The sequence below is a fragment of the Vibrio sp. Isolate33 genome (assembly GCF_022397895.1).
In the GTDB taxonomy this organism is placed as follows: domain Bacteria; phylum Pseudomonadota; class Gammaproteobacteria; order Enterobacterales; family Vibrionaceae; genus Vibrio; species Vibrio pomeroyi.
The window spans coordinates 1-57,671 of the sequence record NZ_JAKEUP010000017.1; the positions used below are offsets into that span (position 1 = coordinate 1).

Consider the following 57,671-nt stretch of genomic DNA (forward strand, 5'->3'; position numbering starts at 1 on the left):
ATTTAGATGAAGCAAAGAAAATGGTCGCTGAATCAGTAAAAATCTATAATGAATATAGGCCTCACACAGCTCTAAAATACAAAACGCCCGATGAAATACATCGAGCGTTTTAGTCAATCAAGTGTCAACCCATATCAGGACGGGTCAGTGATTTAGTTATCTATCAGTCGGTGATAAATGGACTTTCTACTCAAATAACTCTTGGTGAAGTTTCTGAATCGCTAACTTAGAAACAGACTCATTTAGCAGGAAGCATAGGTTATGAGGGCTTGCTCCGTAACAAATCATTCGCAGGTTGAAATCTTCTAGAGTGCCGAATACTTGCTTCGCATAGCCTTTGCTTTCACTCATGTTGTTACCGATAAGAGCAACAAGGCATAAGTCATGCTCAATATCGACAGAACACAGTTCTTCAAGCTCAATACGCGCTGCTTCTGGTAATTCAGGAGCACCACCTGATGTGTCTGTTTGATCCAGCGTAAGTGAAACGCTGATCTCTGATGTGGTGATAAGATCGACGGAGATCTTATGTTTAGCAAGGATCTCGAACACTTTAGCAAGGAAACCGTAAGCATGGAACATATTAGCGCTACGGAGCGTAACCATGGTTTGGTTGCAGCGTAGGGCAAGGGCTCTGAACAGAGGAGAGCTTTCTACTTGCTGGCGAATCCAAGTTCCACCTAACTCTGGTGCTTTAGAGGAGCCGACAAATACCGGGATTTGGTGGCGTAGTGCTGGTACTAGTGTCGATGGGTGCAAGATCTTCGCGCCGAAGTTTGCCATCTCCGATGCTTCACTGAAGCTGATTTCTGGGATAGGAGAGGCCTTAGGAGCAATACGTGGATCGGTAGTATAGATACCCGGAACATCCGTCCAGATCTCTAAGCCAATCGCTTGTACCGACTCGGCAATCAGCGCTGCTGAATAATCACTGCCACCGCGGCCTAACGTAGTGGTGTTGCCTTCGCTGTCAGCACCGATAAAACCTTGGGTCACGACAACTTGTTGTTGGCACAGTGGAATCAGTTTCTCTTTTGCTAAAGCGGCAATTTCTTCTAGCTGTGGTTCTGCTTTTCCGAAATCATCATTGGTGCGCATCACTTCTCGAATATCAAAGCGAACTGCAGGTGTTCCGCGCTCGCGAAGGATTTGAGCAAGGATGTGTGTCGACATCAGCTCACCACAGGCGACAAGGTGATCAGTCAGCTTAGTGCTTGCTTGAAATGATGCGGCTTCAGCTGCGCTAGCAATGTCATCAAGAATGCTGTGAACTTCTTTTTCGATGCTGATTGGATCAGAAAGTTGGTCAAGAATGGTATTGTGGATGTCAGCTAATTGCGTCATCAATTCTTGGCGGCGAGCTTTGTCTTGAACACCATTCGCCAATTCAACAAGCAAGTTAGTCACGCCAGAACATGCACTACTTACGACCAGTTTCGTATTTGAGTTGTTTTCAATAATGGCAGCACAACGGCTCATTGCTTCAAAGTTGGCGACACTTGTTCCACCAAACTTAGCGACATTAAAAGAACCAGCTACATTAGATGCACTCACGATATATCTCCCACGACTTCCTAAAATAAAATTACGGTTGGGTAATCCAACGTCCGATGTTTTTCGAAGAGAGTTTTAGAGCAACAAGAGAGGAATTATTAGAATAGTAACCTCAGAAGCTCTTCACCATATAGAAATGGCGACAGTTGAAGGGATTCAGCCCGCTCAACCGATAATAAAGGTCCTGCATCCTTTTATTATCTCGGCACTGCTCCCCATAAATGTTTTGTATTGGAAATGCGGTTCCACAAAACATCTGCCTGGGCAGTGCTCCTCTTCTGCTAGATAGCCGTTTCATTGAACGTGTTTGCGGTAATAATGTCAATCTGTAACTTGAGATAATTGAAAAATAATTTTAACAATTCTGTGACAGTGGTTTGACCTCAATACTTATGGCTAATTGCTGAGGTAATCAATTTGCTTTAGGGTGGATTGTTCACAACATTAACGTAAGGGATGTACATGTCTAATTTAACACTCACTACTGCTATCGATAGCTTTTATCCACCACACCGAACGTTAATGGGACCCGGTCCTTCTGATATTTCACCTCAAGTACTGCAGGCTTTGAGCCGTCCGACGATAGGTCACCTAGATCCGCTGTTTATTGCGATGATGGATGAGCTTAAACAGCTTCTTAAGTACGCTTTCCAAACAGAGAATGAATTTACGATTGCAGTTTCTGCACCGGGCAGTGCAGGTATGGAAACCTGTTTTGTTAACTTGATTGAGCCTGGAGAAAAGGTGATCGTTTGTCGTAACGGTGTTTTCGGTGAGCGTATGCGCGAGAATGTTGTTCGTTGCGGTGGTGAAGCCATCCTTGTTGATGACGAGTGGGGCAAGCCTGTTTCTGTCGACAAAGTAGAAAAAGCATTGGCAGAAAACCCCGATGCTGTTGCTGTCGCGTTTGTGCATGCTGAGACATCAACTGGAGCGCTATCGGATGCTCAAGCTATCTCGGCTATTGCTCGTCAGTTTGATGCCTTAACGATTGTCGATGCGGTGACATCATTAGGTGGTGTGCCATTGCTGGTTGATGAATGGCAGCTTGATGCGGTTTATTCGGGAAGCCAGAAATGTCTATCTTGTGTGCCGGGTTTGTCTCCAGTGACTTTCTCTCAGCATGCGGTTGAGAAAATGAAGGCACGTCAATCACCAGTGCAAAGTTGGTTCCTAGACCAGAGCTTGGTATTAGGTTATTGGAGTGGCGAAGGTAAGCGTAGTTATCATCATACTGCACCAGTAAACAGTCTTTATGCGCTGCATGAGTCTCTTGTGCTACTAAAAAATGAAGGCCTAGATAATGCCTGGTCTCGCCATCACGCAATGCATCAAGAGTTGAAAGAGGGCGTCGAAGCTTTAGGGCTGAAGTTTGTGGTTGATGAAGATAGCCGCTTACCACAACTTAACGCACTTTATTTCCCTGAAGGGATTGATGAAGCAAAAATCAGAACTCAGCTTTTAGAAGAGTATAACCTTGAGATTGGTGCAGGACTTGGTTCTCTAGCGGGCAAAGCGTGGCGTATCGGCCTAATGGGCTATGGTGCACGAAAAGAGAATGTCGCGTTGTGCCTAAAAGCGCTAAAAGATGTTTTGAAATAGCTGCAATGAACTGAAATTAAAAAGAAAAGCGCACGAGAGAACGTGCGCTTTTTTGTGTTTGTTCTAAAGATAAGACGCGGAATTCATACCTCGTTAGTTGCTAACTACTCTGCCGACGAGACGTTGTTTTCAGCTTGAGATATTTTCTTGTACTGAACCTGTGAAAAGTCTCTATTTGGAAATAAAAACTTTGCTTCGCTGCGGATTTGTTCCGCTTTGCTTTCTTCTCCGAGTCCTTGATACGCCAAAATCAAGTTACTGTAGAAAGCAGGTCTTGGCTTACTTTTTATGATTTCTAGCGACCAATCTATATAAGGTTGGATCAGGCTAGGATCGGCTTTGTACAGACCAATGTTGAGGTAAGTGCTGTATATGTCCCAATCGTAGCGATCTTTCCAAACTACTGGGTTAGTCACTTGTTTGAGAATATCTGGGTTTTTAGGTTTAGATAGCTCGAACTTAGTCAGTACATAGTTAGTGTGCAGTGCGCTTAGCATATAGAAGCTCACTAGGATCGGTAATACCAAGCTGCTCACTCTAAACAAGGTTTTACTGATTATGCTGAACGGCTGCTGATAGTGACGTGAGGCACGCTGATCCACCCAGTAAATCAAAATGATGAAGGTTATCCAGTGAATCGCCGAATGATAAAACGGGTACTCTAGCTGAGAGTGCAAGAGTATCGGTATAAACAGAGCAAGTAATGCTAGACGCGTGCCCTTTGCTGAACTTGCTATACGAGACATCACTAACACCGCGGCAATCAAGATACCTATGATTGGTACTATGCCACCTTCAACCCCCCAAAAAAGAAATTCATTGTGCGGGTGATCCATAGAAGGAAGCCCCGGATGATAATTTGAGTTCAGTTGATGCTGACGAGCGGTATATAGTGTGTATTCAGATTCGAACTTTCCGTAGCCATAACCGGTAAATGGCTTTTCGATCATCATGTCTAACGCTTGTGGAAAGGTGTAAGCGCGCGGACTTTCTAAGTTCGCTTTCTTGCTAGCGATACTATCTGTAGCGCTAAGGTTTATTACGGTAAATGCAACCACGATACCGACAACAACGGATGTGCACCATCCGTAGAAGCGCTTCTTGGTCGAAAATTTATATAGGTAAGGAAGTATACACACAAAACCGATGACCGCCGCTAACCACCCTGTGCGTGATGCGATGATGATCAGTAGTGGCACGGTTAACGTTGGGGTTAGGTAGAGTAAAAACGATTCGCTGATCTTGTGATTATACTTAGCGGGCTGTCTTGCTAATAGGTAAGCAGAAAGGACAAAACCCGTTGCTAGGAAGCTGGCCATCACATTGGGTTGCTGGAATATTCCGTAAGGGCGATTAGCCGCGGTGTTGTAACCAAATAGATTACCTGGTTCTAATAAGAAATATTGTACATAACCAAATAGCGCTTGTATGACGACAGCTAATACGATGAACCACAGCATACGTTGTTTGTGTTTGTTGCTGAATTTGAACTGTTGAAGAACTACGAATAAAGCAAAACCTGCCCATAATCCAAGTAATCGGCCTGATGCTCCTTCTGGAGATGCATTGCTGTATAGAATCGGCAATGTGAGTATCACGCAGCTTATCAGCAAACCTATGGTTAACTTGGAATACTTGAGTACTCGATTGGTTGCTAGTTGATAAAAGCCAATGGCTAAGGTGAAGCTCAGTGCTAACCAAGTGGTAGGGTTAAAGGATAGAGCAAGGCCAGAGCCTCCTGGATTGGGCATGAAGAAATGCATGGCGAGTAAGAACACAATAGCTAATGAAGCGAGGAATGCTTTGTTGAGTGGTAACTGAGTGATCTGATTTTCTAGCTGGGTACCGCTAGTATGTATTGTTGCCATAAATCCCTAACCTTATAAAAACAGAGCTTGTTCCTTTTGAAACAAGCTCTGTTACTTTAACATTTTTCTGTCTGTTAGCAGGGCGCTATTTTACACCTAGTTCAAATTTAACATAGGCTTAAGGAAGCGAGCAGTATGCGAACCTTCGACCAATGCCACATCTTCAGGTGTACCCTCTGCAACAATCTCACCGCCACCTTGGCCACCTTCTGGGCCTAAATCTAAGATCCAGTCAGCTGTTTTTACGACATCCAAGTTGTGTTCAATGACTACAACGGTATTACCGTGATCACGCAGTCGATGCAGCACGGTTAATAGCTGCTGGATATCGTGGAAATGAAGACCTGTTGTGGGCTCATCGAGAATGTATAAGGTTTTGCCTGTATCTCGTTTAGACAGCTCGCGAGCTAATTTAACACGCTGTGCCTCACCGCCAGATAAGGTGGTTGCCGCTTGGCCTAAACGAATGTAAGAAAGACCCACATCCATTAGCGTTTGCAGTTTACGTGCAATCACGGGAACTGGATTAAAGAACTCACGAGCATCTTCAACAGTCATCTCAAGAACTTCGTCGATGGTTTTACCCTTGTAGCGAACTTCTAGTGTTTCACGGTTGTAGCGCTTTCCTTTACACACATCACACGGAACATACACATCCGGTAAGAAGTGCATTTCTACCTTGATAACGCCATCGCCCTGACACGCTTCACAGCGCCCGCCACGCACGTTAAAGCTGAACCTTCCCGCTTTGTAACCGCGTGAACGCGACTCTTGTGTGCCAGCAAAAAGTTCACGAATAGGAGTGAAGATACCAGTATAGGTCGCAGGGTTTGATCTTGGTGTGCGTCCTATTGGGCTTTGATCAATATCGATTACCTTATCGAAATGCTCTAACCCTTTAATCTTTTTATGTGTTGCCGGTACTGCTGTGGTTGCGCCATTAAGTTGAGTGTGAGCAACTTTGAAGAAGGTGTCGTTAATTAATGTCGATTTACCTGAACCCGACACACCCGTAATACAACTAAATAGTCCCACAGGAATAGTTGCAGTGACATTTTTAAGGTTGTTACCTGTCGCACCAACGATCTCTACGACTTTCTTCTTGTCGATTGGTGTTCGTTGTTCTGGTACTTCAATCTCTTTTACGCCACTTAGATATTGGCCGGTTAAAGAGTTCGGATTATCGATGATATCTTGCATAGTGCCTTCTGCAACGACATGCCCACCGTGAACACCAGCGCCAGGGCCAATATCGATGACATGGTCTGCACAGCGAATAGCATCTTCATCATGTTCTACAACAAGTACCGTATTGCCTAAGTCTCTCAAGTGTACCAAGGTTTGCAGTAGACGCTCATTATCACGCTGGTGGAGGCCAATTGATGGCTCATCTAGTACGTACATGACACCCACTAAGCCAGCACCGATCTGACTTGCTAGACGAATTCGTTGTGCCTCACCACCAGACAGAGTTTCAGCACTGCGTGATAGGTTAAGGTAGTTCAAACCAACGTTAACCAAGAAATGTAGGCGGTCATTGATCTCTTTCATCACTTTATCAGCGATCTGCCCACGTTGGCCGTCTAACTTCAACTCTTGGAAAAATTGCAGTGCATCAGCAATACTAAGCTCAACAATTTCAGGCAGTGTTGTATCGCCGATAAATACATTTCGAGCTTCTAGTCTCAGACGAGTACCATCACAGCTAGAGCATGACTTCGTAGAGATGTATTTAGCAAGATCCTCTCGAACTGAGCTTGATTCCGTATCACGGTAGCGACGCTCTAGTGTATTTAAAATACCTTCAAACGGATGACGTTTAACGCGGATATCACCACGGTCATTGATGTATTTGAATTCAACTTCAGTGCGGCCAGAACCTTTGAGAATGATCTCTTGAGTCTTCTTCGGTAGAGAATTAAACGGCGCAAAAAGATCGAAACCATAATGCTCTGACAGTGATGTTAGCATCTGGAAATAGTAGTAGTTCTTTTGATCCCAACCTTTAATTGCACCTTCAGCGATGCTTAGGTTTTCATCCAAAATCACTCGGCTCGGGTCAAAATATTGTTGAACACCAAGTCCATCACACGTACCACATGCGCCTGCTGGGTTGTTGAATGAGAACAAGCGAGGCTCAAGCTCTTGCATGCTGTAACCACACTTGGGACAAGCAAAGTTAGCAGAAAATACGATCTCTTCTTGATCTGTTTCGTCCATCCAGCCAACAACTGCAATGCCGCCAGATAGCTCCAGTGTTGTTTCAAACGATTCAGCGAGTCGTTGCTGTAGATCAGGGCGTACCTTAAATCGATCAACCACTACTTCTATCGAGTGTTTCTTATGAAGTTCTAGTGCTGGTGGATCGGATAGGTCACAGGTCTCACCATCAATACGTGCACGAATAAAGCCTTGAGCCGCTAAGTTCTCAAGTGTTTTTACATGTTCGCCTTTGCGCTCTTTAACGATCGGCGCAAGCAGCATCATTTTTGAGCCCGCAGGTAACTCAAGTACCTTGTCTACCATTTGGCTGATGGTTTGCGCAGCTAGGGGGATGTTGTGATCCGGACAGCGAGGTTCGCCCACTCGAGCATAAAGTAGTCTCAGGTAATCATAGACTTCTGTAATGGTACCTACGGTCGAGCGAGGGTTATGAGACGTCGATTTTTGCTCTATCGAGATAGCCGGAGATAAACCTTCGATGTGGTCTACATCGGGTTTTTCCATAAGAGATAGAAATTGGCGAGCGTAGGCAGACAAAGACTCAACATAGCGGCGTTGCCCTTCTGCGTAGAGAGTATCAAACGCAAGTGACGACTTTCCTGAACCGGATAACCCGGTGATAACCGTGAGTTTATCGCGGGGAATCGTTAGGTTAACGTCTTTGAGGTTATGCGTACGAGCGCCTCTAATTTCTATTTTATCCATCTCAACAGACCATGTAATTTTAAGTGGCTAAAGTATTACATAGAGTGAGATTTGTGCAAAGTTTTACTGGATAAAAAAACAGTAAACAAAAAAGGGTGACTCAAAGAGCCACCCTTATAAAAATTGAAACGTTACTATCTTAGATAGCCGTTATGCTTCTTTCTTTGTTGAATGTTTGCCTAGCTCAACTTGCTTTTGGTCTTTCTTGTATAGGTTTTCAAAGCAGTAGTTTGTTGCTTCGATGTAGCCTTCAACACTACCACAGTCAAAACGTTGGCCTTTAAATTTGTAAGCCAATACACAGCCCGCTTTTGCTTGTTTAAGCAATGCATCAGTAATTTGGATCTCGCCGCCTTTACCTGGTTCAGTCTGTTCGATCAGCTCAAAGATATCTGGAGTCAGAATATAGCGGCCAATGATCGCTAGGTTGCTTGGTGCTGTGCCTTGTTCTGGTTTCTCTACCATGTCATCGACACGGAAAAGATCGTCTTTGATCATCTCGCCAGAGATAACACCGTACTTGTGTGTTTCTTCTTCAGGTACTTCTTGTACTGCAACGATAGAACAGCGGAACTGCTTGTATAGTGCAACCATTTGAGCTAGCACGCCTTGTTGCTCGTTCACACAAAGGTCATCGGCAAGCACAACTGCGAACGGTTCATCACCAACTAGTTCACGACCCGTTAGGATAGCGTGACCTAGACCTTTCATCTCGCGTTGGCGGATGTAAGTGAAGTTTGCTGCTTCAATCGTTTCACGGATATTAACTAGAAGGTCTTCTTTATTGGTACCACTGATCTGGTGCTCAAGCTCGTAGTTCTTATCGAAGTGATCCATGATTGAGTGCTTACCACGGCCAGTAACAATGCACATGCCGTCCATACCAGCTTCGATTGCTTCTTCTACGCCGTATTCAATTAGCGGCTTGTTCACAACAGGCATCATTTCTTTCGGCATTGACTTAGTTGCTGGTAAAAAACGTGTACCGTAGCCAGCTGCCGGGAAAAGGCACTTTTTGATCATGATAAGACCCTTTATCTATAATAATTATTGATTCAACCTGAGTGGTTGATATTTCTGAGGGCAACTCTAGCATAAGTTATGTCGAAAATTCAGCAACAATACCTATAGTTTATTAGAGCTTCCCTCAAAATTATCGTCAGTTTAAGAGGCGGATCAATTATGCAAGTAGGTTCTGGTTAGCCCAAGCGATGGCTTGGACTCTATTTTTAACCGCTAACTTACGGAATATTTGATAGAGGTGAGACTTGACCGTGAACTCACTAATAAACAAGTCATCGGCGATTTGTGTGTTGGACGAGCCGGATTGAAGGCAACGAATAACCTGAATCTCTCGAATGGTTAAGTCGACATTGGTTGGTGTTGTGTTGGTATTGACAATATTACGGTAGTAAAACAGCAGTTGATTGGTCACTTTTCTTGGTAGCCAGTTATCACCATCAATCACTTCTTGAAGACCATGCGCAATCTTGTCCTTTTTATCGGTGTTATAAAAGAGACCTTTCAGCACACCATAAGTAAGAAGCTCCGAAGTCGGCAGTTGCTGTGGAACATTGAATAAGATGATCTCATGGTTTTTCCACATCACGGTCAGGTTGGGACAGATAATAAGTAGTTGTGGTACCTCCTTATAGTCGACAAGCAGGATGCGGTTACTCTGCTTTCTGTCGACTAACATTAAGTCGTCCGGAGTCATTTTGTAGAGAATGATGGATAAGTGTTTTTCTATCTCTTTTACATGTAGGTAAGTGTCACTCGGGTCGATGCACAGAAAATGCAAAGTGCGAGCGTATCGAGATTTTCTCATTGAAACTCCGTGTTTAAGTTGGGTGAGATTTCACGTTGTCATGCACGCTTTGGCTTCTCTAGTGCAATAGTAGTGACTTGCGTTGAATATCAATTCCCAAAGTAAATGAGTGGTTTGTAAGTGGAGAAAAAAGCAACATCGCTCTGAATATCATGATTTGTTACGTTTTTATTCTTTGTAGCGAGGAGAGAATAGGAATGCGATTTATCACTGTAGAAAAGCATGCTATTCTTGTGCGCTAAAATTTTCTGAGACTATGAATTTAGACGGAGCAAATCATGGCTAGCCGTGGAGTTAACAAAGTTATATTAGTGGGTAACCTAGGTAATGACCCAGAAATTCGTTACATGCCTAATGGCGGCGCGGTAGCGAACATTACCATTGCAACGTCAGAGTCATGGCGTGATAAAGCAACTGGCGAACAGCGTGAAAAAACAGAATGGCACCGTGTTGCTCTGTTTGGCAAGCTAGCTGAAGTTGCTGGTGAGTACCTACGTAAAGGTTCTCAAGTTTACATTGAAGGTCAACTTCAAACTCGTAAATGGCAAGATCAAAGCGGTCAAGATCGCTACACAACTGAAGTGGTTGTTCAAGGCTTCAACGGTGTAATGCAAATGCTTGGCGGCCGTGCTCAAGGCGGTGCTCCTGCTCAAGGTGGTATGGGTAACAACCAACAGCAAGGTGGTTGGGGTCAACCACAACAGCCACAACAACAGCAGCAACAATACAGTGCTCCTGCTCAACAGCAGAAAGCACCTCAACAACAAGCTCCTCAGCAGGCTCAACCTCAATATAATGAGCCACCGATGGATTTTGATGATGACATCCCATTTTAAGCCCTGTTTTTAATATATTATAAAGACAGTATTAAATTGGAAAAAGCCGCGTTCATCGCGGCTTTTTGTTACCTAGAATTCTTAACGCTTTATTTACAACGTCAATTTATAGTATAAGTAGCAATACGGTATAATGTGAGTTGAAAAGGATTTCGTTATTCATGAGATATACCCCCACGCTAAAATTGAGCACCCGACTGGTCGCATTTGTCACAGTGATAGTTATCAGTGCGATGTTCATTCTTTTTATAGGTGGCACCCTTTCGTTCAAGCGCATCGGGCAGGAATATTTAGACCATTATTTGGTGGGAATAGTCGACGTTGTAGATAAAGAGATGGAAGATCCAGACGCTGCGTATTCCATGCAGCGTTGGATGCCTAAGATGTTGCAGGCCAGCAATATCGTTGAGATGAAACTCTCAAATAAGACGGGTATTGTTTACCGTTTCAAAGATACTTCTCCACAAATCGATCCTAATCGTCTCTATGAAAAAAGCTTCACGTTAGAGCGTAATGAAGGTTACCAAATCGAATTCAAAGCATTGCCTCCTTATATTGGTTACAACTACTCAATAGAAGCGATGTGGTCGATTACTTTAGCGGTTGCTTTGATCATTTTTTGCTTGGCTCGTGGTGTTCGATGGTTGAAAGAGCAGTTAATGGGTTCTGAAATGCTGGAAGAGCGAGGAAGGATGATCCTTGCAGGGCAAGTTGAAGCGCATGCCAAAGGCGATGAGCGGGAATGGCCCTTTACGGCGAGTGAAGCTCTTGATGTGTTAATTGAAGAGCTGAAAGATGCACGCCAAGAGCGTAGTCGTTTTGATACCTTCATTCGTACTCATACTTTCTTAGATAAACTTACTGGTACAGCCAACCGAGTGCTATTCGATAACAAGCTTGAATCGGCACTGCATGAAAGTGGTGCGCGTGGTGGTGTGTTGTTAATTCGTATCGATGAGTGGGAACAAGTTCGTGATGCCAATGATAAGCAAGTGACCGACGGCTTTATTATTGAAGTTGGTGAAGTCTTATCGAATATCGTTCAGCGCTACCCTGATGTTATTTTCTCTCGTTATTACGAAGCCGATTTTGCGGTATTTATCCCGCATCAGGGAGCAAAAGATATTGCGACCTTGGCAGCCCAGTGTTTAAGGCAGTTAGATAAGCTAACCCCACCGGAGCCATTAGAGTCTGATAACTGGTGTCATATCGGCGTGACCATGTATACCGAGGGTGAGCGTCATAGCCAGATTATGGATGAAACGGAAACCGCACTAAAGAGTGCTCAGTTGGAACGCATTAACAACTGGAGCCGTTACCCTAAACAGAATAAAAATGAGCTTGATAGAGGCAGCGTTCGTTGGAGAACATTACTCGATAAAGCTCTGCTTCCTGAAAATTTGGTAATCTTTGCTCAGCGGTGTTACCTTATGCCGGAATCTGGTCAAGCTAATGAATTACATAGAGAAATATTCACTAGAATTCAGGATCCAGACAAAGGTTTATTGAAATCGTCTCGATTTATGCCTGCGGTAGAGCAAGTGGGTTATCAAGCTCAAATGGACCAATCCGTGTTGAAGGTTTTGTTGAAATCATTGAAAGAGTCAACTCAATCGATTAACTACTCAGTGAACCTGAATGTCACTCCGTTTGCGAGTAAACAGCATTTTAAGTGGTTTAGGAGTGAGTTATTACAACTCTCAGCTCAGCATCGCTCTCAGCTTGCTTTTGAATTTCCAGAAGGTCACCTTATTGCTCATCTTGATTATATGAGACCGGTGGCAAAGATGCTGCGAGGATTAGGGTGTAAAGTCATTGTTGGCCAAGCTGGGCGAACCATAGTTAGCACACACTATATAAAGGATTTGAAGGTTAATTATATTAAGCTTCATCGGAGCTTAATTAAGAAAATCGATCAAAGACATGAGAACCAGCTGTTTGTCCGAAGTTTAATCGGGGCATGCGGTGACTCTCCAACCCAAGTTATTGCGGTTGGGGTCGAGACAAAACAAGAAAAGAATACCTTGATAGAGTTAGGCATTAACGGCTATCAAGGGAGATATTTCGACGAAGAGCAACAAATTATTCCTTTGCCTCATCAAGGTGAAAAGACAGTGAAAGCTGAATCTGTTGTTAAAGTTGGTCGAAGAAATCGATGGCGCAAGAGTAGTAGTTAAGCATGAATTTTAAAGCGATTTTAGACAAGATAAAGCCAACGAATAATAAAGGCAGCACGCAAGTTGTTATGTTGGGCAATGATGCTGTTTATATTTCATCGACAGAGCAAGAATCTCAAGTCACTCACATCCCTGTAGTAAACGGGGACTGGGAAAGTGCACTAAAAAAATCGCTTAACAGTGAGGCTTTTACCAGCAGTAGCCTTCAATTGATAGTCTGCGCTAACTATTACCAAACTTACCAAATTGATAAACCGGACATTCCAGAGAGTGAATGGTTGGTTGCCCTGCCTTTTTTATTGAAAGATCTTGTCGCTGAAAGAGTGACTGAGATTACGGCAAGCGCGGTAGCACTGCCGACATCAAACAAACTGCAAGTGTATGTTTTACCTAAAAAGCTGTTAGATAAGCTTTTAAACATTACTAACTCAGCGCAAGTAGAGCTTAAAGGTGTTGCTCCTGAAGATGAAATCTGGGGCTATAGTGCCGGCGAACTCTCTAATTTCATACTTCTACAACGCAGCTCAAATTCACACTTTAAGTTGGGTGCGTTTGTTGAGAATACAGTCTGCTTCCAAAGAACGATTCGCAGTGTGGTTCCACCTTTAACGGGTGTTGCATCCAGCGCGCTGCAGTTAGATGGCCTTGCTTTAGAACTCCAGCGTTCGATTGACTACCTTTCTTCTCAAATCAAAGGCACTCAACTTCATCAGCTAAAAATCTGTTGTGATGAAGAAGATGAAGCAGAATTACAAAGTGCGTTAAACAATACACTGAGCTCAACGGTTTCTTTACTGGTTGAAGGTGAGCGCGAAAACTCTGAAAGTTTGTTGGTTAAGCTCGCTGCTGAAAAAGATGCGTTTAACGTCAATCTTTACCCTGAACACCTCAAGCCGAAAAAAGAATATTTCACATTAACGAACGTGGTCGCGAGTTGGGGACTTGTCTGTGCCCTGCTTCTTGGCGGTTACTTTGTGATGCAATACCAAATATCGAATTTGGACGAAGAACTAACAGCTTTGCAACATGACTCCAATCAAGTTAACAAGCAAGTTAACCAGTTGAAGAGTAAGTTAACTGAACATAAACCGTCTCCGGAGAAAGTCGCCGCTGTTGCCCGTCTCAAACGTGAGACTCAAGCAAAAAAAGAGGCGTTGAAGGCCGTTGGGCAATACGACGAATCCCAGCAAGTCGGGTATTCTGGCGTCATGAATTCCCTAGCTACATTAGGCCGAAATGACATCTCTCTTTCGCACATCTATATGACTCACGATACTTTAGATCTTAGTGGTTTAGCTCGTAATGCTAATGTCGTTCCAAACTGGATTGGTCAGTTTAAAAATGAACTTAATTTGGTTGGCCGCACTTTTGAAAAACTCAAAATAGGTCGCAATGATCAAGATGTGGTGACGTTCGAGTTAAGTACTCGCAGGGAGAGTAAATAATGCAGCAGTGGAACCAGCTGAGCGATAAGTTTCTTGCATTAAGCCAAAGAGAAAAATGGTTACTTTTCGTGTGTGGCTTTGTCGGTTTATCAATGCTTGTATTCACCTTATTGGTTGAACCTGCATACCTCGACTTACAAGCGAAAAACGCTAAATCGATGAGCCTGACGCAGTCAAACCAAAGGCAACAAGGTGAGCTACTTGTTCTTCAAGCAAAGTTGAACAAAGACCCAGACAAAGAAATTAATATCGAGTACAAAAAGCTATTAGTAGAAAGCCAAGATCTTTCGCTTCAACTATCAGAGATTGTCGATGGACTGATTACGCCTTCTCAAATGTCACAGTTATTGGAAAGTGTTCTCAATGCTGGCCATGGACTTAAGTTGGAATCCTTGGAATCACTAAAACCAGAAGCGATTTCAAATAACAAAGAGACTAGCGAGTACTCAGGCTACTTTCTTCACCCTGTGAGAATGGAACTAACAGGCAGCTATTTTGATATTTCAGCTTACCTTCAAGCCCTTGAGTCTCTTCCTGTGAGTTATTACTGGCGTACGTTTGAGTATTCAGTAGAAGAATATCCTAAAGCTCGACTTGTGTTCGAGGTTTACACACTTGGTACCAGACAGGAGTTTATCGGTGGCTAGAACTCTATTGTTGTCCTTGCTGTTTAGTAGTTCCTTAGTGTGGGCTGAGCAAGATCCAACGGCGCCATTAGGTTGGCTTTCACCTCAACAAAAAACAGCGCCAGCTAAAAAGGCGCCAGTTCAATATCGTTTACCATCCCTAGAGAGCATTGTTTGCAAGGGTGATACACCTTGCTATGCGATTCTAAATGGTCAAATTCTCGCTCAAGGGGAAACGATCAGAGGGTACCGAGTTAAGAATATAGATCCAGAATACGTCACTCTGCAGAGAAACTCTAAGCAGTGGAAATTAGAGATGTTCTCTTTAGATGTTAAGAATAATTAAGGTTAGAGTGAAGACATGCGTAAACTTGTAGTAGCAATCCTAGTGTCATCTTTAGTCGGCTGCTCGATGGGACATCGCGATCCCGTTGAGATAAAAGAGTCTTTAAACGAATCAATCAATGAAGCTAACAGTAAAGCGCTTCATGAGCTTCCGTCATCAGTACAAGATGATCTTATGCCTCAACTCGATTCAGACTCTGTATCGCCAGGAATGGAAACGGTTAAGCGTTTTCGCATTCAGGCTAAAGGTGTTGAAGCGAGAACCTTCTTTGCTAGCTTAGTGAAAGGTACAGAATACAGCGCCGCTATTCACCCAAGCGTGTCGGGAAACCTTACGCTTAATCTAACCGATGTAACATTAGATGAAGTGCTGGCTGTTGCCCAAGACATGTATGGCTATGATATCGAAAAGCGTGGCAAGGTGATTCAGGTTTACCCTGCAGGCCTTCGCACAGTGACGATCCCTGTCGATTACCTACAAGTTAAGCGTTCTGGTCGTTCATTGACGACGATCACTACAGGCACTATCTCCAATTCGGACAACAGTTCGTCGAGCTCATCAAGCTCTGACTCTAACTCGTCGAATTCATCTAACTCTTCTAATACATCAAACTCGACATCGAATGGTGGTACAGAGATTGAAACCACATCTGAAAGTGATTTTTGGCCACAGCTTGAAGCGGCGGTTGCTCACTTGATTGGTTCTGGTGATGGGCAAAGTGTTGTGGTTACCCCACAAGCGAGTGTGATTACAGTGCGCGCTTACCCGGATGAAATCCGTGAGGTTCGTGAGTTCTTAGGTATTTCTCAGAAACGTCTGCAACGCCAAGTTATCTTGGAAGCCAAAATCATGGAAGTCACCCTGAGTGATGGTTACCAGCAAGGTATTAGCTGGTCGAACTTATCTAAGTCGATTGGTAGTGGTGGTGTTGTTATTGACCGACCAGGTGGAACATTGCCTCCATTAGATGCAATCAGCTCTTTGTTAGGTGGACAAACCAACGTCACGATTTCAGACGGTAGCTTTGAAGCGGTATTGAGCTTTATGGATACTCAAGGTGATCTCAATGTTCTCTCTAGCCCACGCGTAACGGCTGCAAACAACCAGAAAGCGGTAATCAAAGTTGGTACAGACGAATACTACGTGACGGATTTATCAAGCTCGGTCGGTAGTGGTGACAATGCTAATGTTGCGCCGGAGGTTGAGTTGACGCCATTCTTCTCTGGTATCTCTTTAGATGTGACCCCTCAAATAGACGATAAAGGCAGCGTATTTTTACATGTTCACCCTGCCGTTATTGAGGTAGAGGAAGAGGTGAAAGAGCTCAACCTAGGTTCAACAACGGGGTTAGTACAACTTCCTTTGGCGAAAAGCTCTATTCGTGAATCGGACTCCGTGATTCGAGCTCGAGACGGTGACGTGGTTGTTATTGGTGGTTTGATGAAATCCAACACCACTGATGTGACGTCTAAAGTTCCGTTCCTCGGTGACATCCCTGCATTAGGTCATTTATTCCGTAATACCAATCAGTTGACTCAAAAAACTGAGCTCGTGATCTTGCTTAAACCAACGATCGTGGGTGTGAATACTTGGCAAAATGAGTTGGAGCGTTCTCGTGATCTTCTTCAAGAGTGGTTCCCTGATGAAGAGTAAATGCTTACTTTCTCAATATAGAGTGGCAGTGTCTCACTAAGCTAGGTCGTCATATGTATCAAGCTCACTTTGGTTTTGAACAACTGCCATTTACGTTAACACCGAATACTGATTTCTTTTATGGTTTGGCGCCTCATTTTGAGGCGATTCAAACGGTCATCTCGGCGTTAGAGATGGGAGAGGGCGTGATTAAAGTTACTGGTGAAGTCGGCACGGGAAAAACCATGGTTTGTCGGATGCTGGTTAATCATTTAAAGGATTGTACGGCGTTAATCTATTTGCCAAATCCTGTATTGTCTGGAACTGACTTGCGTCACGCTGTCGCTAAAGAACTTGATTTAACCATCGATAATGAAGCCACTTTAGTCGATAACATTCAGCATAAGTTGATTGATTTACATAACTCGGGTTTGAGAGTGGTCGCTATACTGGATGAGGCGCAAGCTCTATCTGATGAGGCTCTTGAAACCTTAAGGCTGTTCGGCAACCTTGAAACAGAAGATAAGAAATTGCTTCAGATAGTGTTACTCGGGCAGCCTGAATTGGACGCTCGATTAGAGGCGTACCACCTAAGACAATTTCGTCAAAGAATCACATTCAGTTCGACACTGAGGCCGCTGACTCTCGATGAGACGGTAGCTTACATTGATAATCGAATTACTAAGTCTGGTGGCAATCCCGAACTGTTTAGTTTGAATCAAAAAAAGGCGATTTATCGTTCTTCATTGGGTATTCCAAGGTTGATAAATCAGTTGTGCCATAAGGCTCTTTTGCTCTCGTTCAGTGAAGATAAGAAAAGTATCGACAATCAGCATCTGTTCTCCGCCATGCACGAAACTTACGATGTGTGTAAGCCTAAATTTAAAACGCCAATACTGTGGGGTTGGAATTAATTATGAGCGTCATTAATAACGCCTTGTCTGAATTGGCAAAGAAAAAATCAGCGACTTCAATTGAAGCTGCAGTCGTGCCGAAAGTAAAAACACGCTCTCCTTTCGTTTGGATAGCTGCGGGTTTTACACTCAGTTTAGCTATGGGTGGTTGGGCGATTTCACAAGGCCCAGCTGTCGAGAACTCAATATCAACTCGTGACGTTCAGGTTGCTGTGGTTGATAGCTCTGAAGGCGAGCCGAAAACGTTAGTGACTCCACTTGTCTCGTCACCAACTAAGAAGTTAGTGACGATAGATTCTGCGAACCTTTCTGCTGATAACACGACGATTATTAAAAGCACTCAAACTCAGTCTGCTAATTCCGATTCAGTTGTTGCATCGACTCAGTTAGTGACACAGCCTCAAGCAGCCTCTAAATCTCAAAAGGTGCCTAAAGCTGAAGTCGCAAAACCAATCTATGTTGCTAGTGTGGCTAAAAAAGATGCCACTCCACTCCCTAATGATTCCAAAGCGTCTGGAGATTCAGAAGATAGTGGAATAATGATTGAGCAGGTGGAGTTAACGTCTGAACAACTCTCTATTAATGCCCAAGGTCGAGCTCAGAAAGCGCTTGATGCGAACGATCTTGCTGGTGCGTTGAAAGGTTATAACGAAGCGCTTCGCTATGCCCCGAGGAATGAAGATGTTCGTCAGAAGCTCGCGATTCTCTATTTTGGTAAGGGTGATACGCGTAAAGCCTACGAACTTTATCAGTCTGGCATCAAACTCAACAACAACAGCGAAAAGCTGCGCTTAGGTCTATCAAAACTGCTGGTTAAAGCAGACCAATCTGAAGCGGCTTTGAGTCCATTAATACATTTACCGCCGAATCCAACTCAAGACTATTTGGCGATGCGTGCCGCGCTGAGCCAAAAGTCACAGCAAGAAGAGATTGCATTAGAGAGTTATCAAAAACTGGTTGAGATTGATTCGGATAACGCTCGCTGGTGGCTAGGTTTGGCTATCCAACAAGAGCGACAGCTCGATTTTACGGCGGCAAAACAATCTTACCAAGGTGCGCTGGTCAGAGTTGGCATCTCATCTCAATCGCAAAGCTTTGTGCGAGATCGATTAAAAATAATCAATGCTTTAGAGGAGAGTAGCGATGCAAATTAGATTAAGAAAAAGGCTTGGTGATTTGCTCGTTGAAGAGGGCATTATTACTGAGGCTCAAGTGGAACAAGCACTTGCCTCTCAAAAAAGTACTGGCCGTAAGCTAGGTGATGCACTGATTGAACTTGGCTTCCTGTCGGAACAACAGATGCTGAGCTTTTTGTCGCAGCAGTTAGCTATTCCTCTTATCGATTTAAGCCGCGCTGTTGTTGATGTCGAAGCGGTTCAGCTTTTGCCTGAAGTACATGCTCGTCGTCTACGTGCTTTGGTTATCGGACGCCAAGGCGATACTTTGCGTGTTGCTATGAGTGATCCTGCGGACTTATTTGCACAAGAATCTTTACTTGGTCAATTAGGCGACTACGCCCTCGAGTTCGTCGTGGCTCAAGAAAGACAATTGGTTGATGGTTTTGACCGTTACTACCGAAGAACCAAAGAGATCGCCTCATTTGCAGAGCAGCTTCACGCCGAACACCAAGTTAATGAAGCTTTCGATTTTGATATTGCCGAAGAAGACAGTGACGAAGTTACGGTTGTTAAGCTGATTAACTCACTGTTTGAAGATGCGATTCAAGTTGGCGCTTCCGATATCCATATTGAACCGGATTCTAATGTCTTGCGCCTTCGTCAACGTATTGATGGTGTGTTGCATGAAACCTTGTTAAACGAAGTCAATATCGCATCTGCTCTGGTATTGCGTTTAAAGCTGATGGCAAACCTCGATATCTCAGAAAAGCGCCTTCCTCAAGATGGTCGCTTCAATATTCGAGCGAAGGGCCAATCTGTCGATATCCGTATGTCGACTATGCCAGTACAGCACGGCGAATCAGTGGTGATGCGTCTTCTTAATCAATCTGCTGGTTTACGTAAATTGGAGTCGTCGGGTATACCGAGTGATCTTCTGGTTCGTCTTCGTCAACAGTTACGTCGTCCGCACGGTATGATCTTGGTTACTGGCCCTACTGGTTCGGGTAAAACAACCACCTTATACGGTGCGTTAAGCGAACTAAACGAACCGGGTAAAAAGATCATTACCGCAGAAGACCCAGTGGAATACCGCCTTCCTCGTGTTAACCAAGTTCAGGTGAACCCTAAGATTAATCTCGATTTCTCTACGATCTTAAGAACCTTCCTGCGTCAGGATCCCGATATCATTCTTATTGGTGAGATGCGTGACCACGAAACCGTAGAAATAGGCTTGAGAGCAGCACTGACGGGTCACTTAGTTTTAAGTACCCTGCATACCAATGATGCGGTCGATAGTGCACTGCGTATGATGGATATGGGCGCTCCGGGCTATCTGGTAGCAAGTGCCGTTCGAGCCGTGGTCGCTCAGCGATTGGTTCGTAAAGTGTGTAACGACTGTAAGGTTGAAGATGAGCTAGATGAACCTCGCAAACAATGGTTGAGCGTTCGCTTCCCAAATCAGGTGGGCGTGCCATTTATGAAAGGACGTGGTTGTCAGAACTGTAACCTAACGGGTTATCGTGGGCGTATTGGTGTCTTCGAGATGTTGGAGCTAGAGCAAAACATGATGGATGCGCTTAGAGCCAATGATGCCGTTGGTTTTGCTCAAACGGCGAGGCAGTCTGAAAACTACAAACCACTTTTGGCTTCTGCGATGGAACTGGCTTTACAAGGTGTCGTGAGTCTCGACGAGATAATGCACCTTGGTGAAGGCGATGCGTCCGGTGCAACCGACCCAATTTATCTGTAGGGGTAGAGTGATATGCCAACTTATCGTTATGTAGGTCGCAGCTCTGATGGCAGTCAAGTTACTGGCCAATTGGATGCGAATAACGAAGATCTCGCTGCTGAAAGCTTGATGAGTAAGGGGATCATTCCTACCTCAATCAAGTTGGGTAAAAGCGGCGGCTCTGTATTGGATATGGACGTCTCTAGCCTATTTACGCCAAATGTCCCTCTTGAGGTGTTGGTTCTGTTTTGTCGGCAGTTATACAGCCTAACTAAAGCGGGTGTGCCATTACTAAGGTCGATGAAAGGCCTCACTCAAAATTGCGAAAACAAACAGCTTAAAGCGGCGCTTGAAGAAGTGGTCGCTGAGTTAACCAATGGTCGTGGACTAGCGGCATCAATGCAGATGCACTCCAAGGTATTCAGTCCATTGTTTGTATCGATGATCGGTGTTGGTGAAAACACGGGTCGTCTAGACCAGGCTCTGCTGCAGTTGGCTGGATATTATGAACAGGAAGTCGAGACTCGCAAGCGAATCAAGACCGCGATGCGTTACCCAACCTTCGTGATCAGCTTTATTTTGATTGCGATGTTCATTCTTAATATCAAGGTTATTCCACAGTTCTCGAGCATGTTCGCACGTTTCGGTGTCGACCTACCGTTGCCGACTCGTATCTTGATTGGCATGTCGGAGTTCTTTGTTAATTATTGGGGCTTAATGCTCGGAGTGATCTTTGGTCTTATCTTTGCTTTTAAAGCATGGGTAAAGACAGATAAAGGATTAGAGAAGTGGGACCGATTACGTTTGAAGATGCCAGTGATCGGTGGCGTTGTAAATCGAGCGCTATTGTCACGTTTTTCTCGTACCTTTGCTTTGATGCTAAAGGCGGGCGTACCACTTAACCAATCATTAGCTTTATCGGCTGAGGCTTTGGATAACCGCTTCCTAGAACTTCGAGTTCAAGCTATGAAATCGGCGATAGAAGCGGGTAGTACGGTGTCATCCACTGCTATCAACAGCGAAATTTTCACACCTTTGGTGATACAAATGATTTCCGTCGGTGAAGAAACGGGTCGGATTGATGAGTTGCTACTTGAAGTGGCTGATTTTTATGATCGAGAAGTCGATTACGATTTGAAAACTTTAACCGCCAGAATTGAACCAATTTTGTTGACCATAGTTGCGGGTATGGTGCTGATTTTAGCTCTGGGTATTTTCTTACCGATGTGGGGAATGCTCGATGCAATCAAAGGCTAAGGAATGCTAAATAACCTACAGCGCTCACGTTTTGTTATTTGGACTGTGGTTATCCTTTTTCTTGTGATTGGATTACTTTCTGCATGGGAAACGGTAGAAGAAGAAGCGACTAATACGGCATTTATCGTAGCGAGCAAACGAATTCTTGAGCAAGCAAATCTGTTCAAACAACAGTATTTGTTAAAGGGGACTCCACGAGAAAACGATTCGGAATCACCAAAAGTTTACAGCAGAACAGGGTGGATAATGCCGATTCAGGGCTCTGAGCGAGACTGCAATTATTGGCTGGATCAATTATATCCCCAAGGGAGTGTTTTAGGGCTAAGCTCTCCAAGTGTTGAAGATAAAAGTGATAACATACAGTTTCACTGTAGTTATCATTATAGTGATAAATATCAGATAGATATATTGCTCGAAAAAGAAAGGTTTAGTGTGAAAGCCAATATTTTGGCTTTGTGAAAATATTGACAGTTTTTTTATGGTTTTATACGAGCGCGAATGTATAATGCGCGTTAATAATTAGATGAGTAGGTAGAAAATGCTTAAGAATCAAAAGGGTTTCTCCCTTGTCGAATTAGTCATAGTTATCGTGGTCGTTGGTTTATTGGCGGTAGCTGCTTTACCTCGCTTTCTCGATGTGACAGATGAAGCCAAGAAATCGAGTATTGAAGGCGTTGCTGGTGGCTTTGCGACCGCAGTTTTGTCGGCTAGAGCACAGTGGGAAGCTGAAGCTAGACCATCAGAGAAGATAGGTGTTGAAACATACAATACTGTAAACTATGATGGTGTTGATTTTTGGTTAACAAGATCAAAGAACAGTAGCAACGTCGATACCGACTTTCGAGATGGCTACCCTTGGACTCTGAACAACAATTCTGGCACCGCGCCACAAGATATTTCAGATAAAACATGTTCTGAACTGATGGAAAACTTGCTGCAAAATCCACCTAAAGTTGGTGAGGTTTCAGTTGTTGCTAGTGATTCAAATTACAAATATTCAGCGCAAGCGAATTCAGGTGATGCAACGTGTACTTACGTTCAATTAGAAGGTAGTACTGAGCATGAATTTGTTTACGAAATTAAAACTGGTCGTGTGACCGTAACTTTGCAGTAAGTCTGCGTAAAATTAAACATAGAGAGAGCTTAACTATGAAAAGACAAGGCGGTTTCACCCTAATCGAACTAGTGGTTGTAATTGTTATTCTAGGTATTCTTGCTGTAACTGCGGCACCACGTTTCCTAAACCTGCAAGATGATGCTCGAGCTTCATCTTTACAAGGTCTAAAAGGTGCTATTGATGGGGCATCAGGTATTGTTTATGGAAAATCAGCCGTTGAAGGACAAGAAGCTTTAGATTCTTCGACTAATCCTGAAGTTGAGGGTATCACGACAGCGTTTGGTTATCCGACGGCTGATGCTGACGGCATTGTTTCTGCTGTTGTTGGTTTGAGTACCGATTGGGAAATCGTAACAAGTAGTGCAACTCCAACTCCAAGTCTAACATTTGGCTTTGTAGGCTCAACATCTACAACTGAATGTATTGTTACTTACACTGAAGCAACAGGTACGACAGCGGCTAGTGCAGCATCGACTACCGTTGAATTAGGTAATGCAGCAGCCGGCTGTGGTGGCACAGGTAACTAAGTTTGTATTTTAGACCAGCTTCGGCTGGTCTTTTCTTTTGTATTCAATATGTTTTAACTACAATTTTATTCTTTATCCTTCCAAATTGTAACTTATAATCTAGATACTCAAATTAACCATCAAAGGCTTATATGAATACAAAGCCAAACAAAGGTTTCACTTTAGTTGAATTGATTGTGGTGATTCTTTTACTTGCTATTATTTCAGCGACAGCTATTAGCCGGTTTGGTGGTCGTCAAGTTTACGAATTGTATGCCCTTCAAGAGCAGGCATCTTCTGTCATCCGACAAATTCAGCTCAATAGAATGCAATCTAATATGGATATGTCTGTGTCAGGTGCTGAAAGCTTACGTTTAGTCGCTGCGAACAATTGTATCGGCTCGCAATCTGCTTGTGACAACTTATCTGAAACAAGAAGTGATGTTATCGCTAGTGATGATTATAGTTTCTCGTCTGTACCTACCTCTAGTTACTCTTCTCCAATCGAATTCAACCTTTTAGGTAACCCTGAAAATACTGCCTCATCTGGTGTTCAAATTACTATCTCATCTAATAACAGTCCAGACAGAGCTTGGGTTTGTATCAATTCTCAAGGGTTTGTTTACCCAAGCAACCGGGTATGCCCATGAAGTACGTAAATAGTGGCTTTACGCTTATTGAGTCGATCATTGTTATTGTACTACTTGGTTTTGCAATGCTCGCATTTTCTACTTTTCTCGCACCACAATCCGCACTTTCAGGGCAAGTGAACTATTCCAACCGAGCCTCAGCATTAGGCCAAAGTATTATGACCGATCTTTTAGCTAGAGATTACGGCTCGGTGAGCTCTGGTACTCCAATTGAACTCGGTAGCACTTACACTAATTTTGATGTGGATTTGGTTGTTGCCAACGATACCCCAACTGCTTCGATGCAGAAATTTACGTTAACAATTACCGCAAGCAATAATCCTCCTATCACTTTAGTCGCTTATAAAGGGGAGTATTAATGAAAGGGAAAGGGTTTACGCTTATAGAGATGATTTTAGCTATTGTCATCTCAAGTATCGTCTTGCTTGGTGTCGCGAATTTTACTGAACTCGGTATGAGAGGCTATTTTGGCTCTGTAGAGCGCTTTCGACTACAAACCGAAGCTAGGTTTGTCTTAGAAAAACTTTCGCGTGAAGTGAGACATGCTGTACCTAATCTGTTTCCTGCTTCTGTAAGTAGCGGTTGCGTATCATTTTATCCAATTGTTGATTCAGGTTTTTACGCTATATCGGGGGCAGACATTAACTTTCTAGTTAGTGATACAGGAGCGACAAGCAGCTCATTGCAATCTATGTCATTGGTTATAAATCCGACTAGGCCACATACGGATATCAGCAACCTAAATAATATATACCTTCTTGATAGTGTGGTTCCTCCAAGCGTATCTGCTGCATACTTTTCTATTCCAAACGGAGCTAACACTCTTGTCAGTGAATCTGTAGGTAAAAGGCACTACATTTTTGACTCAAATAATCTTGTGGAGTATTGCCTTGCGAATAGTAATTTACTAACTCGTAATGGTGTCACAATAAGCGATCGAGTTATGAGTGAGAATAGCACTCTGAGTTATCAACCCGCAGATGTTCAGAGTAATGGTGTTGTTGAGTTGATTCTCGAATTTGCAGAAAATAATGAGTCCACAGTGTTTGAGCAAGATATACAGGTGATTAATGTTCCGTAAAGCAAACCAAAGGGGTAGTGCGCTAGTCATGGTCATCTTTGTTATCGTGGTGCTTGGTTTCTTAGCGACAAGTTTGAGTCGAACGAGTTGGTCTGATAATGATTCAAACACTCGAGTTGTACTTGGCACACAAGCTTGGTTACTCAGCCATTCGGTTAATGAGTATGTTATGACTCAGTTTTATCCGGATCCTGATCCTCAGGCTTCTTCTGCCGTTGGTAGTGTTTGTAGCAGTAATGATCTTCAACCTGGAGGTGGAGTTTTTACGGTAGCAAGTTCTATGGTTGATGAAGCTTCAATGAACTGCTCTCTTGATGTAATGCAGTGTTCCAGCCGAGGAGAGCTTGATGGCTTTGTTTTCTATGTTTTGGAGTCTTCGGTAATTTGTGGTTCTGGTGTGAGCCAAGTGCAGCGTAATCAAGAACTTTGGGTGAAGGAATAAACGATGATAAAGCATTTTTCAATATTATTAGTTGCGCTTTTTTTATCTCCATTAGTTCAAGCAAATATCAATACTAACCCTCAGTTTGAATTTGGTACGATTCCAGCAGATAAATGTGATATATCCGGGGGAAAAGTAGAGTGTGTCATTGAGTTTGAAAACACCTATGATTCAGCACCTTTGGTGTTTGTCATGTCAACTGTTAATGCGAGCCGTTCAAACTTTGATAGTAAGACGACAGAATACCCTTCTGATCTCCGAGTTTGGTCTGTTTCATCGAGTCAGGCAACAATAAAGCAACTACTTCCGCCCCATGATGCGGCTTGTGTTCGTTTGAGAAAAAACAATAATGGACAATGGCGATGTAGCACCAATAGTAGCGACCCTTTGGTGGAGTACGTTGATGCTCCAATGGAGAATATCGACTATTTGGTCATTGAGCCAGGCGTTCTGGAGTTTGATAGTGGGGCGAAGTTAGTCGCAGGAACCGTTGATTATAACCGTACTTATTCAAATGCTGGTGGTGGTTCTAATAAGAGAAAGTCGGTGCGATTCAGTGATTTTGGCTTGTCATCCAACTTTAGCTCTTCTCCGGGCGTTTTAGTTCAGATTCAAAGCTTGAGGAATATGCAAGGTAGCGCTCCTGTTTGGTTAACCCCAATTGCTTTAAACCCGACAACAAGTGCATTTAATCTAGTCCTCGATCGCTCAGAGGTTTCATCTAATGCTCAGCTTGACCGTAATGAACAAGTTGCCTTTGTTGCAGGCCTAGGTGAAGGGTTTATAAATGGACAGAAATTTTGGCTTGGCCAAGGGGCAACATCAAATACGCTGAATATCGATGATAGGGTTATCAAACCAATCACAGAAGGTTGCCAGCTTATACAAAAGTTTTCAGCTTCTGGTTTTTCTGGTATCCCGACATTACTCGCGTCAAAGCGTACACGTAATGGTAATAATGGCGGCTGGTTGAGGCGCTGTTCAGTATCGAAAACGGGTGTTGCTTTAATCAACGAAGAAGACATGGCTCGAGATGATGAACGTGCTCACGTTGTAGAGCCTTATTCGTACTTTCTATTTGATAAGCCGCCAACGAGTGAAATTTGTCAGTTATTTCCTTCGCCGGCTCAAACATGGAAAAATAACGAGAATACTTATATTTTGTTGGATACATCGGAGGGTATAGAAGGAGCGTTAGTCTCAAATGGAAAGAGATATATAGGGTTTCCTCAAAATACGATAACAGGAAATAAGAAGGAGAGCGCTTGCGATAATACGGAGTGTTATGGTGAAGAAGGTTTGTTGGTTAATCAGCAAGAACTAGAAAGCTTCCAATCTCCTGATAATGGACTGGAGACTGTAAATGTATGGCAGGATGATGCAGAGTTTTCTAACAATGAATCAATAGGAAGTTTAAGTGTTGGAAAAGGCTCTGTAACATTTTATAGCGGTACATACTGGGTCGGAAGTTTGGATATTAATAACGCAGGGAGAGTCATTATCCCTGACGGAGAAAAAGTTATTATTCACATAGGAAGAGTGAATTTAAGTAATAATAATTCATTTTTCGGTGAAGAAGGTGATGGACAACTAGTCGTTTTTATTCACGCATTGCAAAATTCTAATGTTAACTTTGCCAACCGGAGTGAGTTTAGAGGTCTTTTATATAGCGAAGTCGATGTCATTATGAGCAACCAGTCAACGGTCTATGGTGCAGTTACTGCTAAGGCTATTAGCCTGAGGAATACTTCTAAGATTATTGCGACTGACAATCATTGTTTTCAACCTTCGGATGACTATGAAATAGACATTTCTCCTGCGACCGATCTAGCCTTAATGTGTGGCGATGACTCCCCTCAATTTACCATTAATACCTCTAATAATGGTGTGGCGGAAAGTCTAGGTGTTACCGTAAGTATTACGCCAGACGCTGATGAATTTGACGTTTCCGTACTGCAAGGTTCAGGTACTTACCCTAATTATTTATCAAACGATAATGGCCAATTAACTTTAAAAATTGTTGCTAAAGAGACTGCCAATATTGATTTTGACTCTGATTATAAACTAACTGCAACGCTAGTGGATGATTCTGGTAAAGAAGTTGAAAGTCAATTTAAGTTCGTACCATTTAAATTCTCTTTAGTGGATGGTAATACTCCAACAAGTCGCCTTGACGTTATTGCGGGGCAGGCTACACCGACAGTAACCAAAGTTTTAGCGTGTGATTCTGGTGATTCAATCATAGTTGCTGAAAACTATGTAGGTGAAGCTGGAGATGAAGTTACCATTGCTCACGAGCTTGATAGCTCTTGGAGTGGATCCGATGGCTCTTTGATTTATTTACCTGAGTTCGAAGAAGGTAGCGCCTCAACTGATTTAATGATCTCTGAATCAGGGCTTTTCAACGTTACTTTAAAAGATAGTAGTTTTGATTGTACTGGTTTCGCTGGTTGCCCCGAAGATGGGAGTTACGATGTAGAGGGAAGTTTCTCTGTTTACTCTCGCCCTTGGAAATTTGTGATTTGCACCAACAAGAGCTCAGATGGAAACAGCAAAGAGAAAGACTCAGACAGCTTCGCTGCTGCCGGAGAGTCATTTGATGTGTATGCTCGTCCAATCAAATATACCAACTCATCTTCTGTTTGTACTGATGATAGTTTGTTGACGAATAATTACTTTGACTCGACAGCAAGCGTGAAAGTTACAACAACTTTAGATACCCCTTCAATTACGGATTATCCTGATGCTCAGCTAGGAGATTTAACTCCTGAGGATCGATTAACCCAACAGATTTCACCGAATGACCAGGCTAATAAAGGCTATAAATTCGAAGGTTTAAGATATTCAGAGGTGGGTAGTTTTAACTTTATTGCAACTGAAACCGGAAGCTTCTATAGCTCAATATTAGGTGGTTTAACTGGTACTAAATCTATTGGCCGTTTTTACCCTAAATATTTTGTGCAAGGTACTCCTGAATGGAATGTCGCTAATCAAAATGATATCGCATACCTAGACCAACCTTATGATTCTGCAGTTCATCAAGTATACCCAATGGCTTCTGGTGAAAGTGATACGGATAATGTTCTCAATAACTATCGATTCTTCAACTCAGACCTGCAAGCAAAGTTTATTGTTTTAGATGATAGCAATACTGATAACGGCTTCTTGTTAGATACTGAGGCAGGCACTTGGTCTAATGATCGTAAGCATTGGTTGTTGAATGATAGTGCCGCTGTTCTTCAGCGAGTTACGGATTCTGATGATGTTAGCCGCAGAGATACACCGTTTAATACGCCAGATGCTAACTCGACGATTACAAATTTTGGTTTAACGATAACTGGAACGGACCCTGTTTCATTTACTGATTCAGATCCTGTGACTGATTCGGCAGCTTTCCCTATTCAACCTCCAGCTCGTTATGGTCGAATGGCGCTTGACGACATTGGTGGCAATTCCGGTACTACCTTAACTATCCCACTTCGAGCTGAGTTTTGGGACGGCAGCGAGTTTATTGTTAATGAGGATGACGATCGCAGCACCTTCAATGGCTCAAATATTTGTAAACAAGTTATTTGGCACAGTGAAGGGGTGACAACCACTATAGCTTCACTTAACGGTAGTGGAAATGTGGATGATGGAGAAGAAGAGGTCACAGCAAATCAAAATACGCCAGCAGGAACAGACGCGCCACGTGAGCAAGTCCGTCTGTGGTTAAGAATGGATGAGTCTGAGCCTGATAGTGATGGCGGAAATAACATCTCATGTAGTGGCAGTGATCAAGCTCAACCATGGTTGCGCTACAATTGGCGCCAACTAGGCGATGAAGATCCCTCCACCGTCGTCACATTTGGCATCTATCGCGGTAACGATCGTGTGATCTACCGAGGGGAAAGTGGCTTAACAGGTCAGTAATAATATAATTTTTGCCCCTTAAGTTAGGAATCTGTAAGAAATTGCGGGTTTCAGTCCATGTTTATACTTCAATGCCTTGCCGAGACAGCAAGGCATTGGTACATTTAGTGCAATTTTTGTCTTCTAATTCTTGCAGGATGAGCGAAGAATATGTTTAAAAAACTTCGTGGCATGTTTTCAAACGACCTATCGATTGATTTAGGTACAGCCAATACCCTTATTTATGTAAAAGGCCAAGGCATTGTTCTTGATGAGCCTTCAGTTGTAGCTATTCGCCAAGATCGTGCGGGTTCTGCAAAGAGTGTCGCTGCTGTTGGTCACGCTGCTAAGCAAATGCTTGGTCGTACGCCTGGTAACATCTCAGCGATCCGTCCAATGAAAGACGGTGTAATTGCCGACTTTTACGTAACGGAAAAAATGCTTCAGCACTTCATCAAACAAGTGCATGACAACAGTGTGCTTAAACCAAGCCCTCGAGTTTTGGTTTGTGTACCTTGTGGTTCAACGCAAGTTGAGCGTCGTGCTATCCGTGAATCTGCGCTAGGTGCTGGTGCTCGTGAGGTTTATCTAATCGATGAGCCAATGGCTGCAGCGATTGGTGCTGGCCTACGTGTATCTGAACCAACAGGCTCAATGGTTGTTGATATTGGTGGTGGTACTACTGAAGTTGCGGTTATCTCACTGAATGGTGTGGTTTACTCGTCTTCTGTTCGCATCGGTGGTGACCGTTTTGATGAAGCGATCATCAACTACGTTCGTCGTAACTACGGCAGCTTGATCGGTGAAGCGACAGCAGAGAAGATCAAACACGAAATCGGTTCAGCTTACCCTGGCGATGAAGTAGAAGAGATCGAAGTACGTGGTCGTAACCTTGCTGAAGGTGTGCCTCGTAGCTTTAGCCTAAACTCAAACGAAATCCTTGAAGCACTCCAAGAGCCTCTATCTGGCATCGTATCTGCAGTGATGGTTGCGCTAGAACAGTGTCCACCAGAGCTAGCTTCTGATATCTCAGAAAACGGTATGGTACTAACAGGCGGTGGTGCACTGCTTAAAGACCTTGATCGTCTGCTAACAGAAGAAACAGGTATCCCTGTTGTTGTTGCAGAAGAGCCACTAACGTGTGTTGCTCTAGGTGGCGGTAAAGCCCTAGAGATGATCGACATGCACGGCGGCGATCTGTTCAGCGAAGAATAATATCTAGTGTTAGGCTCTTTTCTTATCTAGTTTTATGTAAAGAGCCTAGGACCTTGTCTATAGGATCAAATGTAGCTCTAGGACCAAATATAGAATGAAGCCAATTTTTGGTAGAGGTCCCTCTCTACAATTGCGCCTGTTTTTTGCTGTAATTTTATCAGCCAGCCTTATGCTGGCTGATAGTCGTTTAGATGCTTTCTCAAATGTCCGCTATCTATTGAACAGCATGGTTGCACCTATTCAATATGCAGCTAACTTACCTCGCACTATGTTCGACGGTGTTTACGACCGCTTTAGCACTCGTAAAGGGCTGATCGAATCCAACCATAATATTAAGCGTGAAGTCTTGCGACTGAAGAGCGAGTTGATTCTGCTTGAGCAATATCAAGAAGAAAACAAACGCCTACGTAAGCTATTGGGCTCTCCGTTTATCCGTGACGAAAAGAAAGTCGTTACTGAAGTTATGGCTGTTGATACTTCTCCATACCGTCATCAAGTGGTTATTGATAAAGGCTTGATCGATGGGGTGTATGAAGGTCAACCGGTGATCAACGAGAAAGGTATTGTTGGTCAAGTCACCTTTGTTGCCGCTCATAATAGCCGCGTCTTGCTGCTGACGGATGCAAACAATGCGATTCCTGTTCAAGTTATTCGTAATGACATCCGTGTGATTGCATCTGGTAATGGCATGATTGATGAAATTCAACTAGAGCACATTCCAACCAGTACTGATATTCAAGAAGAAGATCTGTTGGTGACATCAGGGTTGGGTGGTGTATATCCAGAGGGATACCCAGTCGCTTATGTGTCTGCGGTTGAATCGGATCCGAAACGTGAGTTCGCCGTTATTAAAGCAGAGCCGGTTGTTGAGTTTGATAAGCTCAGATACTTGTTGCTTGTATGGCCAGACGAAAACAAACAAAAACAAGCGGATCAATCCAGCATAGAACAAGCAATGTTAGAGGGCGAAAATGGCCAATAGCGTTTTAAGAAGCAAGGTCGTAATTGGCTGCTCATTTTTGATCGCACTTATTCTGCAGACGATCCCTTGGCCTGGTAGTTTAGATTTATTTAGACCTTCTTGGTTACTACTGGTTACCTGTTATTGGGTTCTAGCACTGCCTCACCGTGTTAACGTGGGTAGCGCTCTGATTCTAGGCTTACTTTGGGATCTGTTGATCGGCTCGACGTTAGGTATTCGAGGCATGATGATGGCAATAGTGATGTACATTATTGCGCTGAACTTCCTAGTGATCCGTAACATGGCGTTATGGCAACAAGCCATGATCATTGCAGCATTGACGGTGTTGTTTGAGGTATTGATATTCTTTGGTGAATATTTGATCCAAGATGTCGTTTTCAATCCATTATCGCTATGGAGCGCATTGATAAACTGTATACTTTGGCCTTGGATGTTTTTATTAATGAGACGCGTGCGTCGCCATTGGCATGTGAGGTAATGTGACGATGGAAAAGAAACATTTAGTTTTGGCATCCGGTTCACCACGCCGCAAAGAATTGCTATCTCAACTTGGTTATGAGTTTTCTGTTCTCGTAACCGGCGTTGAAGAGTGTAAACACGCCCAAGAAACCGCCGAAGAGTATGTTAAGCGACTATCTTTAGATAAAGCTTTAGCGGCGCTGTCTTTATTAACGACGAATCCTTCTGAAAAGCAGCATGTCGCTTCTGGTTCTGATACTGTAGTTGTTAGTTCTGATGCTATTTCTCTTGATTCTGAAACAGTGGTTCTGGGCTCTGACACCGTAGTGGTAAGCCAAGGGCAAGTACTCGAGAAGCCAGCCGATTTTTCTGACTCTAAGCGTATGCTTACTCAGTTAGCGAATGAACGTCATCAAGTGATGACGGCAGTCTCTGTGGTTTCGGAAGAAAAACAAAAAACAGAAATCGTTATTACCGACGTATGGTTTAAACCCCTCAGTGAAAAAGAAATAGAACAATACTGGCAAACAGGGGAGCCATGCGATAAAGCCGGTAGCTATGGGATCCAAGGTTTGGGCGGACGCTTTGTTACCCGAATCGAAGGTAGTTATTACGCCGTTGTCGGCTTACCTTTATTTGAAACGGATCAGCTACTGCAAGAATTCTTATAATTACTAATCTGAGGTGCACCATGAGTGCTGAATTGTTGCTGAACGTGACCCCGAGTGAAACTCGCGTGGCCATGATTGAAGGGGGAGCTCTTCAAGAGATCCATGTCGAACGAGATGCTCGACGTGGTATCGTAGGAAATATCTATAAAGGACGTGTAAGCCGTGTTCTTCCGGGAATGCAGGCGGCTTTTGTGGATATAGGCCTTGAGAAAGCAGCTTTTTTACACGCCTCTGATATTGTTCCGCATACTGAATGTGTGGCTGAAAACGAAAAGAAGCAGTTTCAAGTTCGTGACATTTCGGAGCTTGTTCGCCAAGGACAAGACATTGTGGTTCAAGTGGTCAAAGACCCGCTTGGTACCAAAGGTGCCCGCTTAACCACAGATATCACTCTACCATCTCGTTACCTCGTCTTTATGCCGGGCGCTAGCCATGTTGGTGTCTCTCAGCGTATCGATAGCGAGTCTGAACGTAACCGCCTTAAGAAAGTTGTGTCGCGTTACTGTGATGAACACGGTGGCTTTATCATTCGAACTGCGGCCGAAGGTGCAGATTCTAATGAGCTTGCACAAGATGCGGCATTCTTGAAGCGACTTTGGCTAAAGGTTCTTGAGCGTCGTGGTAAGCACAAAGCGCGCACTCGTTTATACGGTGAGCTTTGCTTAAGCCAACGTATCTTGCGTGATTTTGTGGGAACTGAGCTGAGCAAGATTCAGGTCGACTCTCGTCTAGAATATGAAAACCTTAAAGAGTTTACTTCTGAGTACGTGCCTGAGCTAACTGACAAGCTTGAGCTGTATGAAGGTGATAAGCCGATCTTTGATATGTACGATACCGAGAACGAAATTCAACGTTCATTGGATCGTAAAGTCGAATTAAAGTCTGGTGGGTATCTGATTATCGACCAAACTGAAGCGATGACCACAGTTGATATCAACACTGGTGCGTTTGTCGGTCGTCGTAATCTAGAAGAGACGATTTTCAACACCAACGTTGAAGCGACCCAAGCGATTGCTCGTCAGCTGCGTTTGCGTAACTTAGGCGGTATCATCATTATCGACTTTATCGATATGTTGTCTGAGGAGCATCGTAAGCGAGTGCTAACTTCTTTAGAGGCCGCACTAGACAAAGATCGTGTGAAAACCAATATTAATGGCTTTACACAGCTTGGTTTGGTGGAGATGACGCGCAAGCGTACCCGTGAAAGTATTGAGCATATCCTGTGTTCTAGTTGCCCAGCTTGTGAAGGTCGTGGCAGCGTGAAGACAGTCGAAACCGTTTGTTATGAAATACTTCGAGAAATCACGCGTGTGAACCGTGCGTACGACGCCGATAAGTTTGTTGTCTATGCCGCTGCGGCTGTTGCCGAAGCGTTAGAAGGCGATGAATCACATGCGCTTGCTGAGCTTGAAGTGTTTATTGGTAAACAAGTTAAAATCCAGGCTGAACCTCTGTACATACAAGAGCAGTTTGACGTTGTTATGATGTAATGGAAATTTTGTGAGCTCAAGCGTTACTCTGATTCTACGTGCATGTTTATGGTTAGTGGTTACTCTCTTAGTAACGCTAGCCATTGCCGTTACTACACTTCGTGTAGCCTTACCCAATTTAAACAAGTATCAATCTGAAATTGAGCTTTGGGTAAACCAACATTCCGGTTTTGACTTTTCAATTCAAGACGTGGGCGGTTTTTGGCGTAACACTCACCCCTCTATTGCTCTGCAAGGCGTAAAAGCCAGCCTTCCTAATGCAGAAGATGTGACCTTCTCTGTTGAGCGTGTTGAAGTCGAGTTTGACTTGATTCAATCGGTCGTTCAGATGCGTCCTGTCGTGGCCGATCTGGTCATGAATCAAATGTACCTCGATATCCGCACTATTGATCTGTTTGCTGCGCAAAACGGCACAGAGAAGCCTAAAGATTCAGGCTCTTCGAAGCGTGTGATGCAAGAACTGGATAATCTATTGCTCAAGACTTTAGTGGATGTCACCGCTAAAGATTCCACGGTTTTATATCGAGCTGTTTCTGATGAAGAACGTCAATTAGATATCGAAACCCTGAAATGGCAAAACTCGGGCAAACACCACCTTGCGGAAGGTGTGGTGAGTATTAAAGACGCCAACCTTAACTCTTTGTCAGTGAGTGCTAACTTTATTGATGGCGGATCGTTGACGGATGTGACGGGTGAGTTTTATGTCAGCGCAGACAGTATCTCAGTAAAACCTTGGTTAACGCGTTATATGCAGGCGGAATCCGGCATTGAAACGGGTACAGTGAGCCTAAATAGCTGGTTAACACTGCGCAATAGCAAGCCAGTAAGTGCTTATGTTGAGGTTTTGCCTTCGGAATTGACTTGGAACGAAGATGGCAAGCATGACTTGATGCTTGAATCTGGCGTTTTTAAGTTGTCTCCGATTGATGATGGCTGGCAAGTAAATGGTCACTCACTTAATTTGAGAACTGACGATACGCCTTGGCCAGAACTGGATGTGGCGTTTAAGTGGAACAAAGGTCCTTGGGAGCTGAATGTCTCAGAATTAAATATAGAGACAATTACCCCGCTGATTAAACTTCTGCCGGATTCAGAGCAATCTACCAAAATGATTAACGTATTGGCGCCGGGCGGTTCTGTTTCTGATATTCGCGTATCTATGGGTTCAGGCATCGAGAGTCTGCGTTATTCAGCGAGCTTCTCTGATCTTGCTATCGAGCAATGGGAATTAGTTCCAGGCTTTAGCCAAGTGTCCGGTAGTGTGTTCGGCTCTGCATCAGAAGCGAAAGCCAGCCTACATGTTATTGACGATGTATTCCCTTATGGTGATGTCTTCCAAGCGCCACTAAATATCAAACAAGGTCAGGTTGATATTGTTTGGCAACAAGATGAAACCGGCTGGAAACTTTGGTCTGACAAAGTCACGGCAGCCACGCCTGATCTACAAGTACTAGGCGCATTTCGCTTAGACTTTCCAAAAGATGCTAGCCCATTCTTATCGTTCTACGGTGAAGCGGACGCTTACAATGTCGGCGAAACATGGCGTTACCTACCAACGTTAGCACTTGGGCAAGACCTTACTGATTATCTTTCTACTGCGATTCAAGCAGGTAAAGCGGATACCGTAAAACTGTTGTGGCATGGTGAATTGGCGCAATATCCATATACAAATCATGATGGTATTTTCCAAGTTTGGGTTGGATTAGAAGACGCTAAATTCAGCTTTGATACCGCGTGGCCATTGATTACCGACCTTCAACTCGATCTATTATTTGAGAATGATGCGATGCATCTAGATTCTCGCTCAGCACAGCTGATGGATGTAACGGCAGACCGAATCACAGGCCGTATTCCTTATTTAGGGGAAGGCGGTCATATTGAGATTGAAGCCAAGGCAACGGCGTCTGGCAATGCGGTACGCGATTACATGACGTCTTCGCCATTGGTCGGGTCGGTCGGCGCTGCGTTAACCGCACTTCAGGTCAGTGGTGATGTCTCTTCGGAGTTTCAGCTTAATATCCCGTTTGATTCTGATAAAGAAGCAAGAGCGTGGGGATACGCAGACCTAAACGAAAACCATGTTGAGATTGAAGCGCCACCGATGGTGCTAGAAAACACGACTGGTCGTATTGAATTTGATAATGATGTGGTGACGGCAAACGGCCTTGCTGCGGATTTGCTGAAGCAAGGTATCTCGATTGATTTTAAAGGTCTGAATGATGGTCCCGGCTATGCGGTTGATATCGATGTGCTAGGCGATTGGGACGTTAAACCTCTCGAACCTTACATTGGTGAACAATGGCTAAGTCGTTTGTCTGGTCATGCACAATGGCAAAGTCAGATTGATATCCAACTCAATGACATCGGTTTTACATACCAACTGGATTTACAGTCTGATCTTAAGTATCTGGCGAGTGATTACCCATATCCACTGGCGAAAAAGTCACTGGAAAGTGGCTCAGCAAGGCTACAAGCGTCGGGCAACCAAGAAGCGATTACTGCACGTTTGCAACTGCCGAATACTAAGTACCAAGCTGAAATCGATATTACAGGCGATGTGCCTGAGTTAACGGCGACTAACTTAGTACTGGGTCGTGGTGGCTATAAAATTAGCCCTGTTGTTGGCCATCATGCACTGATTCGTACTGACAAGTTTAATGCGGATGATTGGTTATCGGTTGTAATGGAGCCCGTACAGCCGTCAACCGCTGTGCTGAGCCAAATGAACACGCCAACCATTCCTGCGCCAAGCCGTATTACTTTTGAGAGTAAAGAGTTGATCTTAGGTGGTATTTCTTGGAATGATGTTGATTTTAGCGCTCGTAAGAACAAGCAAGCGTGGCAGATGGAAGTGTCCAGCCAAGAGCTAGAAGGCGATATTAATTATCTGCCTCCTTACGATTTAACGGTTTCACTGGATCGTCTGCACTTGTTTGTTCCTGAATGGAGTAACAAAGACAAGCAGGAGCAATTACTGCAACGTAAACCGCAAGAAGCACCATTGATCTCTGCACTAGATAGAAAGATCCATGATGCAATGCCGAATTTGACACTGACTCTTAACGATTTTTGGCTGCAAGGCTATAAGGTCGGTAAAGTCGATGTTGAGATGGCTAGACAGGATAACCGTATTGATTGGAAGAAGATTCAGGTTCGTAGCGGCGGCAACAAAGCGGATGTCAGTGGCTGGTGGGAGTTGGACGGTGACAAGAGTCATTCCGCGCTAACGGTTGATGTTGAAGGTGAAAATAACAGTGAACTAATGGAACGCTTCGGTATTACTTCCGGTATTCAAAAAGCACCATTTTCATTGGAAGGTCAACTGAATTGGGATGGTTCGCCTTGGGGAATCAAAATGGATACCCTTGATGGCAATGTTAAAACCAAGTTTGGTAAAGGCATTATCTCAGATGTGAGTGGTGCAGCTCGATTGCTAGGTCTGTTCAGCTTGGATTCGATTATCCGTAAGATGCAGCTCGATTTCTCTGACGTGTTTGATAAAGGCATGGCATTCAACAGCATCACTGGTACGGGTGAGATCCAAAACGGTATCTTCCTTACCAACGACCTGAACATGGATGCGGTGGCCGGTGAAATGAAGATCAAAGGTATCGCTAACCTGAATACTCGTCAGGTCGATGCTGAGGTGAACTTCACCCCGGATATTACCTCGGGTATCCCTGTATTAACGGCGTTTGCGGTTACCCCTCAAACCGCGTTGTACGTGTTGGCGGTAACGACAGTGATTTCGCCAGTAGTAGAAGTCTTTACTCAGGTTAACTATTCAGTGAAAGGACCGCTTGATTCACCAACGGTGAGCGAGCTTTCTCGTAGCTCTGGAGAGTTCCAGCTACCAGAGAAACTGAGGAAATTAGCCGAATAACCGTTAGATGCTAGTGAGTTAATATGCGGCTAAATACAGATTTCTGAATCATAATGAATGGAGATGCGGTACACATGGATTGTGTTGGATTGATTCAAATGACTTCAGGCCCTAACCCTGAAAGCAATCTAGATTATCTCGCTCAAGAGATAGTGAAGTGCAAAGAGTTGGGGGCTAAGTGGGTAGTTTGCCCTGAAAACGCATTGGTTTTTGGCAGTAAGGCAGACTATCACCAATATGCAGAGCCTTTAAATGACGGCCCATTGCAAAAGCAATTGTCTGATCTAGCCAAGCTTCATCGTGTTTGGATTGTTGTTGGCAGTATGCCGATAAGGTCAGCCAAAGGTGTGACTACTACCACCTTGGTGATTGATGACTTTGGCTGCCTGATTGCTCACTACGACAAGCTACACATGTTTGATGTGGATGTCGCTGATGCCCATAAGTGCTATCGAGAGTCCGATATTTTCACGCCGGGTGACCAAGTTGTGACAGCGGAAACGCCTTTTGGTCGCTTAGGTTTGAGTATTTGTTATGATGTGCGCTTTCCACACTTGTATTCTGAGTTACGTAAGCAAGGTGCACAAATCATAGTGGTTCCGGCAGCGTTTACCGCAGTAACCGGACAGGCGCATTGGGAAGCATTATTAAGATGCCGTGCGATCGAAACACAGTCGTGGATCGTCGCGGTAGGGCAAGGTGGCAAACACCCTTGTCAAAGAGAAACATGGGGACACTCTATGGTGGTTGATCCCTGGGGAAGAGTGGTCGCACAGTTAGACCAAGATCCTAAAAGTATGGTGGTTGAGATAGACACGTCCAGTTGCGAATCAATCAGGCAAAATATGCCCATCGCGCAACACTCTCGATTTACCAATCAATTTTAATTACAAACAAGAGCCATCTATGAGCATTAATCAAATTGAAGAAGCGCTACTGAACCCAACAGGGCTTACGGAGCAAAATATCGCAGATACATTGGCGAGCATTGCTACCCGCCAAATTGATTATGCTGATATCTACTTTCAGTCAAGCTGGCACGAATCTTTGGTGCTAGAAGACAGTATTATTAAAGACGGCTCTTTCAATATCGATTGCGGTGTTGGTGTTCGCGCGGTATCTGGCGAAAAGACCGGTTTTGCTTACTCTGACCAAATCCAATTGGATGGCCTTAAACAGAGCGCAATTGCCGCTCGTGGTATCGCGAAGCAAGGTCAAAACGGTAAGGTTCAAGCGTTTAAACGCAACTCTAACCAAACTTACTATGATGCAGTTAACCCGCTAGCGAGCTGGGAAAAACAGCAGAAAACAGAATTACTAAAATCATTAGATGCTTACATTCGTACTAAAGAGCCTATGGTGACTGAAGTATCGGTAAGCCTAAGCGGTGTGCATGAGCAGATGCTGGTTGCTGCGACGGATGGAACTTACGCTGGCGATATTCGTCCGCTGGTTCGTCTATCAATCAGTGTACTTGCTCAGAAAGGCGATCGCCGTGAGCGCGGTAGTGCTGGTGGTGGTGGTCGTTTTGGTTACGACTTCTTTCTAAGTGATGACAAAGGCACTCAGGTTGCTTACCAATTTGCTGATGAAGCGATTCGCCAAGCGCTTGTTAACCTTGAAGCAGTGGCTGCGCCTGCTGGTGCAATGCCTGTGGTTCTGGGTTCTGGTTGGCCGGGCGTTCTACTGCACGAAGCCGTAGGCCATGGTTTAGAAGGTGACTTCAACCGTAAAGAGTCTTCAGTATTCTCGGGTAAAGTTGGCGAGCAAGTTACTTCAAGCCTATGTACGATTGTTGATGACGGTACATTGACTGATCTTCGTGGTTCATTGAACGTCGATGATGAAGGTGTCAACGGTCAGTACAATACGTTAATCGAAAACGGCATTCTAAAAGGTTACATGCAAGATAAGCTGAATGCTCGTCTAATGGGTGTAGCACCGACAGGTAACGGTCGTCGTGAATCTTACGCGCATCTTCCTATGCCACGTATGACTAACACCTACATGCTACCGGGTGAGCACACACCGGAAGAGATCATTGCGACAGTTGAGAAAGGTATCTACGCACCAAACTTCGGCGGCGGTCAGGTTGATATTACTTCTGGTAAGTTTGTATTCTCGGCTTCTGAAGCTTACATGATTGAAAACGGTAAGATCACTCACCCAGTGAAGGGTGCAACGCTCATCGGTTCTGGTATTGAAGCGATGCAGCAAGTGTCTATGGTCGGTAACGACCTAAGCATTGACCGCGGCGTAGGTGTGTGTGGTAAGGCTGGTCAGAGCGTGCCAGTAGGTGTTGGTCAACCAACATTGAAACTCGACTCGCTAACCGTTGGTGGTACGGAGTAATTCGGACGAATCTCTGCCAACTTACTTGAAAAAATCAAATTGAAAAGCGCCTCCAATGTGAGGCGCTTTTTGTTTTTAGATTACTGATTCAGTGAGCGTATAGAGTCACTACATGTTCTCTTCAGCAAACTCTGCCAGTCGGCTACGTACCACGCCATTGAGGTGGATATTGGCACTGCCTTCGAAGTTTTTAAAACGCTCAACCATGTAGGTTAAGCCCGAGGTCACAGGGGTTAAGTAAGAAGAATCTATCTGCGCTAGGTTACCTGAGCAGACAATCTTGGTCCCCTCACCACAACGGGTGATGATGGTTTTGATTTGTGATGCGGTGAGGTTCTGACACTCATCGAGAAGCACAAACGCATTCTGAATTGAACGGCCACGCATAAAGTTGATCGATTTGAACTGGATGTTGGCTTTGTCACAGATGTATTTCATTGACCCTTCGGTGCAGTGGTCATTCTTGTGCAGCGCTTCGAGTGTATCGGTCACCGCGGCCAACCAAGGCAACATCTTCTCTTCTTCGGTACCCGGAAGGAAACCAATCGACTCACCAATGTCGGGCGTGTTTCGGGTTACGATGATCTTATCGAACTGTTTACGTTCAATAGTTTGTTCAAGCGCAGCGGCCATAGCTAACAGTGTCTTACCACTACCTGCCGCACCAGTGAGGATGACAAGGTCAATATCGGGGTCGAGCAGGGCATCGATCGCCATACCTTGATAGACGTTTTTGGGTGTGATGTCCCACGCTCTGCGATTCATCAGTCTTTCACGACTGAGGTCTCTAAGCGTGATGCTTTCTGGTTCAATCTCTTCGACTCGAGCAGCAAAGTCACTCTCTTCGTCAATTACATATTGGTTGAGGAACGTAGGTTCGAATGGTTCTCTTGCTAAGGTGTGCAGCGTCTTGCCACCTAAACTTCTGCTCTCGACATTGTCGATACCATCCCAAAAGGAACCTTCCAGTTGCTGAAAGCCTTTGGTGAGGTATTGGATGTCATCGATCAGTTGGTCTGTTTGGTAATCTTCAACGAAACGAACACCAGCGCCTTTTGCTCGTAAGCGCATGTTGATGTCTTTGGTGATGAGAACCACTTCGCGTGGCGCGCGTTTGTTTTGAAGATAGAGGACTGCGTTGAGGATTCGGTTATCGCCAGCTTTGTCGTCGGCGAAGGCCTTGATGCTTTCTTGAAGTTCGTAATCAGCGAGTATTGAAATACTGCCAGAGGCGTTAATGTCTTTAGAGAATGGAATGCCTTCCGATATTTGGTCTGGTGTGGCTTCCCTGAACAGATCTTCGAGTGTTCGAATCGCAATTCTTGCATCTCGAGCAACGTCTCTTTTACTGTCTTTGATTCTGTCGAGTTCTTCTAGCACAGTCATGGGGATAACGACATCGTGCTCTTGGAAAGAAAATATAGAGAAGGGTTCGTGAAGTAGGATATTGGTGTCTAAAACAAATAGCTTCCGGTTGGTCTCGCCCATAGCATCTCCTTGCCGACGTGCGGCTTGCCTTGCATTCATTGAACGTAGATAAAGCTCATATAAAGATTAGTATCTGATTCTGGTGATAGTCAACTACTCACCTAAACTTCATCTAGAGGAATACCACCATATCGCTGTCGATGAATATGGCGTATTCGTTTGAGAGCAGCAATCTGCTACCTATAGATTAACCATGATTTTTTGACAGTTTGATTGCACTGGCGAAAACAGAAAAAAAGCACGAAATCATCTCCTTTAGGCGTGACCTAAATCACAGCATCGAGTAAGATTAGCGACCTTTTTCTGCACCATTTTCTCGAGATATTTATTATCTAGAGCGCACTTAAAAAGTGGCTGCAAACTAGGCATTTTTGGCTATATTTTTAGTTCGGGAGCGATAATGCTCTTGTTCAAAATTGCAGTTAAAAAAGACCAAATTCCAACTATAAGATTGAGGTAGTCGATTCATGACATTTGCTTTGGGGCAACGCTGGATAAGCGATACGGAGAGCGATTTAGGTTTAGGTACCGTTGTAGCAATGGATGCTCGCACAGTGACACTAATGTTTGCAGCGTCAGAAGAAAATCGTGTCTATGCACGTACTGATGCTCCCGTAACCCGAGTAACGTTTAATGTAGGCGATGTCATCGAATGCCAAGAAGGTTGGTCTCTGTCTGTCGAAGAAGTTATCGAAGACAAAGGGCTGCTAACCTACTTAGGTACTCGCGAAGATACCCAAGAAACAGAAGTCGCTCTGCGTGAAATCTTCTTAAGCAATCAGATTCGCTTTAACAAGCCACAAGATAAACTGTACGCAGGTCAAATCGACCGTATGGATAATTTTGTGTTGCGTTACCGCGCGCTAAGCAATCAATACCAACAACACAAGAGCCCAATGCGCGGCCTGTGTGGCATGCGTGCTGGCTTGATTCCTCATCAGCTGTACATCGCTCATGAAGTAGGTCGTCGTCACGCTCCGCGTGTTTTACTTGCTGATGAAGTTGGCCTAGGTAAAACCATCGAAGCGGGTATGATCATCCACCAACAGGTGCTGTCTGGTCGTGCTGAACGCATTCTGATTGTGGTGCCTGAAACGCTTCAGCACCAATGGTTAGTAGAGATGATGCGTCGTTTCAATCTGCACTTCTCTATCTTTGATGAAGAGCGTTGTATCGAATCTTTCGCTGAATCAGATAACCCATTTGATACTCAGCAATACGTTCTATGTTCTCTGGATTTCCTACGTAAGAGCCGCAAGCGCTACGAGCAAGCACTTGAAGGTGAGTGGGATCTATTGGTTGTCGATGAAGCGCACCACCTTGAGTGGAGCCAAGACAAACCAAGCCGCGAATACCAAGTTGTGGAAGGCCTAGCTGAAAATACCTCTGGCGTACTACTACTGACAGCAACCCCAGAGCAATTGGGTCGTGAAAGCCACTTTGCACGTCTACGCCTACTGGATCCTGATCGTTTCTACGATTACGAAGCATTTGTTGAAGAAGAAGACCAATACGCACCGGTTGCTGATGCTGTAACAGCGCTATTCTCTGGCGTGAAGCTTGAAAACAGTGCGAAGAATCAGATTACTGAACTGCTTTCGGAGCAAGATGTAGAGCCTCTATTCCGCGTTATCGAAGGTGATAGCAGCGAAGAAGAGCAAGCACTGGCTCGCCAAGAACTAATTGATAACCTTATGGATCGCCATGGTACTGGCCGTGTTCTATTTAGAAACACACGTGCTGCAATCAAAGGCTTCCCTAAGCGTAATGTAAACCTACTGCCGATGGATATTCCAACGCAGTATACAACCTCGATGCGTGTATCGGGCATGATCGGTGGCAAGATGGCACCAGAAGCTCGTGCAATGAAGATGTTGTATCCAGAAGAGATCTTCCAAGAGTTTGAAGGTGAAGACTCAAGCTGGTGGCAGTTCGATTCACGTGTTAACTGGTTGATTGAAAAGATTCAAGATAAGCGCAGCGAGAAGATCCTAGTGATCGCATCACGTGCAAGTACGGCGCTTCAACTAGAGCAAGCACTGCGTGAGCGTGAAGGTGTGCGTGCAACCGTATTCCACGAAGGCATGTCGATTCTAGAGCGTGATAAAGCCGCGGCTTACTTTGCTCAAGAAGAGGGCGGTGCTCAGGTTCTGATCTGTAGTGAAATTGGCTCTGAAGGTCGTAACTTCCAGTTCGCTAATCAACTCGTGATGTTCGATCTTCCGTTCAACCCAGACTTGCTTGAGCAACGTATTGGCCGTTTGGACCGTATTGGTCAGCTGCGTGACATCGACATTCATGTCCCTTACCTAAAAGGTACATCACAGGCGATTCTAGCGCGTTGGTTCGATGAAGGTTTGAACGCATTTGCAGAGACTTGCCCAACGGGTCGCACGGTTTACGACAAGTACTCTGATGTACTGATTGAAATGCTGGCTTCTGGTAATACAGATCAGCTTGATGAAGTGATTGAAGAGTCTGCCAAACTAAATCAAAGCCTAAAAGCGGATCTAGAAAAAGGCCGAGATCGCTTGCTAGAGATGCACTCAAACGGTGGCGACAAAGCGCACGAAATTGCAGAGAAGATTGCATCGACTGATGGCGATACTAACCTAGTAACGTTTGCACTGAGCCTGTTCGACACGATTGGTTTGAACCAAGACGACAAAGGTGAAAATGCGCTAGTTGTGACACCATCTGAGCACATGATGGTACCAAGCTACCCTGGCTTACCTTACGAAGGAGCAACCATCACGTTCGACCGTGATACAGCCCTTTCTCGTGAAGACATGAACTTCATTAGCTGGGAGCATCCAATGATTCAAGGCGGTATTGATCTGCTATTGAGCGAGGGTGTGGGTGCGTCAGCGGTATCATTGTTGAAAAACAAAGCGTTGCCTGTTGGGACTATCCTGCTTGAGCTGGTTTACCTTGTGGATGCGCAAGCACCGAAACGCAGCGGTATTAGCCAGTTCCTACCTAAGACACCGATTCGTTTGATGATGGATGGTCGTGGTAACGATCTATCTGCTCAGGTTGAGTTTGATAGCTTTAACCGCCAGCTAAGCCCTGTTAACCGTCACTTAGCGAGCAAGCTAGTGAACTCGGTACAAGGCGAAATTCACAAACTAATCGAAGCGGGTGAGACGCATGTATTGCCTAAGGTTGAAGAGGTGCGTCAGCAAGCTCAAAAAGATATGCAAACTAACTTGAATGGTGAGCTAGAGCGTCTACAAGCGCTTAAAGCGGTGAACCCTAACATTCGTGATGAAGAGCTAGAGGTCATCGAAGCTCAAATCAATGAACTGACAGGTTACATCAGCAAAGCTCAAGTTCAGTTGGATTCATTACGCTTGATTGTGGTTTCTCACAACTAGTTTGAATTAGCGAAATGCTTCAACGAAATAAGGCCTTCATGATGAAGGCCTTATTTTTATCTTGTGTTTTTAAATGGTAATTATGGAGGAATTACATTAACCACTTCCACCAAACAAATACCGCTAGGAAACCAAATAGGTAAACAAGACCCGCTACAGACAACCATTTTAACTTGGTGCCAATCGCTAGCGCTTCAGGAAGCTTGGCTTTGTTTACCAAAATGAAGTTAAGCAGAGCGAAGAACGGTGTCGTAGCAAAAGCTAACACCATTGCAAAATCCAACATTGGCATCAATGCTGCGCTAAAGAACATAACAATCGCTAATGCCGCGATAGAGACAATGATGATCCAGCCTTGCAGCATGCGTGGGCTCGACTCTTTTTTGAACAACAGACGTTGTGATTCCGCAAGTACACGTGAGTAGCCGTCGATAACCGTAATCGTACTGCCAAAGATACAGAAGAAAGCAATGATGGCGATGAGCGGACGAGACCATTCACCAATCGTGGAGGCGTAGATACCCACCAATTGATGAGTGAAACCAACGCCAGAGCGAGATAGTTCAACACCTGAACCGTGAAGTACCAGCGCACCTAAAGCCACGAATACTAAAGCAAGCAGCGCCGTACCAATGTAGCCGACGTTAAAGTCGAACAGCGCTGATTGAGCTGTGACTTCTTGCTTCTCTTTTTGGCTTTTTAACCACATAGAGGTGATGCTAGAAATTTCTATAGGTGCTGGCATCCAACCCATGGTCACGACGATAAAGCCGATAGCGGCCAACGACCAAGGTGATGGCGGAACAAAAGCCGCATCAGGTTCAACAGGAGAGCCAATAGCAATCGCGACAGCGGCTAGAGTAGTGATCGTAAGGATCGCCATGATTGCCTTCGATAATGTATCAAGAGCACGATAGTGGCCTGCAAATAGAATGATCAAGCAGGTTGCTAAAACGATCATACATAATGTGCTGGTGGCTAATTCGAAAGGAACAAAGTAGCTAAGTAGGCTTGCACTGAATAATAGCAAAGCAGCCGTGTTCACGACGGCGGAAATGGCGCTCAATATTGAAAAGATCACAAGGTATGGGCGACCTAGATTAGAGTAGCCCTCAACCAAGCTTTGGCCTGTTCCCAATGTATATTGGATACCGGCTCTAAAGAATGGGTATTTAAATACGTTAACCAGAATAATAAGAGCGGCGAGCTGCCAGCCATAAATCGCACCAGCTTTGGTCGAGGCAACTAAATGTGAGCCACCTACAGCTGCTGCGGCCATCATGATACCTGGGCCAAGAGACTTGATTAAACTTGATAGGGGAGCAGAGGTTTGTGTTTTTTCGGTGGTTGTTTTAACCGTACTTTCCATCATTTTTCCTTTGATGCTGACTTCTTATTTTCCGTTACCCTATCAATACCATGTTTTGTAAAGTCGTCAACTTTTATGTACGAAAATGTTGGGGATTGTATTTAATAATAAACAAACCAACCGTGAATTATTTATTCACCAGTAATTAAGAGGCTTCAATGGCGTTAGAACAGTACACACCACCACGTGAACCGTGGATCGACATTGTCTATCAAGATGATGATATTCTTTTGGTGAACAAGCCAGCTGGCCTACTTTCAGTGCCGGGAAGGTTGCCAGAGCATTACGACAGTATGTGGAGCCGGTTGGTTGACGAGTTTGCTGATATTCAAGTCGTGCATCGCTTGGATATGTCGACATCGGGCTTGATGCTGTTGGCTAAACACAAACAAGCTGAGCGGCATTTGAAGAAGCAGTTCCAATATCGACTGACACATAAGCTCTATTACGCACGAGTGTGGGGGGCAGTAGAGGAAAAAGAAGGGCTCATTGATCTGCCACTCATTTGTGATTGGCCGAATCGTCCTAGGCAGAAAGTGTGTTTTGATGACGGCAAGCCATCACAGACTCGTTATGTGGTAGAGCAAGTAGAGGCTCAAACCACCTTATTGAAGTTACTGCCGATTACTGGCCGCTCTCATCAGTTGCGTGTGCATTGTATGGAAATTGGGAATCCAATTGTGGGCGACGAATTTTATGCAACGCCTGAAGCTTTTGAATATAGCGATCGTCTGGCTTTGCATGCGTCTGAATTGAGCTTCTATCATCCAGCTAACAACCAACTGTTCAAAGCCTTTGTCCCTTGCGAGTTTTACCCTCAAGCGTCACCACAAATTGAACAGCACTTTGAAATTGCGCCAGAGCTTCCAGACTACAGTAAGCTAAAAGCTTAGAATAAGAGCAACCAATCGACTTATCCAAGGAAGTACAATGCCGAAGCTGAAAGTGGTCTTTCTCGACCGAGCCACCATCCCATCTCAAATCAATTTAAAACCGCTTAGCTTTGAACATGAATGGATTGAATATGATTTCACGACTCCCGAGCAAGTCTTAGAGCGAGTTGAAGGTGCCGATGTCGTGATCACCAATAAAGTGGTGCTCAATGAATCGAATTTGGCTCAAGCACATCAACTTAAGCTGATCGCGGTTTCAGCGACAGGTGTGAACAATGTCGATGTGGAATACTGCAAGAGCAATAATATCGCGGTGGCTAACGTACAGGGTTACGCGACTCAATCTGTTCCTGAGCATGTAATTGCAATGCTATTTACGTTAAAGAGAAGCCTTGTCGGCTATCACCAAGATATTGAAGCGGGAGAGTGGCAGAAGGATAAGCAGTTCTGTTTCTTTACTCATCCGATTCAAGACGTGGCGGGCAGCACATTGGGCTTGATGGGCAGTGGTAGTTTAGGGCAAGCAACCGCAATATTAGCTAAAGCGATTGGTATGAAGGTCATCTTTGCTGAGCGAAAAGGGGCAGATTCTTGTCGAGAAGGCTATCTGCCTTTTGAAACTGTATTGCAGCAAGCGGATGCGATCAGCCTACACTGTCCTTTGACTGAAGTGACCCTAAATCTGATTTCGGATCAAGAGCTAGCAATGATGAAACCAAGCGCGGTGCTGATCAATGCGGGGCGTGGTGGATTGGTCGATGAGCAAGCCCTAGTTGAGGCTTTGAAAAACCATGAGATTGCCGGAGCGGGTATGGATGTGTTCACACAAGAGCCTGCAGATAACTCAAATCCACTATTGGCCAACAGCCACTTACCTAACTTACTACTGACACCACATGTGGCGTGGGGCAGTGACAGTTCCATTCAAAAGCTGTCGGATATCTTAATCGATAATATTGATGGGTTTATCGCGGGTCGCCCGCAAAACATAGTGAATTGATTAAAGCTATGTAGCATGAGTTAAAACAAAAAAGGTTGGCTTGTAGGCCAACCTTTTTAGATCGTTATGTTGATTAAATGACTTAACCTTGCGGCTTAACAACCAATACATTGATTGGTGAGTTCTGTACCACTTTGCTCGCAACAGAACCAAGCACAACTTTGTCGATTTTCGAACGCTTATGGCTAGGCATCACAATAAGGTCGGCGCCAAGCTTTTCTGCGTAATCAAGAATCGTCGCGTAAGTTTTACCTTCAGCAACGTGAACCTTATATACCACTTCATCATCGATGTGTTTGTCGGCAAACTCTTTCAGCTGATTTTTAACATCGAGCTTCATTTGGTTCGCTGCATCTTTCGGGAAGTAAGACGCTACCATCGACATGTGAATGCCCGGTAGTACGTTCAGAATGTGAATCTCAGCATTACTGTGTTTTGCGTGCCATACCGCTAGCTCGACAGCTTTGTCAGAAAAGCCTTTGTCGTTAAGATCAACGGGAACAAGGATTTGTCTATACATGTATTCGTCTCATTTTAAGCAGCGCCTAGTGCTTACCAAGCGCTGTCATTATCTTTTCCATGTAATAAAAAAGCCAAATAGGGTTGAGCACTACTTGGCTCTATCCATTACGCGCTAATCTCATCCTTACGAGCACGTCTTCTTTGGTTCATCGCTAAACCAATCAAAATCAGTAGGGCAGGCAAGAATACCCACTCTTTCATCGGTCGATCTGCGTCTTGGATAACTGATTTAATTTCCCAATCAAAGTCAATGCCGGCTGCTTCTGCTGGGCTGCCAAACTCAACCATATCAACAATCATCTTGTTGTCGGTTTGTGTCAGCATTAGGCCCATTGAAGCAATACGGTCTTCACTTGTTTTCGCAGAATCTTCAAATGGAAGGCGAACTGTCTTCTCAGAATAGTTACCTTCTAAGTTTTCGCCACCTACTCTCAATTCAAGTGATTGTCCCACAGATAGATTTTCTGTGATTTGAGCGATCTCAACTCCAGGTGAAAGAACTTTCTCTGGATAGATCATGTCCCACCAGAAACCTGGGCGGAAGAAAGAGAAGGTCAGAACGATAAGTAGAATCGTTTCCCACCACTTGTTCTTCGTGAACCACCAACCTTGTGTCGCTGCTGCAAAGATAAGTACCGCAGTCACAGAGGAGAAAATCGTCAGCGCTAAATGCCACCAAGAATCAATACCCATCAACAGGAGTTGGGTGTTGAAGATGAACATAAATGGCAGAATTGCGGTACGAATATCGTAGGTAAAGCCTTGAATACCCGTACGAATCGGATCTGATTTCGCAATCGCGGCTGCAGCAAACGCTGCGAGACCAACCGGAGGCGTATCATCGGCAAGAATACCGAAGTAGAACACGAATAAGTGCACAGCAATCAGTGGGATGATAAGACCGTGCGCTGCGCCTAGGGTCACGATTACCGGCGCCATCAGCGTCGATACAACGATGTAGTTTGCTGTGGTTGGTAAGCCCATACCTAGGATCAAGCTGATTACCGCAGTGAATAGCAGCATAAGAATGATGCTACCGCCAGAGATAAACTCAACGAAATCAGTCATTACTAGGCCGATACCTGTCAGAGTCACCACGCCTACAACCGTACCTGCAGCAGCTGTCGCTACACCGATACCGATCATGTTACGCGCGCCTGAAACCAAGCTCTCTGCTAGGTCAACGAAACCGGCTTTAGTTTGCTCTGCAAGATCGTCAGATTTGTTCATCAGAGTCATTAAAGGACGCTGAGTGATCAAGATAAAGATCATGAACACTGTTGCCCAGAATGCAGACAGACCTGGAGAGAAACGTTCAACCGTTAAACACCAGACTAGCACTACGATAGGCAGTAGGAAGTGCAAACCAGATTTAATCGTTGGACCTGGGTCCGGAACTTCTTTCAGGTCTGCATCGATTTCCATGCCGCCTTCAGCTGCGTATTTTGCTGATACGCGAACCAAAGCAACGTAAGCGATTAATAGCGCCACAGTTACGATAGGTGTTGCCGCATCGCCAAACACATCTTTCGTCCAACCCACACCGTAGTAAACCGCGGCACTGATAACACATAGACCTAAAATGGTGCCAGTGAAAGACAGTAAGCTTTGTACGATAGTTGGTGTGTGACGACGAGGTAGGCCTGTCATGCCTGCTTTACATGCTTCTAGGTGAACAATGTAAATCAGAGCGATGTAAGAGATCAGAGCTGGCAGTAGCGCCGCCTTAATTACTTCTACGTACGAGATGCCCACATACTCAACCATCAAGAATGCCGCTGCACCCATGATAGGTGGTGTTAGTTGACCGTTGGTTGAAGCCGCTACTTCTACTGCACCAGCTTTCGTACCCGGGAAACCAACACGCTTCATTAGCGGGATAGTAAAGGTACCTGTGGTTACCACGTTTGCAATAGATGAACCTGATACCAGACCCGATAAACCAGAGGCTACAACGGCTGCTTTTGCTGGGCCGCCTTTCATGTGACCAAGCAGAGAGAATGCGACCTTGATGAAGTAAGCACCAGCACCAGCACGTTCTAGCATTGCACCAAACAGTACAAACAAGAATACAAATGACGTTGATACGCCAAGAGCTACACCGAATACACCTTCCGTTGTTAGCCACAGGTGAGACATTGCCTTGTTCAGGCTCGCACCTTTATGGGCGATAACGTCTGGCATGTGTGGACCGCCAAAGGTGTAAAGTAGGAATACTGCCGCCACAACCATAAGAGGTGGACCTAAAGCGCGTCGTGTTGCTTCAAGCAGTAGAACCATACCGAATACAGCAGCAACAATATCGAATGTTGTTGGAGCACCAGAACGGCCAGCAAGTTCAGTGTAGAAAATATAGATATAAGAAGCTGAAAAACTACCGACTAGCGCCAATATCCAGTCGACTGCTGGGATGCGATCCCGAGGCGAGTTCTTCATGGCTGGATAAGCGGTAAAGGCTAGGAAAATAGCGAACGTAAGGTGAATTGCTCGAGCTTCAGTGTCGTTTAAAATTGCGAAGTTAAAAATGAACGGCAGCGGAGATGCATACCAAAGTTGGAACAGTGACCAACATAGAGGCACAAACCATAAAATACGGCCTTGGATACCGCGAGGGCTACGCGCACCAGTGTCTGATTGTGCCACCATTTCTTGCACATCTGGAGACGGTGATGTTGTCTGCGTCATGTACTTTATCCTTATTATTGATGGTCTGCCTTTCTTACGAACAACGAGACGTTATTTATTTCCTATCTAGTGTAGTGAATGGATAGGGAAATGCGTTTGTTTGTTCGTCTTTGTCTTAGGCTTGATACGAAGGTAAGTTCGCCAAATTGGAGAAACTTAAAGGTCTGCTCTTTTCACTTAAGTTATTTTTATAAAACGTGAAAAGCCAATAAGGAGGGCTAGCCTCCTTATTGGTGTAGTAGGCTTAAAGTAGAATTACTTTAGAAGGCCCACTTCTTTGTAGTATTTTTCTGCACCTGGGTGTAGAGGGATTGAGATACCCGCTTTAACCATGTCTTCTTTCTTCAGGTTAGCAAATGCTGGGTGTAGGCGTTTGAAAGTGTCAAAGTTTTCAAATACTGCCTTAGCAACGTTGTATGCAACTTCTTCAGAAACGTCTGAAGTAGTTACCATAGTTGCTGCAACACCAAAGCTGTTTACGTCAGCGTCTGTACCACGGTACATGCCAGCAGGAACCGTGCTGTAAGCGTAGTATGGGTTTTCAGCTACGATCTTGTCGATCTGTGGACCTGTTGCTGAAACCAGCTTTGCATCACAAGACGTTGTTGCTTCTTTGATTGATCCGTTCGGGTGACCAACCATGTAGATGAATGCATCAATCTTGTTGTCACAAAGTGCTTGTGAACGCTCAGAACCTTTAAGCTCAGAAGCTAGTTTGAAGCTGTCGTTTGTCCAACCCATAGCGTCCATTACAACACCCATAGTTGCACGGTCACCAGAGCCTGGGTTACCAATGTTTACACGCTTACCTGCAAGGTCAGAAACATTGTTGATGCCAGCATCGGTACGAGCGATGATGTTGAACGGTTCTGTGTGTAGAGAGAACATAGCGCGAAGTTTCTTGTATTCGCCCTGATCTTTGAACTTACTTGTACCGTTGTAGCCGTGGTATTGCCAGTCCGATTGAACAACACCGAAATCTAGTTCACCAGCACGGATGGTGTTAACGTTGTAGATTGAACCACCAGTAGACTCTACAGAACAACGAATGTTGTGGTCTTTGCGGCCCTTGTTCACTAGCTTACAAATCGCACCACCAGTTGGGTAGTAAACACCCGTAACTGAACCAGTACCAATCGTGATGAACTCTTGAGCGTTAACTGCGCCAGCGCCCATTACAGCAGCTGCAATAGCACCAACTTTAATAAGTTTGGTAAATGCCATGAATTTCCCTTCCTTTATTCATTATTAACCCTGAAACAAGTGTAGTTGTTTCTGGAGTTTCCTATTTGGAAACGGCACCTTTTTCAATCCATGTGATGAAAAAGTGTCTGAATAATATCAAAAATTGGCAGAAAATTACTCGAATGTTAAAAGATATAGCTAAAAAATCTAACAAATGATGCGTAGATCTCGTGTTTAATTTGCTACTGAGTTTTTTAAAATCAATGGTTTAGTGTTGTTCGGAGGAAGGGGAGTTAGATATTCTAGGATGTGATTTGGATCACGAAGCAAATAGATATTCGTGATCCATTAATACGATGGATAGTTATGAAACTATGAGCAATTAGCCAGCGTATTCAAACAGTTCGCACACTGAATCGAACAGTTGCTTGGTCGTTACTGATAAGGTTGGTGTGATAAAGATAGTATCATCGCCTGCGACTACGCCCAGTATGCCTTCCGACTTACCTAGTGAGTCTAACAAACGAGCGATTAGTTGAGCTGCACCAGGACCGGTGTGTATCACAACCAATGCATTGTTGTGGTCAATATCTAATACTAATTCTCTTAGCGAGCTCGAAACGGTTGGAACACCCAGTTCAGCAGGAAGACAGTAAACCATCTCCATTTTCGCGTTACGAGTTCGAACAGCACCAAACTTGGTTAACATACGCGAGACTTTAGATTGGTTGATGCTTTCAAAACCTTCGTGTTTGAGGGCATCAACAATTTCGCCTTGTGAGCCAAAACGTTCTTCTTTTAGTAAGGCTTTAAATGCACGAACTAAGTTGTCTTGCTTTTCTGTATTGCGCATATGTCATTCTTATTCATTAACAAAGATGTTTGCATATTCTCGCATACATATTCAATTTTAGCCAAAACATCCCTGTAATTTGTTAGTCATATCACTGTAAATATTTAATAGAATAATGTGTTATTTGCGACGACTTATTTTGTTATTTCAGACGATTATCGCCATAATGCGAACTTGCTGTGTAGCACGGTTTTATTGACTTGCGCGAAGTCGCAAAGCTAGCGTTAATTGATTGTAATCACTTTGTGATTAATATAGTTTTTTAACTTAGATTTAGCTCAAGAATTACCCTACAAAGAATCTATAAGAGAAAGCTCTCAAGGAGAATAACAATGAAAGTAGCTGTTATTGGTGCCGCTGGTGGCATCGGTCAAGCCCTAGCCCTACTACTAAAGAACCGCCTGCCTGCTGGTTCAGATCTTGCACTTTACGACATTGCACCGGTAACTCCGGGTGTCGCTGCCGATCTTAGCCATATCCCAACGCCTGTTTCGATCAAAGGTTACGCGGGTGAAGATCCAACTCCAGCACTAGAAGGTGCGGATGTTGTGCTTATTTCTGCAGGTGTTGCTCGTAAGCCGGGTATGGATCGTGCGGATCTTTTCAATGTGAACGCTGGCATTGTTAAGTCTCTTGCAGAGAAAATCGCAGTTACTTGTCCTACTGCTTGTGTTGGTATCATTACTAACCCAGTAAACACAACAGTGCCAATCGCTGCTGAAGTACTTAAGAAAGCAGGCGTTTACGATAAGCGTCGTCTATTTGGTATTACTACTCTTGATGTAATTCGTTCAGAAACGTTTGTCGCTGAGCTGAAAGATAAAGATCCAGGCGACATCCGTGTTCCTGTAATCGGTGGTCACTCAGGTGTAACTATCCTTCCTCTACTTTCTCAAGTTGAAGGCGTAGAGTTCACTGACGAAGAAATCGCAGCACTAACGACTCGTATCCAAAATGCGGGTACTGAAGTAGTAGAAGCTAAAGCTGGCGGCGGCAGTGCGACACTGTCTATGGGTCAAGCGGCTTGTCGTTTCGGTCTTGCACTAGTTAAAGCTCTTCAAGGCGAAGAGAATGTTATTGAGTGTGCATACGTTGAAGGTGAAGGCGAGCACGCACCATTCTTTGCTCAACCAGTTAAGCTAGGGAAAGAGGGCGCAGAAGCGATCCTTAGCTACGGCGAACTGAGCGACTTCGAACGTAACGCTCTAGACAGCATGCTAGAAACGCTAAATGGCGATATCGAGATTGGTGTTGAATTCGCTAAATAAGCGATACAGCATTTAACTCAGGTTAAAATTGCTAATAAGAGCCGGTCATTATGATCGGCTTTTTTGATCCTTGGATTTGCCTCATTCGTAATTAGTGTTTTAAAGATTCGAGTGGAGCAGCAATTATGAGCCGTATTCAAAAAGGAATGAACGTCCATTTCCATTTAGGTCGATTGGGGAAAATACTCGTTATAGATGAACAAGAACAATTTGCGCTGGTTGAGTCATACAACAGCCACGAGCAGTATGCAGTGCCGCTGGAAGAGATAGAAGAGGTCGAAGCTCAACTTCCATTGTCGTTAGAGTCGAGTCGTTACTGAACGTGGATTTGGAAAGATTTTCGTGAGGATCAAAAAAGAGCCCTGAGGCTCTTTTTAATTATCTATGTAATGTCGTTATCTAGAAGACGGTCTGCAAAGTTACTTGCTGCGTTTAACAGCCAAGTGAGCAAGTGTGGTCAGTGCTTGCTTATATTCAGAGTCAGGCAGTATAGAAAGCTCAGCAATCGCTTTGTCGGCTTCTTCATAAGCCTTATTCGTCGTGTACTCTAATGAGCCTGTCTCTTTCATTACAGCCATAATCTCGTCGAGACGTTCCATTCCATTGGCTTTTTCAATTGCTTCACGAATCATGCTTGCGTGTTCAACAGAACCATTGTGCATTGCATATAGTAGAGGCAGTGTTGGTTTGCCTTCAGCGAGATCGTCACCAACGTTCTTACCCATCTCTTTACCATCAGCAGTGTAGTCCATCACATCGTCAATCAGTTGGAATGCGGTGCCTAGGTACTTACCGTAGTTCTGCATAGCCGTTTCGATTTCAGGTGACGACTCAGTAAGAATCGCGCCAATTTGGGTCGCGGCTTCGAACAAGCGAGCAGTCTTGGAGTATATAACCTGCATGTAGCTTTCTTCTGTGGTGTCTGGGTTATTGCAGTTCATTAATTGTTGAACTTCACCCTCGGCAATCACGTTTACCGCTTCACTCATTAGCTCAAGGATCTTTAAAGATCCTAGCGTCGTCATCATTTGGAACGAACGAGTATAAATAAAGTCACCCACCAAAACGCTAGCAGCATTACCAAAAGCTGCGTTGGCTGTCGCTTTACCGCGTCTCATGTCCGATTCGTCGACGACATCATCATGAAGTAGGGTTGCTGTGTGAATAAACTCGATAAAGGCTGCAGAGGTGATATGAGCTTCACCTTGGTAACCAAGTGCGCGAGCAGATAAAAGAGCAAGCAAAGGGCGTAGGCGTTTACCACCACCGCTAACGATATAAAAACCAAGCTGGTTGATTAAACTTACGTCAGAATTAAGTTGGGCTTGAATTGTTTCATTCACTTTTGCCATATCATTGGCAGTAAGCGTTTGGATAGCTTTAAAATCCATTGTTCATCCGGCTGAAGTTAGACCCTGTAAGGCTTATACGTTGTATTTAATTGTTGAATAATACACTAAAAAACGTTGATTAATACATCGCTAAAGGGCATGATTGCCGCACTTTTCTTTGGCGAACAGGTTTTCGCCAATTTTTTAAAAATATGGCTTGTCATAGCGCCATGATTCCCGTAGAATCTGCGCCCTATTGATTAGTTTAGCGCACACCCGAGTTGTACAAATAACAACCATAGGCTGTGCGGAAAAAGCGGAGTAAAATATGTACGCTGTTTTCCAATCTGGTGGCAAACAACACCGAGTAAGCGAAGGTCAAACACTTCGTTTAGAGAAATTAGACGTTGAAACTGGTGCAACTGTTGAATTTGATAAAGTTCTTCTTGTTGCTAACGGCGAAGAAATCGCTGTTGGTGCACCTCTTGTTGAAGGTGGCAAGGTTACTGCAGAAGTAGTACAACACGGTCGTGGCGATAAAGTAAAAATCGTTAAGTTCCGTCGTCGTAAGCACTCGCGTAAGCAAGCTGGTCACCGTCAGTGGTTCACTGAAGTGAAAATCACTGGCATTAACGCTTAAGTATTAGGAGAGTTTAACAATGGCACATAAAAAAGCTGGCGGTTCTACTAATAACGGCCGCGATTCAGAAAGCAAACGTCTTGGTGTTAAGCGTTTTGGTGGTGAATCTGTTCTTGCAGGTAACATCATCGTTCGTCAACGTGGTACTAAGTTCCACGCTGGCACAAACGTTGGCATCGGTAAAGACCACACTCTTTTCGCTCTTACTGAAGGTAAAGTGAAATTTGCTGTTAAAGGTCCTAAAAACCGTAAGTTTGTAAGCATCGAAGCTGAGTAATTTAATCTTTAACTAGATTATTTTAATAGCTTTCAAGCTGAATTCAAAAGCCCTGCCGATTCGGCAGGGTTTTTTATTTATAGCGAGAATAAAAAAGCAGACGCTCTTGTCTTAGCTTTAATAAGCTTAAAGCAAAGAACCTCTCCTTCTTTGTTCCTTGGTTGCAGGTCGGCCTAGATCTTAG

At 44.3% G+C, this 57,671-nt stretch carries 47 protein-coding genes and 1 riboswitch; of the genes, 35 read left to right on the forward strand and 12 right to left on the reverse strand.

Going from position 1 to position 57,671, the window contains the following annotated elements:
* A partial coding sequence (locus L1D37_RS19190; RefSeq protein WP_239848870.1) for an integrase core domain-containing protein occupies positions 1-113 on the forward strand: 113 nt, incomplete at its 5' end.
* Between the two features lie 73 nt (positions 114-186).
* Here L1D37_RS19190 and lysC read toward each other — a convergent pair.
* The gene (gene lysC, locus L1D37_RS19195) at positions 187-1,554 is read right to left on the reverse strand and encodes a lysine-sensitive aspartokinase 3 (RefSeq protein WP_239848822.1); all 1,368 of its coding nucleotides are present in this window, start codon (positions 1,552-1,554) and stop codon (positions 187-189) included.
* Positions 1,555-1,662: 108 nt separating this feature from the next.
* A riboswitch (Lysine riboswitch) is annotated at positions 1,663-1,840 on the reverse strand.
* Between the two features lie 176 nt (positions 1,841-2,016).
* Here lysC and L1D37_RS19200 point away from each other — a divergent pair.
* The gene (locus tag L1D37_RS19200; protein ID WP_239848823.1) at positions 2,017-3,156 is read left to right on the forward strand and encodes an alanine--glyoxylate aminotransferase family protein; all 1,140 of its coding nucleotides are present in this window, start codon (positions 2,017-2,019) and stop codon (positions 3,154-3,156) included.
* 104 nt (positions 3,157-3,260) lie between these two features.
* On the opposite strand, the gene L1D37_RS19205 is transcribed toward L1D37_RS19200, so the two are convergent.
* The 4 genes from L1D37_RS19205 to L1D37_RS19220 all read right to left on the reverse strand — a co-directional run bounded on the left by L1D37_RS19205 (position 3,261) and on the right by L1D37_RS19220 (position 9,780).
* A complete protein-coding gene (locus L1D37_RS19205; protein ID WP_239848824.1) occupies positions 3,261-5,024 on the reverse strand; it encodes a PglL family O-oligosaccharyltransferase in 1,764 nt (587 codons plus the stop codon).
* Between the two features lie 96 nt (positions 5,025-5,120).
* Positions 5,121-7,952 (reverse strand): excinuclease ABC subunit UvrA, encoded by a 2,832-nt coding sequence (gene uvrA, locus L1D37_RS19210; RefSeq protein WP_239848825.1) that lies wholly within the window; start codon positions 7,950-7,952, stop codon positions 5,121-5,123.
* A 150-nt stretch (positions 7,953-8,102) separates the two neighbouring features.
* Positions 8,103-8,975, reverse strand: a complete 873-nt coding sequence (gene galU, locus L1D37_RS19215; protein WP_239848826.1) for a UTP--glucose-1-phosphate uridylyltransferase GalU — start codon at positions 8,973-8,975, stop codon at positions 8,103-8,105.
* Between the two features lie 157 nt (positions 8,976-9,132).
* Positions 9,133-9,780 (reverse strand): LuxR C-terminal-related transcriptional regulator, encoded by a 648-nt coding sequence (locus tag L1D37_RS19220; RefSeq protein WP_239848827.1) that lies wholly within the window; start codon positions 9,778-9,780, stop codon positions 9,133-9,135.
* A gap of 278 nt (positions 9,781-10,058) precedes the next feature.
* Here L1D37_RS19220 and L1D37_RS19225 point away from each other — a divergent pair, with 278 nt between their 5' ends.
* The 26 genes from L1D37_RS19225 (at position 10,059) to tldD (ending at position 40,599) form a co-directional block, all read left to right on the forward strand.
* Complete coding sequence (locus L1D37_RS19225; RefSeq protein WP_176680828.1) at positions 10,059-10,616, forward strand: single-stranded DNA-binding protein; 558 nt, start codon at positions 10,059-10,061, stop codon at positions 10,614-10,616.
* A gap of 161 nt (positions 10,617-10,777) precedes the next feature.
* Positions 10,778-12,793, forward strand: a complete 2,016-nt coding sequence (gene csrD / locus L1D37_RS19230; protein WP_239848828.1) for an RNase E specificity factor CsrD — start codon at positions 10,778-10,780, stop codon at positions 12,791-12,793.
* 2 nt (positions 12,794-12,795) lie between these two features.
* Complete coding sequence (locus L1D37_RS19235; RefSeq protein ID WP_239848829.1) at positions 12,796-14,238, forward strand: MSHA biogenesis protein MshI; 1,443 nt, start codon at positions 12,796-12,798, stop codon at positions 14,236-14,238.
* Positions 14,238-14,885, forward strand: a complete 648-nt coding sequence (gene pilO / locus L1D37_RS19240; protein WP_239848830.1) for a type 4a pilus biogenesis protein PilO — start codon at positions 14,238-14,240, stop codon at positions 14,883-14,885. The genes L1D37_RS19235 and pilO overlap by 1 nt, the downstream gene beginning before the upstream one ends.
* Positions 14,878-15,210, forward strand: a complete 333-nt coding sequence (locus tag L1D37_RS19245) for an MSHA biogenesis protein MshK (protein ID WP_239848831.1) — start codon at positions 14,878-14,880, stop codon at positions 15,208-15,210. Before pilO ends, L1D37_RS19245 begins: the two co-directional genes overlap by 8 nt.
* A 15-nt stretch (positions 15,211-15,225) precedes the next feature.
* Positions 15,226-16,863 (forward strand): pilus (MSHA type) biogenesis protein MshL, encoded by a 1,638-nt coding sequence (gene mshL / locus L1D37_RS19250; RefSeq protein WP_239848832.1) that lies wholly within the window; start codon positions 15,226-15,228, stop codon positions 16,861-16,863.
* A gap of 53 nt (positions 16,864-16,916) precedes the next feature.
* Positions 16,917-17,756 (forward strand): AAA family ATPase, encoded by an 840-nt coding sequence (locus L1D37_RS19255; RefSeq protein ID WP_239848833.1) that lies wholly within the window; start codon positions 16,917-16,919, stop codon positions 17,754-17,756.
* 2 nt (positions 17,757-17,758) lie between these two features.
* Positions 17,759-18,910, forward strand: a complete 1,152-nt coding sequence (locus tag L1D37_RS19260) for a tetratricopeptide repeat protein (protein WP_239848834.1) — start codon at positions 17,759-17,761, stop codon at positions 18,908-18,910.
* Positions 18,900-20,624 carry a GspE/PulE family protein gene (locus L1D37_RS19265; protein ID WP_132762176.1) on the forward strand — a complete coding sequence of 575 codons (1,725 nt, stop codon included), beginning with the start codon at positions 18,900-18,902 and terminating at the stop codon, positions 20,622-20,624. Before L1D37_RS19260 ends, L1D37_RS19265 begins: the two co-directional genes overlap by 11 nt.
* Positions 20,625-20,636: 12 nt before the next feature.
* Positions 20,637-21,860, forward strand: a complete 1,224-nt coding sequence (locus L1D37_RS19270) for a type II secretion system F family protein (RefSeq protein WP_239848835.1) — start codon at positions 20,637-20,639, stop codon at positions 21,858-21,860.
* Positions 21,861-21,863: 3 nt separating this feature from the next.
* Entirely contained in the window at positions 21,864-22,319 is a 456-nt protein-coding gene (locus tag L1D37_RS19275) for an MSHA biogenesis protein MshF (protein ID WP_239848836.1), read from the forward strand.
* Positions 22,320-22,398: 79 nt separating this feature from the next.
* The gene (locus L1D37_RS19280; RefSeq protein WP_081230434.1) at positions 22,399-22,974 is read left to right on the forward strand and encodes a prepilin-type N-terminal cleavage/methylation domain-containing protein; all 576 of its coding nucleotides are present in this window, start codon (positions 22,399-22,401) and stop codon (positions 22,972-22,974) included.
* 35 nt (positions 22,975-23,009) lie between these two features.
* Positions 23,010-23,504 carry a prepilin-type N-terminal cleavage/methylation domain-containing protein gene (locus L1D37_RS19285; RefSeq protein ID WP_239848837.1) on the forward strand — a complete coding sequence of 165 codons (495 nt, stop codon included), beginning with the start codon at positions 23,010-23,012 and terminating at the stop codon, positions 23,502-23,504.
* Positions 23,505-23,635: 131 nt separating this feature from the next.
* On the forward strand, positions 23,636-24,133 hold the full coding sequence (locus L1D37_RS19290) for a type II secretion system protein (protein WP_239848838.1): 498 nt from the start codon (positions 23,636-23,638) through the stop codon (positions 24,131-24,133).
* On the forward strand, positions 24,130-24,492 hold the full coding sequence (locus L1D37_RS19295) for a type II secretion system protein (RefSeq protein WP_210449651.1): 363 nt from the start codon (positions 24,130-24,132) through the stop codon (positions 24,490-24,492). Before L1D37_RS19290 ends, L1D37_RS19295 begins: the two co-directional genes overlap by 4 nt.
* Entirely contained in the window at positions 24,492-25,214 is a 723-nt protein-coding gene (locus L1D37_RS19300; RefSeq protein WP_239848839.1) for a prepilin-type N-terminal cleavage/methylation domain-containing protein, read from the forward strand. The genes L1D37_RS19295 and L1D37_RS19300 overlap by 1 nt, the downstream gene beginning before the upstream one ends.
* Positions 25,204-25,656 carry an MSHA biogenesis protein MshP gene (locus tag L1D37_RS19305; RefSeq protein WP_239848840.1) on the forward strand — a complete coding sequence of 151 codons (453 nt, stop codon included), beginning with the start codon at positions 25,204-25,206 and terminating at the stop codon, positions 25,654-25,656. The genes L1D37_RS19300 and L1D37_RS19305 overlap by 11 nt, the downstream gene beginning before the upstream one ends.
* A gap of 3 nt (positions 25,657-25,659) precedes the next feature.
* A complete protein-coding gene (locus L1D37_RS19310) occupies positions 25,660-29,568 on the forward strand; it encodes a DUF6701 domain-containing protein (protein WP_239848841.1) in 3,909 nt (1,302 codons plus the stop codon).
* Positions 29,569-29,718: 150 nt separating this feature from the next.
* The gene (locus tag L1D37_RS19315; RefSeq protein ID WP_017062957.1) at positions 29,719-30,762 is read left to right on the forward strand and encodes a rod shape-determining protein; all 1,044 of its coding nucleotides are present in this window, start codon (positions 29,719-29,721) and stop codon (positions 30,760-30,762) included.
* Positions 30,763-30,856: 94 nt separating this feature from the next.
* Positions 30,857-31,744 carry a rod shape-determining protein MreC gene (mreC, locus tag L1D37_RS19320; protein ID WP_017630737.1) on the forward strand — a complete coding sequence of 296 codons (888 nt, stop codon included), beginning with the start codon at positions 30,857-30,859 and terminating at the stop codon, positions 31,742-31,744.
* Positions 31,734-32,222, forward strand: coding sequence for a rod shape-determining protein MreD (gene mreD / locus L1D37_RS19325; RefSeq protein ID WP_010434372.1), 489 nt, complete (start codon positions 31,734-31,736; stop codon positions 32,220-32,222). Before mreC ends, mreD begins: the two co-directional genes overlap by 11 nt.
* Positions 32,223-32,229: 7 nt before the next feature.
* Entirely contained in the window at positions 32,230-32,874 is a 645-nt protein-coding gene (locus L1D37_RS19330) for a Maf family protein (RefSeq protein ID WP_239848842.1), read from the forward strand.
* Between the two features lie 20 nt (positions 32,875-32,894).
* Positions 32,895-34,364 (forward strand): ribonuclease G, encoded by a 1,470-nt coding sequence (gene rng / locus L1D37_RS19335; RefSeq protein WP_017061363.1) that lies wholly within the window; start codon positions 32,895-32,897, stop codon positions 34,362-34,364.
* Between the two features lie 10 nt (positions 34,365-34,374).
* Positions 34,375-38,247 carry a YhdP family protein gene (locus tag L1D37_RS19340; protein ID WP_239848843.1) on the forward strand — a complete coding sequence of 1,291 codons (3,873 nt, stop codon included), beginning with the start codon at positions 34,375-34,377 and terminating at the stop codon, positions 38,245-38,247.
* Between the two features lie 74 nt (positions 38,248-38,321).
* Positions 38,322-39,134: a carbon-nitrogen hydrolase family protein gene (locus L1D37_RS19345; RefSeq protein ID WP_239848844.1), complete on the forward strand. Its 813-nt coding sequence runs from the start codon at positions 38,322-38,324 to the stop codon at positions 39,132-39,134.
* A gap of 19 nt (positions 39,135-39,153) precedes the next feature.
* Positions 39,154-40,599, forward strand: a complete 1,446-nt coding sequence (gene tldD, locus L1D37_RS19350) for a metalloprotease TldD (RefSeq protein WP_008220563.1) — start codon at positions 39,154-39,156, stop codon at positions 40,597-40,599.
* Between the two features lie 108 nt (positions 40,600-40,707).
* On the opposite strand, the gene L1D37_RS19355 is transcribed toward tldD, so the two are convergent.
* Entirely contained in the window at positions 40,708-42,087 is a 1,380-nt protein-coding gene (locus L1D37_RS19355) for a PhoH family protein (RefSeq protein WP_239848845.1), read from the reverse strand.
* Positions 42,088-42,554: 467 nt separating this feature from the next.
* On the opposite strand from L1D37_RS19355, the gene rapA reads away from it, so the two are divergent.
* Positions 42,555-45,464, forward strand: a complete 2,910-nt coding sequence (gene rapA, locus L1D37_RS19360) for an RNA polymerase-associated protein RapA (RefSeq protein ID WP_239848846.1) — start codon at positions 42,555-42,557, stop codon at positions 45,462-45,464.
* A gap of 91 nt (positions 45,465-45,555) precedes the next feature.
* On the opposite strand, the gene L1D37_RS19365 is transcribed toward rapA, so the two are convergent.
* Positions 45,556-46,833, reverse strand: coding sequence for a divalent metal cation transporter (locus L1D37_RS19365; protein WP_123306216.1), 1,278 nt, complete (start codon positions 46,831-46,833; stop codon positions 45,556-45,558).
* Positions 46,834-46,991: 158 nt separating this feature from the next.
* Between L1D37_RS19365 and L1D37_RS19370 the strand changes: the two genes are divergently transcribed.
* Positions 46,992-47,726 carry a pseudouridine synthase gene (locus L1D37_RS19370; protein WP_239848847.1) on the forward strand — a complete coding sequence of 245 codons (735 nt, stop codon included), beginning with the start codon at positions 46,992-46,994 and terminating at the stop codon, positions 47,724-47,726.
* A gap of 37 nt (positions 47,727-47,763) precedes the next feature.
* Positions 47,764-48,726 carry a D-2-hydroxyacid dehydrogenase gene (locus L1D37_RS19375; RefSeq protein ID WP_239848848.1) on the forward strand — a complete coding sequence of 321 codons (963 nt, stop codon included), beginning with the start codon at positions 47,764-47,766 and terminating at the stop codon, positions 48,724-48,726.
* 82 nt (positions 48,727-48,808) lie between these two features.
* Here the strand turns inward: L1D37_RS19375 and L1D37_RS19380 are convergent, their stop codons facing one another.
* The 4 genes from L1D37_RS19380 to argR form a co-directional block, all read right to left on the reverse strand.
* The gene (locus L1D37_RS19380) at positions 48,809-49,246 is read right to left on the reverse strand and encodes a universal stress protein (protein ID WP_017630727.1); all 438 of its coding nucleotides are present in this window, start codon (positions 49,244-49,246) and stop codon (positions 48,809-48,811) included.
* A 107-nt stretch (positions 49,247-49,353) separates the two neighbouring features.
* Positions 49,354-51,933, reverse strand: coding sequence for a TRAP transporter permease (locus L1D37_RS19385; protein ID WP_239848849.1), 2,580 nt, complete (start codon positions 51,931-51,933; stop codon positions 49,354-49,356).
* A 255-nt stretch (positions 51,934-52,188) separates the two neighbouring features.
* On the reverse strand, positions 52,189-53,157 hold the full coding sequence (locus L1D37_RS19390; RefSeq protein ID WP_017630725.1) for a TAXI family TRAP transporter solute-binding subunit: 969 nt from the start codon (positions 53,155-53,157) through the stop codon (positions 52,189-52,191).
* A 343-nt stretch (positions 53,158-53,500) separates the two neighbouring features.
* Positions 53,501-53,971: a transcriptional regulator ArgR gene (gene argR / locus L1D37_RS19395; RefSeq protein WP_004740827.1), complete on the reverse strand. Its 471-nt coding sequence runs from the start codon at positions 53,969-53,971 to the stop codon at positions 53,501-53,503.
* 332 nt (positions 53,972-54,303) lie between these two features.
* Here argR and mdh point away from each other — a divergent pair, with 332 nt between their 5' ends.
* Both mdh and L1D37_RS19405 read left to right on the forward strand, forming a co-directional pair.
* Positions 54,304-55,239 (forward strand): malate dehydrogenase, encoded by a 936-nt coding sequence (gene mdh / locus L1D37_RS19400; protein ID WP_009847834.1) that lies wholly within the window; start codon positions 54,304-54,306, stop codon positions 55,237-55,239.
* 125 nt (positions 55,240-55,364) lie between these two features.
* A complete protein-coding gene (locus L1D37_RS19405) occupies positions 55,365-55,559 on the forward strand; it encodes a hypothetical protein (protein WP_102432791.1) in 195 nt (64 codons plus the stop codon).
* A gap of 99 nt (positions 55,560-55,658) precedes the next feature.
* On the opposite strand, the gene ispB is transcribed toward L1D37_RS19405, so the two are convergent.
* Complete coding sequence (gene ispB / locus L1D37_RS19410; RefSeq protein WP_239848850.1) at positions 55,659-56,630, reverse strand: octaprenyl diphosphate synthase; 972 nt, start codon at positions 56,628-56,630, stop codon at positions 55,659-55,661.
* Positions 56,631-56,898: 268 nt separating this feature from the next.
* Here ispB and rplU point away from each other — a divergent pair, with 268 nt between their 5' ends.
* Complete coding sequence (gene rplU / locus L1D37_RS19415) at positions 56,899-57,210, forward strand: 50S ribosomal protein L21 (protein WP_004740823.1); 312 nt, start codon at positions 56,899-56,901, stop codon at positions 57,208-57,210.
* 19 nt (positions 57,211-57,229) lie between these two features.
* Entirely contained in the window at positions 57,230-57,487 is a 258-nt protein-coding gene (gene rpmA / locus L1D37_RS19420; protein WP_004735905.1) for a 50S ribosomal protein L27, read from the forward strand.
* Positions 57,488-57,671: the final 184 nt, after the last annotated feature.

Bases quoted from the DNA above. Each gene is read 5' to 3' on its own strand.
- L1D37_RS19200 (WP_239848823.1), top strand. From the start codon at position 2,017: ATGTCTAATTTAACACTCACTACTGCTATCGATAGCTTTTATCCACCA.
- L1D37_RS19205 (WP_239848824.1), bottom strand. From the start codon at position 5,024: ATGGCAACAATACATACTAGCGGTACCCAGCTAGAAAATCAGATCACT.
- uvrA (WP_239848825.1), bottom strand. From the start codon at position 7,952: ATGGATAAAATAGAAATTAGAGGCGCTCGTACGCATAACCTCAAAGAC.
- galU (WP_239848826.1), bottom strand. From the start codon at position 8,975: ATGATCAAAAAGTGCCTTTTCCCGGCAGCTGGCTACGGTACACGTTTT.
- L1D37_RS19220 (WP_239848827.1), bottom strand. From the start codon at position 9,780: ATGAGAAAATCTCGATACGCTCGCACTTTGCATTTTCTGTGCATCGAC.
- L1D37_RS19225 (WP_176680828.1), top strand. From the start codon at position 10,059: ATGGCTAGCCGTGGAGTTAACAAAGTTATATTAGTGGGTAACCTAGGT.
- csrD (WP_239848828.1), top strand. From the start codon at position 10,778: ATGAGATATACCCCCACGCTAAAATTGAGCACCCGACTGGTCGCATTT.
- L1D37_RS19235 (WP_239848829.1), top strand. From the start codon at position 12,796: ATGAATTTTAAAGCGATTTTAGACAAGATAAAGCCAACGAATAATAAA.
- pilO (WP_239848830.1), top strand. From the start codon at position 14,238: ATGCAGCAGTGGAACCAGCTGAGCGATAAGTTTCTTGCATTAAGCCAA.
- mshL (WP_239848832.1), top strand. From the start codon at position 15,226: ATGCGTAAACTTGTAGTAGCAATCCTAGTGTCATCTTTAGTCGGCTGC.
- L1D37_RS19255 (WP_239848833.1), top strand. From the start codon at position 16,917: ATGTATCAAGCTCACTTTGGTTTTGAACAACTGCCATTTACGTTAACA.
- L1D37_RS19260 (WP_239848834.1), top strand. From the start codon at position 17,759: ATGAGCGTCATTAATAACGCCTTGTCTGAATTGGCAAAGAAAAAATCA.
- L1D37_RS19265 (WP_132762176.1), top strand. From the start codon at position 18,900: ATGCAAATTAGATTAAGAAAAAGGCTTGGTGATTTGCTCGTTGAAGAG.
- L1D37_RS19270 (WP_239848835.1), top strand. From the start codon at position 20,637: ATGCCAACTTATCGTTATGTAGGTCGCAGCTCTGATGGCAGTCAAGTT.
- L1D37_RS19275 (WP_239848836.1), top strand. From the start codon at position 21,864: ATGCTAAATAACCTACAGCGCTCACGTTTTGTTATTTGGACTGTGGTT.
- L1D37_RS19280 (WP_081230434.1), top strand. From the start codon at position 22,399: ATGCTTAAGAATCAAAAGGGTTTCTCCCTTGTCGAATTAGTCATAGTT.
- L1D37_RS19285 (WP_239848837.1), top strand. From the start codon at position 23,010: ATGAAAAGACAAGGCGGTTTCACCCTAATCGAACTAGTGGTTGTAATT.
- L1D37_RS19290 (WP_239848838.1), top strand. From the start codon at position 23,636: ATGAATACAAAGCCAAACAAAGGTTTCACTTTAGTTGAATTGATTGTG.
- L1D37_RS19295 (WP_210449651.1), top strand. From the start codon at position 24,130: ATGAAGTACGTAAATAGTGGCTTTACGCTTATTGAGTCGATCATTGTT.
- L1D37_RS19300 (WP_239848839.1), top strand. From the start codon at position 24,492: ATGAAAGGGAAAGGGTTTACGCTTATAGAGATGATTTTAGCTATTGTC.
- L1D37_RS19305 (WP_239848840.1), top strand. From the start codon at position 25,204: ATGTTCCGTAAAGCAAACCAAAGGGGTAGTGCGCTAGTCATGGTCATC.
- L1D37_RS19310 (WP_239848841.1), top strand. From the start codon at position 25,660: ATGATAAAGCATTTTTCAATATTATTAGTTGCGCTTTTTTTATCTCCA.
- L1D37_RS19315 (WP_017062957.1), top strand. From the start codon at position 29,719: ATGTTTAAAAAACTTCGTGGCATGTTTTCAAACGACCTATCGATTGAT.
- mreC (WP_017630737.1), top strand. From the start codon at position 30,857: ATGAAGCCAATTTTTGGTAGAGGTCCCTCTCTACAATTGCGCCTGTTT.
- mreD (WP_010434372.1), top strand. From the start codon at position 31,734: ATGGCCAATAGCGTTTTAAGAAGCAAGGTCGTAATTGGCTGCTCATTT.
- L1D37_RS19330 (WP_239848842.1), top strand. From the start codon at position 32,230: ATGGAAAAGAAACATTTAGTTTTGGCATCCGGTTCACCACGCCGCAAA.
- rng (WP_017061363.1), top strand. From the start codon at position 32,895: ATGAGTGCTGAATTGTTGCTGAACGTGACCCCGAGTGAAACTCGCGTG.
- L1D37_RS19345 (WP_239848844.1), top strand. From the start codon at position 38,322: ATGGATTGTGTTGGATTGATTCAAATGACTTCAGGCCCTAACCCTGAA.
- tldD (WP_008220563.1), top strand. From the start codon at position 39,154: ATGAGCATTAATCAAATTGAAGAAGCGCTACTGAACCCAACAGGGCTT.
- L1D37_RS19355 (WP_239848845.1), bottom strand. From the start codon at position 42,087: ATGGGCGAGACCAACCGGAAGCTATTTGTTTTAGACACCAATATCCTA.
- rapA (WP_239848846.1), top strand. From the start codon at position 42,555: ATGACATTTGCTTTGGGGCAACGCTGGATAAGCGATACGGAGAGCGAT.
- L1D37_RS19365 (WP_123306216.1), bottom strand. From the start codon at position 46,833: ATGGAAAGTACGGTTAAAACAACCACCGAAAAAACACAAACCTCTGCT.
- L1D37_RS19370 (WP_239848847.1), top strand. From the start codon at position 46,992: ATGGCGTTAGAACAGTACACACCACCACGTGAACCGTGGATCGACATT.
- L1D37_RS19375 (WP_239848848.1), top strand. From the start codon at position 47,764: ATGCCGAAGCTGAAAGTGGTCTTTCTCGACCGAGCCACCATCCCATCT.
- L1D37_RS19380 (WP_017630727.1), bottom strand. From the start codon at position 49,246: ATGTATAGACAAATCCTTGTTCCCGTTGATCTTAACGACAAAGGCTTT.
- L1D37_RS19385 (WP_239848849.1), bottom strand. From the start codon at position 51,933: ATGACGCAGACAACATCACCGTCTCCAGATGTGCAAGAAATGGTGGCA.
- L1D37_RS19390 (WP_017630725.1), bottom strand. From the start codon at position 53,157: ATGGCATTTACCAAACTTATTAAAGTTGGTGCTATTGCAGCTGCTGTA.
- argR (WP_004740827.1), bottom strand. From the start codon at position 53,971: ATGCGCAATACAGAAAAGCAAGACAACTTAGTTCGTGCATTTAAAGCC.
- mdh (WP_009847834.1), top strand. From the start codon at position 54,304: ATGAAAGTAGCTGTTATTGGTGCCGCTGGTGGCATCGGTCAAGCCCTA.
- L1D37_RS19405 (WP_102432791.1), top strand. From the start codon at position 55,365: ATGAGCCGTATTCAAAAAGGAATGAACGTCCATTTCCATTTAGGTCGA.
- ispB (WP_239848850.1), bottom strand. From the start codon at position 56,630: ATGGATTTTAAAGCTATCCAAACGCTTACTGCCAATGATATGGCAAAA.
- rplU (WP_004740823.1), top strand. From the start codon at position 56,899: ATGTACGCTGTTTTCCAATCTGGTGGCAAACAACACCGAGTAAGCGAA.
- rpmA (WP_004735905.1), top strand. From the start codon at position 57,230: ATGGCACATAAAAAAGCTGGCGGTTCTACTAATAACGGCCGCGATTCA.